45 protein-coding genes and 1 tRNA gene (1 of these 46 running past the window's edge) are annotated in these 57,671 nt (G+C 56.2%); 31 read left to right on the plus strand and 15 right to left on the minus strand.

Going from position 1 to position 57,671, the window contains the following annotated elements; genetic code table 11:
- On the plus strand, window positions 1-1,111 hold a 1,111-nt coding region (locus ACR0AL_RS20265; RefSeq protein WP_480664436.1), incomplete at its 5' end, for a COG4223 family protein.
- Between the two features lie 10 nt (window positions 1,112-1,121).
- Window positions 1,122-2,663: a heme biosynthesis HemY N-terminal domain-containing protein gene (locus ACR0AL_RS20270; protein WP_480664438.1), complete on the plus strand. Its 1,542-nt coding sequence runs from the start codon at window positions 1,122-1,124 to the stop codon at window positions 2,661-2,663.
- 4 nt (window positions 2,664-2,667) lie between these two features.
- Here ACR0AL_RS20270 and ACR0AL_RS20275 read toward each other — a convergent pair whose 3' ends face one another.
- Genes ACR0AL_RS20275 through ACR0AL_RS20285 form a run of 3 tightly spaced genes read right to left on the minus strand, consistent with a single transcriptional unit; the run spans window position 2,668 to window position 5,760 of the window.
- Window positions 2,668-3,702 (minus strand): ABC transporter substrate-binding protein, encoded by a 1,035-nt coding sequence (locus ACR0AL_RS20275; protein ID WP_170550394.1) that lies wholly within the window; start codon window positions 3,700-3,702, stop codon window positions 2,668-2,670.
- The gene (locus ACR0AL_RS20280; RefSeq protein ID WP_480664440.1) at window positions 3,699-5,096 is read right to left on the minus strand and encodes a sensor histidine kinase N-terminal domain-containing protein; all 1,398 of its coding nucleotides are present in this window, start codon (window positions 5,094-5,096) and stop codon (window positions 3,699-3,701) included. The genes ACR0AL_RS20275 and ACR0AL_RS20280 overlap by 4 nt, the downstream gene beginning before the upstream one ends.
- Entirely contained in the window at window positions 5,089-5,760 is a 672-nt protein-coding gene (locus ACR0AL_RS20285; RefSeq protein ID WP_170361120.1) for a response regulator transcription factor, read from the minus strand. The genes ACR0AL_RS20280 and ACR0AL_RS20285 overlap by 8 nt, the downstream gene beginning before the upstream one ends.
- Window positions 5,761-5,912: 152 nt before the next feature.
- Between ACR0AL_RS20285 and ACR0AL_RS20290 the strand changes: the two genes are divergently transcribed.
- The 3 genes from ACR0AL_RS20290 to ACR0AL_RS20300 all read left to right on the plus strand — a co-directional run bounded on the left by ACR0AL_RS20290 (window position 5,913) and on the right by ACR0AL_RS20300 (window position 8,935).
- Window positions 5,913-6,881: a Bug family tripartite tricarboxylate transporter substrate binding protein gene (locus tag ACR0AL_RS20290; RefSeq protein ID WP_170349510.1), complete on the plus strand. Its 969-nt coding sequence runs from the start codon at window positions 5,913-5,915 to the stop codon at window positions 6,879-6,881.
- A gap of 73 nt (window positions 6,882-6,954) precedes the next feature.
- Window positions 6,955-7,386, plus strand: a complete 432-nt coding sequence (locus ACR0AL_RS20295; RefSeq protein WP_170349509.1) for a tripartite tricarboxylate transporter TctB family protein — start codon at window positions 6,955-6,957, stop codon at window positions 7,384-7,386.
- Between the two features lie 10 nt (window positions 7,387-7,396).
- Window positions 7,397-8,935: a tripartite tricarboxylate transporter permease gene (locus ACR0AL_RS20300; RefSeq protein ID WP_170349508.1), complete on the plus strand. Its 1,539-nt coding sequence runs from the start codon at window positions 7,397-7,399 to the stop codon at window positions 8,933-8,935.
- 139 nt (window positions 8,936-9,074) lie between these two features.
- Here ACR0AL_RS20300 and ACR0AL_RS20305 read toward each other — a convergent pair whose 3' ends face one another.
- Both ACR0AL_RS20305 and ACR0AL_RS20310 read right to left on the minus strand, forming a co-directional pair.
- Window positions 9,075-9,938: an amidohydrolase family protein gene (locus tag ACR0AL_RS20305; protein ID WP_480664443.1), complete on the minus strand. Its 864-nt coding sequence runs from the start codon at window positions 9,936-9,938 to the stop codon at window positions 9,075-9,077.
- Complete coding sequence (locus tag ACR0AL_RS20310; protein WP_480664445.1) at window positions 9,935-10,933, minus strand: ester cyclase; 999 nt, start codon at window positions 10,931-10,933, stop codon at window positions 9,935-9,937. Before ACR0AL_RS20310 ends, ACR0AL_RS20305 begins: the two co-directional genes overlap by 4 nt.
- 164 nt (window positions 10,934-11,097) lie before the next feature.
- On the opposite strand from ACR0AL_RS20310, the gene ACR0AL_RS20315 reads away from it, so the two are divergent.
- The 15 genes from ACR0AL_RS20315 to ACR0AL_RS20385 all read left to right on the plus strand — a co-directional run bounded on the left by ACR0AL_RS20315 (window position 11,098) and on the right by ACR0AL_RS20385 (window position 25,750).
- A complete protein-coding gene (locus ACR0AL_RS20315; protein ID WP_170376623.1) occupies window positions 11,098-12,171 on the plus strand; it encodes an ABC transporter ATP-binding protein in 1,074 nt (357 codons plus the stop codon).
- Window positions 12,172-12,219: 48 nt separating this feature from the next.
- A complete protein-coding gene (locus ACR0AL_RS20320; protein WP_170349504.1) occupies window positions 12,220-13,431 on the plus strand; it encodes an ABC transporter substrate-binding protein in 1,212 nt (403 codons plus the stop codon).
- A 67-nt stretch (window positions 13,432-13,498) separates the two neighbouring features.
- Window positions 13,499-14,521, plus strand: coding sequence for a carbohydrate ABC transporter permease (locus ACR0AL_RS20325; RefSeq protein ID WP_170349503.1), 1,023 nt, complete (start codon window positions 13,499-13,501; stop codon window positions 14,519-14,521).
- A 1-nt stretch (window position 14,522) separates the two neighbouring features.
- Complete coding sequence (locus ACR0AL_RS20330) at window positions 14,523-15,677, plus strand: carbohydrate ABC transporter permease (RefSeq protein WP_170376624.1); 1,155 nt, start codon at window positions 14,523-14,525, stop codon at window positions 15,675-15,677.
- A 126-nt stretch (window positions 15,678-15,803) separates the two neighbouring features.
- Window positions 15,804-16,334 carry an ester cyclase gene (locus ACR0AL_RS20335; RefSeq protein ID WP_170361133.1) on the plus strand — a complete coding sequence of 177 codons (531 nt, stop codon included), beginning with the start codon at window positions 15,804-15,806 and terminating at the stop codon, window positions 16,332-16,334.
- An 11-nt stretch (window positions 16,335-16,345) separates the two neighbouring features.
- The gene (gene hisD, locus ACR0AL_RS20340; protein ID WP_170349500.1) at window positions 16,346-17,677 is read left to right on the plus strand and encodes a histidinol dehydrogenase; all 1,332 of its coding nucleotides are present in this window, start codon (window positions 16,346-16,348) and stop codon (window positions 17,675-17,677) included.
- A complete protein-coding gene (locus ACR0AL_RS20345) occupies window positions 17,674-18,726 on the plus strand; it encodes an ester cyclase (protein ID WP_480649366.1) in 1,053 nt (350 codons plus the stop codon). Before hisD ends, ACR0AL_RS20345 begins: the two co-directional genes overlap by 4 nt.
- Window positions 18,726-19,490, plus strand: coding sequence for an SDR family NAD(P)-dependent oxidoreductase (locus tag ACR0AL_RS20350; RefSeq protein ID WP_170349498.1), 765 nt, complete (start codon window positions 18,726-18,728; stop codon window positions 19,488-19,490). Before ACR0AL_RS20345 ends, ACR0AL_RS20350 begins: the two co-directional genes overlap by 1 nt.
- The gene (locus ACR0AL_RS20355) at window positions 19,490-20,533 is read left to right on the plus strand and encodes a LacI family DNA-binding transcriptional regulator (RefSeq protein WP_217354048.1); all 1,044 of its coding nucleotides are present in this window, start codon (window positions 19,490-19,492) and stop codon (window positions 20,531-20,533) included. The genes ACR0AL_RS20350 and ACR0AL_RS20355 overlap by 1 nt, the downstream gene beginning before the upstream one ends.
- A complete protein-coding gene (locus ACR0AL_RS20360) occupies window positions 20,530-21,519 on the plus strand; it encodes a nuclear transport factor 2 family protein (protein WP_170349496.1) in 990 nt (329 codons plus the stop codon). The genes ACR0AL_RS20355 and ACR0AL_RS20360 overlap by 4 nt, the downstream gene beginning before the upstream one ends.
- A gap of 153 nt (window positions 21,520-21,672) precedes the next feature.
- Complete coding sequence (locus tag ACR0AL_RS20365) at window positions 21,673-22,632, plus strand: cupin domain-containing protein (protein WP_480664447.1); 960 nt, start codon at window positions 21,673-21,675, stop codon at window positions 22,630-22,632.
- The gene (locus ACR0AL_RS20370) at window positions 22,620-23,231 is read left to right on the plus strand and encodes a class I SAM-dependent DNA methyltransferase (RefSeq protein ID WP_170349494.1); all 612 of its coding nucleotides are present in this window, start codon (window positions 22,620-22,622) and stop codon (window positions 23,229-23,231) included. Before ACR0AL_RS20365 ends, ACR0AL_RS20370 begins: the two co-directional genes overlap by 13 nt.
- A gap of 10 nt (window positions 23,232-23,241) precedes the next feature.
- The gene (locus ACR0AL_RS20375; RefSeq protein WP_170349493.1) at window positions 23,242-24,366 is read left to right on the plus strand and encodes a cobalamin-independent methionine synthase II family protein; all 1,125 of its coding nucleotides are present in this window, start codon (window positions 23,242-23,244) and stop codon (window positions 24,364-24,366) included.
- Entirely contained in the window at window positions 24,363-25,058 is a 696-nt protein-coding gene (locus tag ACR0AL_RS20380; protein ID WP_170349492.1) for an alpha/beta fold hydrolase, read from the plus strand. The genes ACR0AL_RS20375 and ACR0AL_RS20380 overlap by 4 nt, the downstream gene beginning before the upstream one ends.
- Entirely contained in the window at window positions 25,055-25,750 is a 696-nt protein-coding gene (locus ACR0AL_RS20385) for an RraA family protein (RefSeq protein WP_170349491.1), read from the plus strand. Before ACR0AL_RS20380 ends, ACR0AL_RS20385 begins: the two co-directional genes overlap by 4 nt.
- Window positions 25,751-25,805: 55 nt before the next feature.
- On the opposite strand, the gene ACR0AL_RS20390 is transcribed toward ACR0AL_RS20385, so the two are convergent.
- On the minus strand, window positions 25,806-25,991 hold the full coding sequence (locus tag ACR0AL_RS20390) for a hypothetical protein (protein WP_170349490.1): 186 nt from the start codon (window positions 25,989-25,991) through the stop codon (window positions 25,806-25,808).
- A gap of 601 nt (window positions 25,992-26,592) precedes the next feature.
- Here ACR0AL_RS20390 and ACR0AL_RS20395 point away from each other — a divergent pair.
- Window positions 26,593-28,014: a hypothetical protein gene (locus tag ACR0AL_RS20395; RefSeq protein ID WP_480664449.1), complete on the plus strand. Its 1,422-nt coding sequence runs from the start codon at window positions 26,593-26,595 to the stop codon at window positions 28,012-28,014.
- Window positions 28,015-29,261: 1,247 nt separating this feature from the next.
- On the opposite strand, the gene ACR0AL_RS20400 is transcribed toward ACR0AL_RS20395, so the two are convergent.
- The 7 genes from ACR0AL_RS20400 to ACR0AL_RS20430 all read right to left on the minus strand — a co-directional run bounded on the left by ACR0AL_RS20400 (window position 29,262) and on the right by ACR0AL_RS20430 (window position 41,988).
- Complete coding sequence (locus tag ACR0AL_RS20400) at window positions 29,262-32,303, minus strand: type III restriction-modification system endonuclease (RefSeq protein WP_480664451.1); 3,042 nt, start codon at window positions 32,301-32,303, stop codon at window positions 29,262-29,264.
- Window positions 32,304-32,313: 10 nt separating this feature from the next.
- Window positions 32,314-34,248, minus strand: a complete 1,935-nt coding sequence (locus ACR0AL_RS20405; protein ID WP_480664453.1) for a site-specific DNA-methyltransferase — start codon at window positions 34,246-34,248, stop codon at window positions 32,314-32,316.
- A 10-nt stretch (window positions 34,249-34,258) separates the two neighbouring features.
- On the minus strand, window positions 34,259-34,933 hold the full coding sequence (locus ACR0AL_RS20410; RefSeq protein ID WP_480664455.1) for a DUF4391 domain-containing protein: 675 nt from the start codon (window positions 34,931-34,933) through the stop codon (window positions 34,259-34,261).
- Window positions 34,934-38,212: a helicase-related protein gene (locus tag ACR0AL_RS20415; protein WP_480664457.1), complete on the minus strand. Its 3,279-nt coding sequence runs from the start codon at window positions 38,210-38,212 to the stop codon at window positions 34,934-34,936.
- A gap of 94 nt (window positions 38,213-38,306) precedes the next feature.
- Window positions 38,307-38,726 carry a helix-turn-helix domain-containing protein gene (locus ACR0AL_RS20420; protein ID WP_480664459.1) on the minus strand — a complete coding sequence of 140 codons (420 nt, stop codon included), beginning with the start codon at window positions 38,724-38,726 and terminating at the stop codon, window positions 38,307-38,309.
- A gap of 267 nt (window positions 38,727-38,993) precedes the next feature.
- The gene (locus tag ACR0AL_RS20425; RefSeq protein WP_480664461.1) at window positions 38,994-40,193 is read right to left on the minus strand and encodes an AAA family ATPase; all 1,200 of its coding nucleotides are present in this window, start codon (window positions 40,191-40,193) and stop codon (window positions 38,994-38,996) included.
- A gap of 157 nt (window positions 40,194-40,350) precedes the next feature.
- A complete protein-coding gene (locus tag ACR0AL_RS20430; RefSeq protein WP_480664463.1) occupies window positions 40,351-41,988 on the minus strand; it encodes a hypothetical protein in 1,638 nt (545 codons plus the stop codon).
- Window positions 41,989-43,173: 1,185 nt separating this feature from the next.
- Between ACR0AL_RS20430 and ACR0AL_RS20435 the strand changes: the two genes are divergently transcribed.
- Both ACR0AL_RS20435 and ACR0AL_RS20440 read left to right on the plus strand, forming a co-directional pair.
- Complete coding sequence (locus ACR0AL_RS20435; RefSeq protein ID WP_480664465.1) at window positions 43,174-43,602, plus strand: hypothetical protein; 429 nt, start codon at window positions 43,174-43,176, stop codon at window positions 43,600-43,602.
- A 234-nt stretch (window positions 43,603-43,836) separates the two neighbouring features.
- Window positions 43,837-44,028 carry a hypothetical protein gene (locus ACR0AL_RS20440; protein WP_480664467.1) on the plus strand — a complete coding sequence of 64 codons (192 nt, stop codon included), beginning with the start codon at window positions 43,837-43,839 and terminating at the stop codon, window positions 44,026-44,028.
- Between the two features lie 887 nt (window positions 44,029-44,915).
- On the opposite strand, the gene ACR0AL_RS20445 is transcribed toward ACR0AL_RS20440, so the two are convergent.
- Window positions 44,916-45,002, minus strand: a tRNA-Leu gene (locus ACR0AL_RS20445).
- Between the two features lie 199 nt (window positions 45,003-45,201).
- Here ACR0AL_RS20445 and ACR0AL_RS20450 point away from each other — a divergent pair.
- Window positions 45,202-46,185: a complex I NDUFA9 subunit family protein gene (locus tag ACR0AL_RS20450; RefSeq protein WP_170349489.1), complete on the plus strand. Its 984-nt coding sequence runs from the start codon at window positions 45,202-45,204 to the stop codon at window positions 46,183-46,185.
- Here ACR0AL_RS20450 and ACR0AL_RS20455 read toward each other — a convergent pair whose 3' ends face one another.
- Complete coding sequence (locus ACR0AL_RS20455; RefSeq protein ID WP_170349488.1) at window positions 46,186-46,989, minus strand: undecaprenyl-diphosphate phosphatase; 804 nt, start codon at window positions 46,987-46,989, stop codon at window positions 46,186-46,188.
- Window positions 46,990-47,218: 229 nt separating this feature from the next.
- Here ACR0AL_RS20455 and ACR0AL_RS20460 point away from each other — a divergent pair, with 229 nt between their 5' ends.
- The 7 genes from ACR0AL_RS20460 to ACR0AL_RS20490 form a co-directional block, all read left to right on the plus strand.
- Window positions 47,219-48,652 carry an NAD(P)-dependent oxidoreductase gene (locus tag ACR0AL_RS20460; RefSeq protein WP_480664469.1) on the plus strand — a complete coding sequence of 478 codons (1,434 nt, stop codon included), beginning with the start codon at window positions 47,219-47,221 and terminating at the stop codon, window positions 48,650-48,652.
- Window positions 48,653-48,681: 29 nt separating this feature from the next.
- Entirely contained in the window at window positions 48,682-49,116 is a 435-nt protein-coding gene (locus tag ACR0AL_RS20465; RefSeq protein ID WP_170376655.1) for a GFA family protein, read from the plus strand.
- Window positions 49,113-53,645, plus strand: coding sequence for a glutamate synthase large subunit (gltB, locus tag ACR0AL_RS20470; protein ID WP_480664470.1), 4,533 nt, complete (start codon window positions 49,113-49,115; stop codon window positions 53,643-53,645). Before ACR0AL_RS20465 ends, gltB begins: the two co-directional genes overlap by 4 nt.
- Before the next feature lie 116 nt (window positions 53,646-53,761).
- Complete coding sequence (mtgA, locus tag ACR0AL_RS20475) at window positions 53,762-54,496, plus strand: monofunctional biosynthetic peptidoglycan transglycosylase (protein ID WP_170361165.1); 735 nt, start codon at window positions 53,762-53,764, stop codon at window positions 54,494-54,496.
- A 58-nt stretch (window positions 54,497-54,554) separates the two neighbouring features.
- Entirely contained in the window at window positions 54,555-55,220 is a 666-nt protein-coding gene (gene fzlA, locus ACR0AL_RS20480) for an FtsZ-binding protein FzlA (RefSeq protein ID WP_170349481.1), read from the plus strand.
- A gap of 74 nt (window positions 55,221-55,294) precedes the next feature.
- Window positions 55,295-56,332 (plus strand): tRNA epoxyqueuosine(34) reductase QueG, encoded by a 1,038-nt coding sequence (gene queG / locus ACR0AL_RS20485; RefSeq protein WP_480649351.1) that lies wholly within the window; start codon window positions 55,295-55,297, stop codon window positions 56,330-56,332.
- A gap of 72 nt (window positions 56,333-56,404) precedes the next feature.
- On the plus strand, window positions 56,405-57,671 hold the 5' portion of the coding sequence (locus ACR0AL_RS20490) for a hydantoinase/oxoprolinase family protein (RefSeq protein WP_170361172.1). It continues 737 nt past the right edge of the window; only the first 1,267 of its 2,004 coding nucleotides appear in the window; the start codon lies at window positions 56,405-56,407; the stop codon falls past the right edge of the window.

A 57,671-nucleotide genomic window follows, 5' to 3' on the forward strand; every position in this document is an offset into this window, starting at 1 on the left:
CGAAGCCGAAGCCGAAGCCGAAGCCGAAGCCGAAGCCGAAGCCGAAGCCGAAGCCGAAGCCGAAGCCGAAGCCGAAGCCGAAGCCGAAGCCAAAATGGCCGTGGAACCGACCCACGCTGAGCCTGAGGCGCACAAAGAAGAAAAGCGAGGCGGCTTTGTCCCGGCCCTGATCGGAGGTGCAATCGCCGCGGCGATTGGCTTTGCCGCTGGCAGCGCGGGCATGTTCAATTCGGGCCAGTCTGACGCGCTGACAGCCCTTGAATCGAAGTTGAGCGACCAGGCCAGCCAGATTGAAGCGCTGACGAAATCCCTATCCGAATCCCAGTCCGGCAGTTCGGACGTAGACAGCAAGATCGCGGCCCTGACTGATCAGGTCACGCCGCTCAGTTCGGATCTGGTGGCGTTGAAAACCAGCCTGGATGGGCTGGCTGGCAAGGTTGACCCCTTGGCCAGCCGTCTGAACGATCTGGAAAGCGGCGCCCTGACGCAAGGTGCCTCGCCCGAGGTCTCGGCCGCCTTTGAGGCCGAACTGAAGAAACTGCAGGACTCGTTGACCGCGCAGCGGGCTGAGGTCGAGAAAATGGTCTCGGATGCACAAGCGCTTGAGGCGCAGGCCGCGGTCAAGGCACAGGCCGCGACCAATGCCGCGGTTCTGTCTCAGGTGCATGGGCAGTTGGAGGCGGGCCAGCCTTATAACGACCTGGTAGACCAATTGACGGCAGGTGGCGTGAACGTGCCAGAGGCCCTGTCAACACCGTCCACGGAAGGCGTTGCAACTCTTGCCGCCTTGCGCGAGTCCTTTGTGCCCGCGGCCCGCACTGCGCTGGCCGATGCACGCGATGCTGACAAGACAACCGGGCTGGTCGCTTTTCTGCAACGGCAGACCGGCGCGCGATCGGTAACGCCGCAAGAGGGTGACGGCCCGGACGCAGTCCTGTCACGGGCACAGGCAGCCCTGTCCGAAGGGGATATCGCCACCGCGCTGAGCGAGCTTAAATCTCTGCCCGACACGGCACAGGCCGCATTGGCCGATTGGGAACAGGCGGCCCAGACACGTGTGGCTGCCGTGGACGCCGCAAATGCGCTGCAATCCAGCGTAAACTCGAACTGAAGGACCTGCCATGCTGTGGTCATTGTTAAAGATCCTTGTTTTTGTAGCGATTATCGGCCTGCTGGCCATGGGCGCCATGTTCCTGATGGAAACCAGTGGTGGCGTGCAGATCACCGTTGCGGGCACCGAATTCACGTTGGGGCCGCTGCAATCGGTGATCGCGCTGGGCGTGCTTGTGGTGGCCATCTGGGTGATCTTCAAGCTGTTGACCCTGCTGATCGCGACATTGCATTTCCTCAACGGCGACGAAACTGCCCTGTCGCGCTATTTCGACCGCAGCCGCGAGAAGCGCGGTTATCAGGCGCTGGCGGATGGCCTGATGGCGTTGGCCTCGGGTGAGGGGCGCGTGGCGATGAACAAGGCCGCCAAGGCCGAGAAACTGCTGAACAAGCCGGAACTGACCAATCTGCTGGTGGCACAGGCTGCCGAGATGAATGGCGATACGAAAAAGGCGTCAGAGACCTACAAGAAACTAGTCACCAATAATGCCACCCGCTTTGTCGGTGTGCGCGGCATCATGAAACAGAAGCTGGCCGAGGGTGATGATGACACCGCCCGCAAGCTGGCTGAAAAGGCGTTGGCGATCAAACCGCGCCATGCCGAGACGCAAGATATTCTGTTGGGTCTGCAGACCAAATCGCAGGACTGGGCTGGTGCGCGATCAACTCTGACGGCCAAGTTGAAGGCGGGCCAACTACCGCGCGACGTGTTCAAGCGCCGTGACGCGGTTCTGGCCCTGTCCGAAGCCAAGGACATTCTGGATGACAGCGCCACGGTCGAACAACAGGAACACGCGATCGAGGCCAACCGCCTGTCGCCCGATCTGGTGCCTGCCGCCGCGATGGCCGCGCGTGCCTATATTGAAAAAGGCAAGCCGCGTGCTGCGACCAAGATCCTGAAAAAGGCTTGGGAGGTGCAGCCGCATCCCGATCTGGCCCATGCTTTTGCCGAGATTGCACCGGATGAAACCCCTGCGGCGCGGATTACCCGCTTTGTCGCCCTGACCCGTATCCACCCCGAGGATCTGGAGACCCGCCTGATCCTGGCTGAGTTGAACATCGTCGCCGAGGACTTCCCTGAAGCCCGCCGCGCGCTGGGCGATGTGGTGGAAAAACAGGCCGATGCGCGGGCCTATACCCTGATGGCAGCGATAGAACGGGGCGAAGGGTCCTCGGACGCTGTTGTACAAGGCTGGCTGGCCAAGGCGCTGAATGCGCCGCGCGGGCCGCAATGGGTCTGCGACAATTGCCACGACATCCAGCCCGAATGGGGACCGGTGTGCCAGAACTGCGGCAGCTTTGACACCCTCAGCTGGCAGACCCCGCAAACGCCTGAGATCGCCACGGCCACTGGTGTGCATATGCTGCCGCTGATCGTCGGCGCGCTGGAGGATAAAGTCGAGCCGGAACCCGAGCCCGAAGCCGAGCCGGAAGAGGACGTGGTCGAAGAGGCCGAGGCCCCCGAGATCATCGAGATGGAGGCCGAACCTGTCCGCCCTGACGTTGAACCGGTGCGGCCCGATGTCGAACCCGTGGTGGAAAAACAGGCCTGACGCCTTAACGTGCAGTTTCTACGTTGAATGCGTCGTTCCAGAGTTTAAACAGCTCGGCCCGACGGTTCTGATCGCGCGCCACCAGCAGCGCTGGGGACAGGGCGATAAATCGGCGGGCGCTAGGGTTCAGGCCAGTCTCAGCCGCGTCCATCGGGGCGACAAGGCCCGAGGCCGCCAGCAGGGTTTGTGCCTCAGGCGACAGCAGGAAATCCAGAAACCCGGTGGCGGCATCCTTGTTTTCCGCCTGTGCCGGGATCATGAAGGCGCGGGATAGGACCAGCGTGTAATCCTCGGGCAGGATCACCCCCACACCGGGGGCATCGGCATTGGCTACGTAAGAGCCCAGAACGTTATAGGCGATCAAGAACCGCCCCTCGGCCACATCGCGGATGATTTCGGCGGAACAACAGGTGGCCACGGCGTCGATGCGGGCAAACCCCTCGATCAGGGACCCGAATGTCGTGGCCTCAAGACTGTCGCCATAAGCAAACAGGTACCCCAGCCCGGATGCGGCGATATCATAGGTGGCCACCCGCCCGCGTAACAGGTCGGGCTGGGTGCGCATGGCGTCCAACAGGGCAAACCGGTTGCGCGGAACATCCTGATCTGACAGCAGAGATTTGTTATAAGCAATAACCGCGGGTTCCGTGGTGATCCCCCACAGCTCATCACGCCAAAGCCGGGCCGCGGGCAGGGCTTCGGTTCGGGGTGATCTGTAACGATGCCCGCAGGCGGCGTTGACCAGCCAGACCATTTGCTGAATGGCCGAGGAAAAGACCACATCAGCCGGGTTCTCACCATTCTTGCAAACCGTCCGGCTGTGCTGGAACAGCGCGTTTGACCCCCATTGCTCATACGTGATCCGCAGGTCGGGGTTCTGGTCGGCAAACCGCTCAAGAACCGGGGCGATGATGGCGATATCAGTGGTCGAACGGATCAGCATCGGGTCGGCTCCGTCACCGAAGCTGGCCGTGGCCTCCTGCGCGCATGCAAGGCCGGGCAGGGCAAACAGAAGGCAGGTCATCAAAGCGCGGATCATTCCACCCCCCTTGAGGTCGTGGCAGGAAAGCTGAGTGCGGCGCGAAAGCCAATGTTGTCGCGGGTCATTTCAACCTTGCCGTCAAACGCCTCGGCTGTCGATTTCACGATGGACAGTCCCAGCCCGCTGCTGTCCTCGCCCGAGCCGGTGGTGCGATTGAACCGATCACCGATTTGTTCGGCGACAGGGGTGGCCGGGCCAGGCCCATGATCGCGCACCCACAATACGGCACGGCCACTTTCTTGCGCTGCCCCGATGCTGACCGGGGGTTGCCCGTGCCGCAGCGCGTTGCCCAACAGGTTTTTGGCAGCTTCGGCCAGAGAAAAGGCATCGGCATTTACCAGAACGGGATTTTCTCCGATCTCCAGCCGCACTTCGACCCCGGGGGCGACAAGCTCATGATCGCTTTGTTCCAGCACGTCCAATGCCACTTCGCGCAGATCAACGGGAAGGCGCGGGGCACTGTCGATGCGGTGGATCACCATGGCACGGGACAGCAGTTGGTCCAGCAAAGTGCCCAGCGATCGCGTGCGGCCCAGTAGCCGGTCTAATGCCCGTTTGCGGGCGGGGGGGTCGGGATCATCCTGCGCAATTTCCGCCTGAACCCGGATCGCCGCCACCGGGGTGCGTAGCTGATGCGCCGTGTCGGCAATCAGGTTGCGCATGGTGTCCACCTGCCGGTCCAGCCGTCCCATAAAGCGGTTCATCGCGTTCAGCATCACCTGCAGTTCGCGCGGCAGGCCGTCGCTGGCCATAGGGGTCAGATCGTGAGGATCGCGGCGGGTCAGATCCTCGGACAGGGCCTCAAGCGGGCGCAGGGCGGATCGGGTGACAATCCATGACATCGCCAGCAACAGAACGCCCGCCACCGCCATCGGCAGCAAGGCGTCGCGCATCAGGCCAACGGTCATCATCTGACGCGCGCGCAAGGTCTGCCCGACCAGTATTTCCACCTCGCCCGAAAACTCGCGTTCGGCAAACAGGCGGGCCAGGCGGACAAAGCGCGCAGGTTCTCCGTTCAGATCAGCGGCGAAATAGATCGGAGCAGCACCAGGCTGTTGCGGTATGTCGATCACCGTGTCGCGGTCCAACCCGGTGATAAAAGGGCCATCTGGTACTTGAACCGCATAGAAAATCCGATCTTCAGGGGCTTGCGCCAGCAGTTGAAAGGCGGAAACCGGCAGGTCTACGACGGGTACGCCGTCCTGAATCCGCACGGATTCGGCGATGTCGCTGGCGGCGCCAAGCAAAAGCCTGTCATAAGCCTGCCGCGCCGCCAATCTGCCATTGGCCCAGATCGACAAAGCGACAAGGCAGCCGCCCAGTATCAAAATCAGCATCACCGCGCTGAGAACACGGGCAGTCAGGCTGTGGGGCAGGTGCAGCTTAGCCATCCAGACCGATCCGGTATCCGACACCACGCCGGGTTGTGATGCTGACCGTACTGCCGGTGAACTTTTTGCGCAGGCGGGCGATATACAGCTCAATCGCGTTTTCGCCGACATCGGCATCCTCGAACCCGTAAAGCGAATCGTACAGCCGGGTTTTCGACAGGAATTGCCCCTCATGCCGGATCAGTGCGTCCAGCACAGCGGCCTCGCGCGCAGTCAGGTTCAGGCGTTTGCCCTCCAGCGCGGCGCTGCGGTCCTTGGGGGCATAGATCAGCGGGCCCAGCGTGATCTGCTCGGATTTTCGGTCGGCGTCGCGACGAACCAGGGCGCGCAACCGGGCCTCAAGCTCGCGCTGGTCGAAGGGCTTGCCCAGATAGTCGTCGGCCCCCTTGTCCAGCGCGGCGATCCGATCTTCGACCGAGGTCAGCGCGGTCAGCATCAGCACAGGGATACGGTCACCTGCAGCGCGGATCTTGCTTAGGAAACTCAACCCGGACCCATCGGGTAGATTGATATCCAGTAACATGGCGTCATAGGTTTGGACTGCACGAAAATCACCGGCGGCTTCGACGGTTGTGGCCAGATCACATACGACACCGGACCGGGCGAGATGGGCCATGACACCTTCGGCCAGATCTTCGGCATCTTCGATCATTAATACGCGCATGACCCCTCCCCAAGGCGAACGCCTGAACCCTGACAGGTTCGTGACAGCATTATTCGGTAAACAGATTCAACCTGCAAGAACGGGCCTTGTGTCCTGCGGGGATCGGTTTCGGCTGCACGCGCAGTCCAAAAAGACCAGAGGAGGAGACACGAATGAAACTGTTTGGAACCAGTGGCGCGATTGCGGCTGCTGTCTTTGCCCTGTCCGGCGTTGCGGCCAGCGCGCAGGAATGTATCGCCCCGGCCAACCCCGGTGGCGGATGGGATTTCACCTGTCGTCAGGTGGGTAAATCGCTGCAGGATCTGGGTCTGATCGACCAGACCATGCAAGTGGTGAACCTTGCCGGTGGCGGCGGCGGCGTTGCTTTTGCCGAGGTGGTGAACAAGCGCGGCGAGGATAATGAGCTGATCGTGGCGGCCAGTGCGGCCACTGCCACCCGTCTGGCGCAGGGGGCTTACCCCGGCAATACCATGGATCAGGTGCGGTGGCTGGCGGCCATCGGCGCGGATTACGGCGTGATTGCCGTTGCGGCAGATAGCCCGGTCAACACGCTGCCTGAATTGCTGGACCAGATCAAAGCCGACCCAACCGCCGTGTCGGTTGCGGGTGGCTCGGCCGTGGGTGGTTGGGATCACCTGAAGGTTCTGATCGCGGCCAATGCATATGGCATCGACGATGTGCGCTCGGTCAAATACATCGCCTTTGACGGCGGCGGTGAGGCCGTGACCCAGCTGCTGGCCGGGTCGGTTCAGGCCTTTACCGGCGATATCTCCGAGGCCAAGGGTTTCGTAGACTCGGGCGACATCAAGGTGATCGCGGTGCTGGCACCCGAACGTCTGCCCGGCGAATTCGCCGATTTCCCGACCGCCAAGGAACAGGGCATTGACGCGATCGGCGCCAACTGGCGTGGCTTCTATGCCCCCGGTGGCATGACCGATGACGCCTATGGCGACTGGGTCGGCAAGATCGGTGATCTCTACGCTTCGGATGAATGGAAAGAGGTGATGGCCGCCAACGGTCTGGCACCGCTGGACCTGCAAGGCGCAGATTTCCAGAACTTCGTGGCTGAATCCGTGGGTCAGATCCAGACCATCTCGAAAGAGATCGGGATCATCAAATAACACCACTCACTGTGATCCGGGCGCCTGGCTGTGCCCGGATCCAAATCATTTACCCGAACTATAGGAGACACCGATGAGTGACCGTATCTTCGGGGTCGTCGGACTGCTACTTGCCATCGGATTTGCCTTTTCCGCACTGGCGATCGAGGAAAGCTTTCTGTCTGACGCCGTCGGGCCCAAGGCCTTCCCGCTGATCATTGCTGCGATTCTGGGCCTGTCGAGCATCGTCATCGCCCTGCGCCCTGATACCGAACCCGAATGGCCCGCGCTGGACCGTCTGGTTGAGATCGGCGCGGCCGTGGTCATGATGATCCTTTACGCCGAATTGCTGCCCGTTGTGGGATTTGTCATCGCCACCGCCTTTGCCGCCACCTATCTGGCCTGGCGTCTGGGGGCCGGGCCGCTGGAAAGCGTGTTGGTTGGCGTCGGCACATCCATAGGTATTTACGTAATTTTCCATCTGGTTCTGGGTCTGTCACTGGCCCGCGGCCCGCTGGGCTTCTGAGGAGAGGGGCATGGAAACATTAGCATCCCTTGGGGACGGTTTCGCCATCGCGCTGACATGGCAGAACCTGATGCTGGCCCTGCTAGGCTGTTTTCTGGGTACAATCATGGGTGCGTTGCCCGGTCTGGGCCCGTCCAATGGTGTGGCCATTCTGATCCCGCTGGCGTTCACGCTAGGTCTGGGGGCGACACCCTCGCTGATCCTGCTGACCAGCGTCTATTACGGTGCAATGTATGGGGGACGGATTTCATCCATTCTTTTAAATATCCCCGGGGATGAGCCCGCGATGATGACCTGTCTGGACGGGCATCCGATGGCCAAAAAAGGGTTCGCAGGTGAGGCACTGTCGCTGTCCGGCATCGCGTCGTTTGTTGGGGCGTTTCTGGCCACTTGGGGCCTGATCTTTCTGGCACCGCAGCTGGTGAAGATCGCGCTGTTGTTCGGACCGGCGGAATATTTCGCTCTGTTCGCGCTGGCCTTTATGACGTTGGGCGGCGTGTCGTCGACCAATCAGGCGAAATCGGCATTTGCCGCCGCATTGGGACTTGGGCTGGCAACCATTGGTGTCGACACACAAACCGGCGTGCCCCGGTTTACCTTTGGCGAGGTGCATCTGTATGACGGGTTGGATTTTCTAGTCGCCATCGTCGGCTTGTTCGCCTTGTCCGAAGTGTTCATCTTTCTTGAACACCGCCACGGCGGATCGGATGCCGAGGGGCGCAAGCTGAATATCGGTCGGCTTTACCCGCCGATGTCGATGGTCAGGAAATGCACACCGACCATGCTGCGCACCTCTTTCCTGGGCTTCATAGCCGGGGTTTTACCGGGCGCAGGCGCTTCGTTGGGCTCGTTCATTTCCTATTCGATGGAAAAGCGGCTGGTCGACAAGGAAAACACCTTTGGCACCGGTGATCCGCGCGGTGTGGCGGCGCCCGAGGCCGGGAACAACGCCGCTGCCGGGGGTGCTCTGGTACCAATGCTGGCGCTGGGCGTACCGGGTTCGGGAACCACGGCCGTGCTGTTGGCGGTCCTGCTGGCGCTGAACATCACGCCGGGGCCGCTGCTGTTCACGCAGAACCCGGATGTGGTCTGGGGTTTGATCGCGGCGCTGTTCATCGCGAACTTTATGCTGCTGGCGATGAATATCCCGATGGTGGGCCTGTTCACGCGGGTTCTGATGGTGCCGTCGCGCATCCTGATGCCCGTCGTGGCGATGGTCAGTTTTGTGGGTATCTATGGCATTTCGGGCTCCAGCTTTGATCTGCTGGTGATGATCGGGTTCGGTGTCATGGGGTGGGTTCTGCGCAAGCTGGACGTACCGCTGGTGCCGGTTATCTTGGGCACGCTTTTGGGCAACTCGATGGAAAACAACCTGCGTCGAGCGGTGACCATCGACAACGGCAACTGGTGGACCCTGATCGACAGCCCGTTGTCCATCGCGCTGTGGACCATTGCCATCATCGGCTTTGTTCTGCCCCTGATCGTGGGCGCACGGGTCAAAGCCAAGATGCACCAGCGCCGCGATGAAGAAGGCGCGATCAGCGATTGATGAATCAGGCGTCGCCGATCACGTGTAGGCGGCGCCGTCCCAGGGTCTTTCGGTTTGGTAATTCGCCTGAATTGTAGTTTCGGATGCCGAGCTGAGGCGTCGTTTGAACCCATATGCAGCCGGTTCTGACCCTGATTGCTTAGATGCGATAGAACTGGCGCGCTGTGCCTCCGAAGACAAGATCGTGGTCTTGTTTGGGAACCAGCGCGCCGTACCTTTCAACCAAAACCGCATAGGTGGAAGACAGGCTGTCGACCGGGAAATTCGACCCGAACATGCACCGATGGGGCCCGAATTGGGTCAGGCATGTGTCCACGATGGGCCGCACGCGGTCGGCGCTCCAGTTGTGATCGAACATGCCAAGACCGGACAGTTTGCATGTCACCTGCGGCAGCGCCGAGAGGTGATGCAGCGCTTGCGCCCACCGTTGCAACCCTTGTTCCGACCGGTCATGGGGTGACCCTGCATGGCACAGCGCCACCCGCGTCGCAGGGGCTTGCGCCAGAACGGCGGCGGTCTGCTCCATCAATTCTGGCAGCAATTGCAGGTCAAATGACAGTCCGCGGTCGCCCAGTTGTTTCAACCCGTCCAGAAACCTTGGATTGTCCAGCAGGTCGTTTGTGCCGGACAGTTGATCCTCGCCCGGTGCGCGGCCGATGATCTGACGCACCCCACGCACAGAGGGCAGGGATTGCAAACGATCCAGTTGCGCGGTTACGTCCTGTGCAGTCAGATCACAAAAGGCAACCTGGACCAGTGGCCAATCGGAATTTTGATCGGCAACAGACTGGACCCATTGCGCCTCGGCCCAGGGATCGGCCGCACCTACCTGGATATGGACCGAGGCGGAAAATCCTTGAGCGTCAGCTCGGAACTCGGGCAGCAGATAGTTCCGCTGAATGGGGCTGGGGTCACCGAAGAATCGCACCGCGCCTTTTTCCATCAACCACGGATAATGCACCGCGGTCAGGTCCCACAGATGGTGATGCGCATCAATCCTCATGGTGTTTCAATCCCGGTTGTGCGGGCCAATATATCGACGCCTTGTTGTTTCCAGAAATGCAATAGATCGATGAAGATCCAGTTCTCGGCCAGCTTGTCACCCGCACGGCGATAGATGTCGATCACCCGAAACTCAGCCGCCTTTCCGGTGGCGGGCATCCCCATGAAACCGCCCGTGGGCACGGCGGTGAAATTGGGCCAACCGAAAAAGCCGCCATAGTGCCCCTCGGCCATGCGGCAGATATGTTGGGTCTTTGAGCGTTCGGTGAAGGCCGCGCGAAACGGGCCGGAATGCTGCTGCGCGTAACGCGCGATTGTGTAGGTGGCACCGATCCCTTCGGGCCCCCACCAGATCATGTCCTCGTGCCAGGATTGCGCCAGCTCATCCGTCAGGGACAAGCCGCTGTCCCACTGCCCAAGGTCCGCGATCATGGCGTTGATGACCTCCAGCGTCTTGTGACCTTCGTCGGCGGGCTGATCTTCGGTCAGAATGCCGTCATGTGTCATAGGTCCGGGCTGCACCAGATGCGCTGCGGTCTGTGGCGGAAAGGGGTTCTGACCTGCCTGAACCATCAGGTGCGGAATGTCGGAAAACATTGCGGTTTCGGAAATCTTGCCATCTGCAACTTTGTGAAATTCGCAATACCGCAGAAGGGCCATCTTGCCAGTGGGGCGGATGCCCAGCCATGGCGCGTCGAACAGACCCATGAGGTGCCCCATCGACACCACCCAGACCCCCCCTTCGGTCAAAGAATTTCGGCCCGCGAAAAAGATATCCTGTCGGCGTTGTAGATGGGTCAGACTGTGTTTCAGCGGCTGCCAGAACCTGCGCGCCACCGCGTCAGGGCCTGCGATTTCGTCGAACGGGTGAAATCCGCGCCACACCAGATTCGGTGCGCAATACTGCTTCATGACGGTGGCCAACTCATCCCCATTAGCGCGGCTAAGCGCGTCATGGAAGGACAGGATCAGCTTTTTTTCAGTTTGAAAACTCACGGTGCTTTCCGTTCTTTATCAGTGTTTTGCGGGGTCTATTCCGCGAATTCGACTCGGTGGTTTCGTGTATTTTTGCATACGTATGCAAAAAAGTCTTGCCTGTTTTGATATATGCGAATTACTGTTTTGCAAACGTATGCAAACGAATCCTTTCAGGGGGCACCATGGCGGAAATTCAATTGCGCAACGTCGGCAAGCGCTGGGGGTCATTCATTGGGGTCCACAATTTCGACCTGACCATCGCGGATCGCGAATTTCTGGTTCTGCTGGGCCCCTCGGGCTGTGGCAAGACCACCACGATGCGCATGATCGCCGGTCTTGAGGACGTCACCGAGGGCGAAATTCTGGTTGATGGCAAGGTGGTCAACGATCTGGAACCCAAGGACCGCGATGTGGCGATGGTGTTCCAGAGCTACGCGCTCTATCCCAACATGAACGTCTACGAAAACATCCGCTTTCCTTTGAAAGTGCGCGGCATCGACCCGTCGACCCATGACGACAAGGTGCGTCGGGCCAGCGCGATGGTGGAACTGGACGATTTCTTGCACCGCAAACCCGCCGAATTGTCAGGCGGTCAGCGGCAACGTGTGGCGCTGGCCCGCGCCATCGTACGGGAACCGAACGTGTTCCTGATGGACGAGCCGTTGTCGAACCTGGATGCCAAGCTGCGTGTTTCGACCCGAGCTCAGATTAAGAACCTCAGCCACGAGCTGGCGGTGACAACCATCTACGTGACCCACGACCAGATCGAAGCGATGACGTTGGCCGACCGAGTTGTTGTGATGAAACAAGGCGTGGTGCAGCAGGTCGGCAGCCCGACCGATATTTACGACCGGCCCGCCAATACTTTTGTGGCCAGCTTTATCGGCTCACCGGCGATGAACCTGATGGATGGCGAGGTTTCGGGCGGTGTGTTCCGCGCCGAACATGTAGCGATTCCGGTCGACGCACCGGACGGTCCGATGACATTGGGCTTCCGCGCTGAAGATGCTGGCCTTGCCGAAGGGCAGGGCGAAATCACCGCACCGATCTACACGCTGGAACTGCTGGGCGACGCGACCATGATCTCGGTCCGGGTCGGCGGTGCGCTGGTATCGGTCAAAGCCGACAAAGCCTTCCGCGCCGAGATTGGAGATTCCGTCTCGTTCTCGGTGCCCAAAGAAATCTGTCACCTCTTCGAAGCTGGAAGCGGTGCGCGGATCGGGGAACAACCCCACGAACAGCCCATACGGGCATAACACCGGTCCGGACGTCGACGACGGACCGATCCTGACAGGGAGAAACGCATGAAACTCAAGACGATCCTCATGGCAGGTGCCATGTCCATCGCGGCAAGTGGCACATGGGCTGCCTGTTCGTTTGAAAATGACGTACCGCTCAAATCGCTCTCGGCTGGTTTCGAGGCCTGGAAGGCCGTCACCGATGCGATGGCCGAATGCGGCAATTTCAATGCCTCGCTGGACCAGGAATTCCGCGAGAAACAGCCTGAGGCTTTTGCCGCCAGCCCGTCGCTCTATCAGATCGGTGGGGTGTCAAACACGACACTGATCCCGTTGCTGAATGCAGGTACGATCCGTCCGCTGGACGATCTGGTCGAGAAATACGGACAGAACCTGCTGCCAAATCAGTTGATCAAGGTGGACGGCAAGACCATGGCGATTGCCATGATGGTGAACGCTCAGCACATGATGTACCGCAACGACGTTCTGGCCGACCTGGGTATTGCCGAGCCCGCAACCTATGATGACGTTCTGGCCGCCGCCGCCAAGATCAAAGATGCGGGTGTTATGGAATACCCGATCGGCGGCACCTTCAAGACCGGTTGGAACCTCGGCCAGGAATTCATCAACATGTATATGGGTGAAGGCGGCTCTTTCTTTGGCGACGGCAACATGCCTGCGATCAATAACGAGCAGGGCGTTAAGGCGTTGGAAACCCTGAAGGCCATGACCGATTATATGGATCCGGAATATCTGGTCTCGGATTCAACTTACGTTCAGCAGCAGTTCCAGCAGGGTAAGATTGCCATGGCAAACCTGTGGGCCAGCCGCGCCGCTGCAATGAATGACGAAGCCGAAAGCCAGGTGGTGGGCAAGGTTACCATGTCGGCGGCTCCGATGGGCTCGGCTGCACCGGCCACCACGATCTGGTGGGACGGTTTCGTTCTGGCCTCGAACATGAGCGATGAAGAGGCTGACGCCGCCTTCCGCGTCATGCTTGAAGGCATGGATGAGGAAATGGTCAGTGCCAACAATGACGCTGCCGTCTGGCTGAACCCGGCCTACAAGGCAGGTGAACTGGCCGCCGGTGCGGCTGCATCCGCCCAAGCCGGGGCCAAGGCATACCCGGCTTCGGGCCCGATGGGCATCATGCACACCGCCTTGGGCAACGGTCTGGCTGATTTCATGACCGGCGCCAAGGACGCGCAAACCACACTGGCCGATATCGAGGCGGATTACATCACCGCCGCCAAAGAAGCCGGTTTGATCAACAACTGATCCTCCCGCAGGAGGGCCTCGGTCCTCCTGCACTCTTCCCTTTGAGAACCATGAGAAAGGCAGAGCCATGAATTTCCGGACATTTGCCGCCTTTGTTGGCCCCTCTGTCTTTATGATGCTTCTCTTTATCGCGTTCCCGCTGATCAGCGTGTTCAAGCAGAGTTTCTATGTCACCCAACCGATCTATGAGACGGTTGAAGTTGAAACCTGCACCCCCGGCTTTCTGACCCAGACCTGTGTGACCGAGACGGTTTCGCAACCCCAACTCGACGAAGAGGGTAAGGTCATCATGCAGACCCAGTATGTCGGGCTGGAAAGCTACCGCAACGTGCTGGAACCTGAACGTGCCTGGCGCGCGATCAGCGAGGGCAGCTGGAATGTGTTGTCCACCATCAACTTCTGGAAAGCGCTGCGGTTCACGCTGACGTTCACGCTGATCACCCTGCCGCTGGTCATCGTCTGCGGGCTGGGGATCGCCGTTTTGATCAACAATGCCGCGCAGGCGATAAAAGGGCCTGTTATCTTTATTTCGCTGTTGCCCTTCATCATTACCCCGGTGATCGGGGTGCTGTCGGTCAACTGGCTGTTTCGCGGCGACGGTATCCTGACGGCGCTGCTGGAGTGGTGGTTGAACCGCGATATCGCGCTGTTTGCGCAGGCCTGGACAATTGAGGTGCTGATGATGCTGTACCGCGTCTGGCACGTCGCCCCCTTTGCCGCCATCGTGTTTTATGCCGGTTTGCAAACGGTCAATCAGGACAGTCTGGAAAGTGCTGTGATTGACGGCGCAACCCGGTGGCAGCGGATGAAATACATCGTCATCCCGCATCTGATGCCGCTGATCATCTTTGTGTCGATGATCCACTTGATGGACAGCTATCGGGTGTTCGAAGAGATCGTCGGTTTCGCCAGCCAAGGCTATGTCATCTCACTACAATGGCTGACCTATGACTTCCTGGTGCCTGATCAGGCGGGCAACCGTTCGATCAGCCGGGCCTCGGCCAGCGCCATGCTGACCATGATCGGCATTGCCATCCTTCTTATCTTCCCGCTGCGCCGGACATGGCGCGATCACAAAGGAGGTCACTAACATGTCCTCGCGCGCGCTTCGCCAACCGCTCAGCCTGCGGCTGACTTCGAATATCTTCCTGGCCTTCTGGTGCATTGTCGCCATCTTCCCGATCTTCTGGATCACGGTGATGAGCTTCAAATCCCCAGTCGACGCCTTTGACGGTAATGCCCTGAACGTGATCTTCGGCCCGGCGACGCTGGCCAATGGCAAGGGGATTTCGCTGCTGGATATCATTCTGGGGATCGGGGTGATCTGGGGCACGATTGCTCTGGTGACCAAAAAGATGCCTGGGATGATCAAAGCCTATTCCAAAGAAGGTCAGGAGTGGTTTGGCTGGGTGATTGGCATTCTGGCCGCCGTGGTGGCCTTTCTGATCGTATTCTTCGTGATCCTGCCAGCCATTCTGAGCATACTGAACCCGCTCTTTGGCCCTCTGGGGCGGGACATATTGGGGCTGACGACCGAACACTATAAAACCGTTTGGATCGACCGGGGGTTTTCGAACAACTTCAAGAACTCGCTAATCGTAACCACGGGGGTTGTTGTTCTGTCGCTGTCGGTCGGGACACTGGCGGGTTACGGGCTGGCACGGTCGGGTTCGACTCTGGCGTTCTGGCTGCTGATCGTCGCGCTGATCTTCCGCGCGCTGCCGCCCTCGGCGCTGGTGGCCAGCTATCTGCCGGTCTTCATCAGCTCATCCGAATGGCTGGCGCCGATCCTGGGGGAAAACGCACCGACCCTTTACGGCAAGCCTTTCGCGGTGATTGCGGTGCTGGTGGCGATCAACCAGCCTTTCACGATCTGGATGCTGCGGTCATTCTTCCAGAATATCCCAGCCGAACTGGATGAGGCCGCGCGCGTTGATGGCTGCAATCACTTCCAGGCGTTCCGCCGCGTGATCATGCCGGTGATGTGGCCGGGGGTGATCACCACCGGGCTGTTCAGCTTTCTGCTGGCGTATAACGACATCCTCGTCACGTCGCTGCTGCTGGATGCGCAGAACCAGACCATGGTTCCCGCCATTGTCGGCATGTTCAACCGCGAGACCACGACAACCGATCAGGTGGTCGCTGTGGCAGCCGCCGTATCGATCACCGCGCCGCTGATCTTTCTTGTTCTGATCTTCCAGCGCCAGATCGTCAGCGGTCTGACCGCCGGAGCGGTGAAAGGGTAATGAGCAAGAACGCACGCCATAACGCCCTGTCGCGCCACCCGGCGCTGAACAGGATGCCCAGGGATTTTCTAAGCATTGGGGTTTCTTGACCCAATCCCTCCCTCGGCAACCTGAAAGGATAGAAAGATGAAAGGTTCCCGCCCCGAACAAGCGGTTCTAACCCGCGACACGGACCTGGACAAAACCGAAGACACGCGCCGCGTGATCGAAACCATGGTCGATGGCCTGAATGACCACCGCATTGATGACATTGGCGAGTTCTTTGCCCAGGGCTTTCGCTGGATGGGCAATCAGGGCTGTGGCACCAAGACCGGCCTGCAAGAGTTTCAGGACAACTGGCAGCGCCCGTTTCAGGCCGCGTTCTCGGACAAGACCTGCATTGATGAGGCCCGCCTGTATATGGGCGAATGGGCCGCAGCGTTTGGCCGCCAAGAGGCGACCCATTCCGGTGAGTTTCTGGGCATCGCCCCCACCGGCAAACGGGTCGAGATCCGGTACATGGATTTCTGGAAAGTGGTCGATGGCAAGATCGTCGACAACTGGGTGAACGTCGATTTCGCACATGTCGCGGCGCAGCTGGGTGTCGATCTGTTCAACGGGGAAGGCTGGGAAGCTTTTGACCGGGGTGAAAAAGTAGCGCCCCGGCCGGAAAACTGAGGATTGGAAACATGACAATCGAGTATCTCAAACGCGGTAAATCTGATGCTGACCGGGCCGAAGATGACGCCAAAACCCGCGCTGTGGTCGAAGCGACCCTGAAAGACATCGAAACCCGTGGCGATGTGGCCGTGCGCGAGCTGAGCGAAAAGTTCGACAACTATTCGCCCCCGTCGTTCCGCCTGTCTCAGCAGGACATTGACGACCTCATCGGGCAACTGACCGACCGTGAACTGGCCGATATCAAATTCGCGCAGGAACAGGTGCGCAACTTTGCGCAAGCGCAGCGCGATTCCATGGTGGATATCGAGGTCGAAACCCTGCCCGGCGTCATTCTGGGCCACAAGAACATCCCCGTGCAGTCGGTGGGATGCTATGTGCCCGGTGGCAAATTCCCGATGGTCGCCTCGGCGCATATGTCGGTGGCGACGGCTTCGGTGGCGGGCGTGCCGCGCATCATCGCCTGTACACCTCCGTTCAATGGCAAGCCGAACGCAGCGGTGATTGCCGCGATGCATCTGGGCGGCGCCCATGAGATCTATGTCATGGGCGGCATTCAGGCCATCGGCGCGATGGCGCTGGGCACCGAAACGATTGACCCCGTGCATATGCTGGTCGGTCCGGGCAACGCCTTTGTGGCCGAAGCCAAGCGGCAACTGTTCGGCCGTGTCGGCATTGACCTGTTCGCTGGCCCGACCGAGACCATGGTCATCGCCGACGAGACTGCCGCCGATGCGGAACTCTGCGCGACCGACCTGCTGGGTCAGGCGGAACACGGCTATAACAGTCCTTGCGTGCTGCTGACCAACTCGCGCAAACTGGCCGAGGATACGATGGCCGAGGTCGACCGTCTGCTGGGAATCCTACCCACGGCAGGCACCGCGAAAGTATCGTGGGACGAATATGGCGAAGTGATCGTTTGCGACACATATGATGAGATGCTGCAGGTCGCCGATGATATCGCATCCGAACATGTGCAGGTGATGACAGATAGGGATGATTGGTTCCTTGAGAACATGACCTGCTATGGCGCGTTGTTTCTTGGTCCGCGCACCAATGTCTCGAACGGGGATAAGGTGATCGGAACAAACCACACCCTGCCAACGAAGAAAGCCGGGCGCTATACTGGCGGTCTTTGGGTGGGTAAGTATCTGAAAACGCATAGCTATCAAAAGGTTCTGACCGACGAGGCGGCGACGTTGATTGGCGAATATGGGTCGCGCCTGTGCATGCTTGAAGGTTTTGTGGGCCATGCTGAACAGTGCAACGTGCGGGTGCGCCGCTATGGCGGTATCAACGTGCCTTACGGCAAGCCCGCACCGTATCGGGATGCCGCTGAATGAGCGACAAGCACACACAGCATAAGGCCCTGATCGCTTTGCTAAGGGCCGCGATGTATGACTTTTCCGAAGCCGGCGTCCGCAAGGCGCTGGCTGAGGTCACGACATCGGATGCAGTGTTCCACCTATGCCATCCCTTTGGTGACAGTATCGGCAGCGATGCATATTACGACTTCGCCTATAAGGACCTGCTGGACGCATGGCCCGATCTGGAGCGTCGCGACTATATCGTCATGGCCGGGCCGGACGAAAACGGCGCGGATTGGGTCGGGTGCGGGGGGTATTACACCGGTACCTTCACCGGGCCTTGGCTGGATATCCCACCGACGGGCCATCAGGTCACCATGCGGTTTCACGAATTCTATCGTTTCGTGGACGGACAGGTCGTCGAGGTTCAGGCGCTCTGGGACATCCCTGAGGTGATGATGCAGGCCAACGCCTGGCCGATGGCCCCCAGCCTTGGCCGTGAATGGCATGTGCCCGGACCAGCCACTCAGGACGGGTTCGTGCCCGGACCTTACGATGCGGCCAAGGGCAAGGCGACGTGCCAACACATTATCGACATGCTGGAACACTTGAAAAAACACCCGTCACAAGGTGGCCCCGAAGTGATGGAGATGGAGCGGTTCTGGCATCCACGCATGAACTGGTACGGGCCTTCGGGCATCGGCACCGGGCGCGGTTACGCAGGGTTTCGCAACTGGCATCAGATTCCGTTCCTGAACGGCATGCCGGATCGCGGGCAGTATGTGGACGACATCACTTATCATTTCTTTGGTGATGGCGAGTATGCGGCTGTGACCGGCTGGCCGAACATGATCCAGACGGTTACCCATGACGGATGGATGGGGATTGCGCCTTCGGGCAAGAAAATCGCCATGTGCAGTCTGGATTTCTGGCGATTGGAAAACGGGCGCATACGCGAAAACTGGGTGCTGGTCGATCTTCTGGATGCCTACCGCCAGCTTGGCGTTGACGTTTTCGCCCGTCTGCGTGAATTCAACAAGGCCCGGAATCTGGGCCGCATTGAAACGCCTGATGGAATGAGCTGATGACTGACCTGCCCCGCACCCCTTCGTTTTCGCTGAACGGCAAAACCGCCCTTGTGACCGGCGCGTCCTCGGGGATTGGACAGGGCTGTGCGGTGGCCTTGGCCGAGGCCGGGGCGCATGTGGTCTGCGCCGCGCGTGGGGCAGACCGGCTGGCTGAAACCGTCGCGGCGTTGCAGGCGCAGGGCTGGTCGGCCGAAGCTGCGGTTGTGGATCAGGGCGATTTGAATGCCCTGCAGAAGCTGTTTGATGGGCGCGTCTTTGACGTCGTGGTGAATTCCGCCGGAACCGCGCGCCACAGCGCGGCGATCGACACCACGCCCGAGGATTTCGATGCGGTCACAGATGTAAATCTGCGGTCGGCTTATTTCCTGTCGGCCTATGCGGCCAAGGTATTGATGGCGACGGGCAGGCCGGGCTCGATCATCCATATCTCAAGCCAGATGGGCCATGTCGGCGGGGTCGATCGGGCGCTGTATTGTGCCACCAAGCACGGGCTTGAGGGTATGGTCAAAGCCATGGCAATCGAATGGGGAAAGCAGCGCATCCGCATCAACACGGTCTGCCCGACCTTCATTCGCACACCCTTGACGCAAGCCACCTTCGATGACCCCGAGCGCGCCGCCTGGATCATGGAGAAGATCAAGCTGGACCGTGTCGGTGAAGTCGAAGACATCATGGGCGCGGTGACCTATCTGGCCTCGGACGCCTCGGCTTTGGTGACCGGAACTTCGATGTTGATTGACGGGGGGTGGACAGCGGATTGATGGCAGAAAAAGTCACATCCCTTCAGGTTGCGCAACTGGCAGGCGTCAGTCAGTCGGCGGTTAGCCGGGTGTTCACGCCGGGTGCCTCGGTCAGCAAAAAGACTGAAGAAAAGGTGCGCAAGGCGGCGGCAGAGCTGGGGTATCGACCCAATGTTCTGGCGCGCGCAATGGTGTCGGGCAAAAGCCGTATCATCGGTCTGGTGGTCGCCTATCTGGACAACTACTTCTATCCCGAAGCGCTTGAGAAACTGTCCAACGCCCTGCAAGAACAGGGGTATCACGTGCTGATCTTCATGGCCTCTCGCACGGCGGGTAACATTGATGACGTGATGGAGGAAATCCTCGACTATCAGGTGGATGGCGTTGTTTTGGCCTCGGTTGCGATGTCGTCAGATATTGCAACGCGCTGTCAGCAGGCGGGTGTACCCGTGGTGCTGTTCAACCGAAGTCAGGACCTGGACGGGATCACGTCGGTCACGTCGGACAATTATGCCGGTGGCCGCAAGGTGGCCGAGTTCCTGGTTGCCGCTGGCCACAGTCGCATTGCTTACATCGCGGGTTGGCAGGGTGCCTCGACCCAGCGTGACCGCGAGGCCGGGTTCCGGGCGGCATTGGCTGAGGCCGGTGAGACCGTGTTTGCCCATGGTGTAGGTGAGTTTCACACGGAAAATGCCCGAACGGCTGCACGTCGCATGTTTGATGTTGCACCGGATGACAGGCCTGATGCCGTGTTCGTGGCAAATGATCATATGGCGCTGGCCGTCATGGATGTCATCCGCTTTGAGCTTGGCCTGCGTGTGCCCGAAGATGTCTCGGTGATCGGGTATGATGATGTCCCGCAGGCTGGGTGGCTTGCCTATAACCTCACGACGATCCGACAGCGGGCCAATCTGATGGTTTCTGAAACCGTAGACGCGCTTTTGGATCATATCGAAAACCCGGCAACCGCCGCGGCGCGCAAGGTGGCCATAGACGGGCCGCTGATTGTACGTACCTCGGCCCGGTTGCCAAAAGGGTGGACCCCACAAAGGACAGACATATGAAAGGCTTCGATCCGAAGTTCCGGGATTTTCCCGACTACATTATCGGTATCACCAAGGAAATTTGGGAAGACCGGGGCATCGCCACGCTGCATGACTATTACAGCAAGGATATCGTCGTTCGCTCGCCCGGATCTGTGGTTCTGGGCAATCAGAACGTCATCGGCGCCACCATGGCAACACTGGCTGAGTTTCCGGATCGGCAGCTGTTGGGCGAGGATGTGATCTGGTCCGGCACGCCGGAAGAGGGGATGTTAAGCTCGCATCGGATTATCTCCACCGCGACGCATTTGGCCGAAGGGGTGTATGGCAAGCCGACCGGCACAAAGCTGCGCTATCGGATTCTGGCCGACTGTCACGCCAAAGATAATCAGATCGACGATGAATGGTTGATCCGCGATCAGGGTGCCATCGTCCGGCAGATGGGCTGGGACCCCAAGGAATACGCTGCCGACCTGATCGCGCGCGAGGGTGGGCCAGAGAACTGCGTCAAACCGCTGACGCCAGAAACCGACCAGCCCGGCCCTTATAAAGGCAAGGGCAATGACAATGAATGGGGTCAGCGCTATGCCTATATCCTGACCAAGATCATGAATGCCGATATGGGCGTGATCGAGGCCGAGTATGACCGCGCCGTGCAATCGGAATATGTCGGCGGTGTCACTGGCCATGGCTGGGATGCGGTGGATCGGTTCTGGATGGGTCTGCGGGCCAGCTTCCCCAATGCGGAATTCAAGGTTGAACACCAGATTGGTCGCGATGATCCGAACATGCCGCCCCGTGCTGCCGTGCGCTGGAGCCTGTGGGGTAAACATGATGGCTGGGGTGCATTTGGCGCCCCAACCGGCGCGCAGGTCTATGTTCTGGGGATCAGCCATGCTGAGTTTGGTGCGCTGATCGGCGGTCAGCCACAGCTGCGGCGCGAGTACACGCTGTTCGACGAAACTTCGGTCTGGAAACAGATCCTGCTGCAGGGTGGAGAGGGCTAGGTGACCGCGATGGTCTCATCCCTGAACGCCAGCCAGACTGCACGGCGCTATCATACCCATCGTGCGTCGCTGCGCGCACGACGTCTGAACAATCGGCCTCCGGGGGGCGGGAATTGATCCCATCTTTCCCCCAAAATCCAAGGAGACACCGTCATGAGTACCATTCAAAAACGCATCGTCCGTTATGGCGAGCTGCAACCCTGTAAAACTGCCTTTATCGACGCTCACACTCCGGGCAGCGATCAGAAAGAGAACTTTACCATCATCGGTGGCGGCGTGTCGGAATCGCCCGATCAGCACGTCCACATCATCGACAAGATCGGCTTTAACATCGGCGCGGCGGGTCAGCCGCCGAAATGCCGAAACTCGCTGCACAGCCACACCACGGCCGAGGTGTTCTTTGTCGCGAAAGGCCGCTGGCGGTTCTTCTGGGGACGCTATGGCACGGCCGGAGAATTCATTGCCGAAGAGGGGGATATCTTTAACATTCCCACCGGTATCTTCCGCGGGTTCGAGAATGTCGGTCAGGACTACGGCATGATCATGTCGATCCTCGGTGGCGATGATGCCGGTGGCGGTGTCACGTGGGCGCCGCAGGTGATCGAGGACGCACAGGCGCATGGTCTGATGCTGGGCGACAACGGTGTGCTTTACGACAGCAAAAAGGGTCAGGAACTGCCCCACAATGTCCGGCCGATGTCCTTGTTGAACGAAGCAGAGTTGCAAGCCTATCCCGAGGTGCCGGTCGACGCGGTGATCGGCAAATACGTCGCCCGCTATTGGGACCTGATGGCGCTGGGCGCTGAAAAACCTGCGCTGGTGATTGGTGAGACCGGTCTTATCAAGGACAAGCCGGGGTTCGAGGTTGATTTCCTGACCCGTGGTTCGGCTGTGAATGATCCGGTCAAAGCTGAAAAGCCTGTGGTTCTGATGCCGGCCAGCGGCCATTGGCGTATCACCGTAGACGGATATGAGGTCACATTGTCCAACGGTGATACCGCGCTGGTGATGCCGGGTGAGGCTTACACCGTCGCGCCGTCCATGACCGGGCAGGCAGGCCTGTACCGCATCACGGCGACCGATGACCCCGCCGGAGCCACATGGGTCGGATGACCGTCGATCCGAACGATACCCACGCCGTTTATGAACGGCAGGCCAAAGCCTATGACGAGCAACGCTCGCGGGCTTTGTTCGAAGCGCGCTGGCTGGCGCGCTTCACCGCCAGTCTGAAGCCCGGCGATCACGTCCTTGATCTGGGCTGCGGCACCGGTGAGCCCATTGCCCGATGGTTCAAGGCCGAAGGGTTCACCGTCACAGGTGTCGATTTTTCCGAGGCCATGCTTGAGATCGCCCATAGCCGTTGGCCTGATGGAGACTGGCGGCAGGCCGACATGCGTAATTTCGAACTGGACCAGAGCTTTGATGGTATTGTCGCCTGGAACAGCTTTTTCCATCTGACCGCCGACGAGCAGAAAGACTGCATCGCCCGGATGGCCCGCCATCTGCGCGAGGGCGGAATGTTGATGCTGACCGTTGGCCCCAGCGCGGGCGAGGAACAGGGAACTGTTGGCGGCGAACCCGTGTATCACGCCTCTCTCTCACCCGCCGGTTACGCCACCTGCCTTGAAGAAAACGGGATGATCATGACCGGATTTCTAGCCAAGGATCCGGAGACCCAAAGCCACACAGTACTGATGGCACGCAAGAATTAATGGAGGTTTCATGACCGTAAAGACAACACATGTCGGATCCTTGCCACGAACTCAGGACGTGGTGGATTTCATTTTTGCGCGCGAGCGGGAGGAACCCTTTGACCCCGCCGCATTTGACGCCTGCATGACTAACGCCGTGGCCGAGACCGTGCGCAAGCAGATCGAGGCCGGTGTGGATATTGTCAGCGATGGCGAGACCTCAAAGATTTCTTATGCCACCTATGTCAAGGACCGTTACACCGGGTTTTCAGGCGATAGCCCGCGCAATGCGCCCGCCGATCTGAAGATGTTCCCCGGTTTTCTGCAACGGCTGGCTGATGATGGCGGTACGCCCCAATACGCGCGGCCTCAATGTACCGGCGAGGTGCGGTCGAAAGGGCAGGGTGAGCTTGAGAAGGACATCGCCAACCTCAAGGCTGCGATGGCGCAGCACGGGGCCGGGCAGGGCTTTATGAATGCCGCCTCACCAGGGGTCATCTCGCTGTTTCTGCAGAACGATTTCTACCCCACGCGTGAGGCTTATCTGGCCGCGCTGGCCGATGCGATGAAGGAGGAATACGAAACCATCGTGGCCGCCGGGTTGGATTTGCAGCTGGATTGCCCTGATCTGGCCCTGTCGCGGCACATGCTGTTCACCGACCTGACCGATGAAGAGTTCGTCAAGATCGCCGACATGCATGTCGAGGCCCTGAACCACGCGCTGCAGAATGTTCCGCAGGACCGGGTGCGGGTGCATATCTGCTGGGGCAATTACGAAGGGCCACATTGTTGTGACATCGCCATGGATAAGGTGTTCAGCACTCTGATGGCGACCAAATCCCGCTACGTGCTGTTTGAAACCTCGAACCCGCGCCACGCCCATGAATGGACCGTGTTCCGCGACCGTAATTCCGAGATTCCGGACGACAAGGTTCTGGTTCCCGGTGTGGTCGACACCACCACCAATTTTGTCGAACACCCTGAATTAGTGGCGCAGCGGATCACGCGGTTTACCAATATCGTCGGTGCCGATCGGGTGATCGCAGGCAGTGATTGTGGGTTTGGCACCTTTGCAGGATTTGGCGCGGTGGATCCCGATATTGCCTATGCCAAGCTGACGGCATTGTCCGAGGGTGCAATACTGGCCTCGGCATGACACCGCTGGTTCTTTTGCCGGGTATGATGTGTGATGCTCGGTTGTTTCAGCCGCAGATCGCTGCGTTGTCCGGGTCACGGCCGCTGATGACCTTCCCTCTGGTGACGCAGGACAGTGTTCAGGAGATGGCAGCCGAAATCTTGTCAAACGCACCGTCGGTCTTTGCGCTGGCCGGCCTGTCGATGGGCGGCATCGTTGCGATGGAGGTGGTGCGGGAAGCCCCGGATCGCGTTGAACGGTTGGCGTTGATGGACACCAATCCGTTGGCCGAAAAGCCCGATGTCAAAGCCCGGCGTGGGCCGCAGATGAAGGCCGTTCAGGAAGGTCAGTTGCGGCAGGTGATGCGCGACGAGATGAAGCCCAATTACCTGGCCGACGGTCCGCATCAGGGGGCCATTCTGGACCTATGCATGGCGATGGCCGTTGATCTGGGTCCGGACGTATTCCTTCGCCAATCCCGCGCTTTGATGGATCGCCCGGACCAGACCGAAACACTGGCTGTCTACACGGGCCCCTCACTGGTGATGTGTGGGCGCGAGGATGGCCTGTGCCCGGTCGAGCGACACCAGTTGATGCACGACCTTCTGCCCAACAGCACGTTACAAATCATCGAAGAGGCAGGGCACCTGCCCACTCTGGAACAACCCAATGACACAACAGCGGCCCTGATCCGCTGGCTGGAGGCCCCATGACACCTTCCCTTCTGACCCTGTTGCGCAAGGTTGACACCCCCACCGTCTGCAACGCCATCGAGGTGGCGCAGGGCAAGCGCGGATTTGACGGCTTCTCGCGCGGCACCATGCTGTGTTCGGCCCCGTCGGAACCTGCGATCGTGGGCTACGCCCGTACGGCAAAGATCGCCGCTGTGCAGCCTCCGTCCGAGGCGCCCGAGGTCATCAGGGAACGCCGGATGGACTATTACAAATACATGGCCGAAGGTCCCGCACCCTCGGTTGCGGTGATCGAGGATGTCGATTTCCCCAACTGTATCGGTGCCTATTGGGGTGAGATCAACACCACCGTACACAAGGGGTTCGGCATGTCCGGCGCGCTGACCAACGGTGTCATGCGCGACCTTGGCGATCTGCCACAGGGGTTCCCGGTGGTTGCCGGATCGGTCGGGCCAAGCCATGGTTTTGTCCACGTGCGCGCGGTCGATACGCCGGTCTCGATCTTTGGTCTTTCGGTCAATCCTGGTGATCTGATCCATGCCGATCAGCACGGAGCGCTGGTGATACCAGAAGATGTTGTTGACCAACTAGAGGGCGCAATCCAGAAATTGCTGTCCACCGAACGCATCGTCCTCGACGCTGCCGAACAGCCGGGGTTTGATTTCAATGCGTTTCAATCCGCTTGGGAAAAGTTCGAAAAATCCCGGGTCTGACAGGGTAAGCTTGACCCGTTCAAACGGAGGGCTCTAAACCGTCGTTGGTATGCCATCACCGGCGTCGCGATGGCAGGTCCGCCCGCTTTTCTTCCAGCACGGTTCGAAAGAGCACCTTGAGTTCAGATTTCTTCACCAGGGGCAGCCTGCGCCGATAATCCGAAGACAGGTCATCTTCTGAAACGTCCATCCGGTGCGCTTTCATTAACTTGAAGCGACTGAGAAACGAAATTTTCTTCATTGTTGCGGTCCTTCAAATTCAAAGCGTAAAAATTTGCCGCTGCGGACCCGACCCGAACCCTATGGTCGAGAGCTCGAGGATCATTAATCCGTGAGTGATGATCCGCAGCGACAGAGCGCATTTAGGCAGGTCGTTTGCCACCGTAAGGGGGAAGAATCCGGGTTTTTGCGTCATTTATTAACCGACCAGTCAAAAAATGATTGGAAAGCTTACCTTTACGTAAAGATGCTCACTTACCCGGCCAGTTTTTGTGACGTAGCGTCACGAAAGATGCGGGTCTCGCTAAGGCCTGAACGGGACCATTTAGCCAGTCTGTCTCCGCAGTAATCTGGCAAAGCATAGCCGGAAGGGAGAGACGTCTAATAGATAAAAACTGGGGGAATACGTCACCCGAACACGTATCTGATACGATTAGAGACAAGCCAAAAATCTGTCGGGGATTTGGTGCCCAGGAGAGGCTTTTCCTGATTCGTTAACCAGTCCTTTACGCCAACTCAAGCCACTGATGCTATTACCAAAATTGTCGGCAGCCGAAGACCACATGTAGAGGGTCAGCTCGCCGATGTGATACAATTTGTGTAACAAACATCGAGGCAACAGCATGAAATATCTTTGGCCAAGAGGAAACGTATTCTGGTTCAGAATGAGGACACCTTGCAAATACAAAGCAGTCCACGCTGGCGCGTTTCTCACGGAATCTCTAAAAACTGACAGTCAAAAAACAGCCCAGGCGCTGGCCTACCAAGTTCGTGAAAGGGTCTTGGCCGAATTGGAGTTCAAGTCGAACATGGCGAACGGCAGCCAAAACGAAAATCGCTACCGATCCACGATCAAGCTTGCGAAGGACAGTGGTGTTGCTCCAGCTACTGCTACTGAGTTGGCCGGTGGCGAACTGGAAGAGCTCGCGCTTCGCCTTAAACACTTAATGGACAATGATCCGTCGGCCAGTTCTGCGCAATTTGCGGCAAATCTCGGCGGATTTCAGTTGCCTGATGCTCGGGTGACCGAGGTCGCTGAAAGGATGGATCAACTTTGCCCAGACAAAGTGGCTCGTAAGAATGACCGACAAAAAAGAATGTGGCTCAACCGTTACAAGCGAGCAGCCAAAATGTTTACTGAAGTGGTGGGCAAAAAATCGATCTCACAGATCACCGCCAGCGATGCGTCGAAATTCAGACGAGCGTGGGAAAAGCGTGTGAATGCCCAAGAGGTCACGACTCAATACGCAAACAAGCATTTTGGCTATCTGAGAAGTATCTTCAGCGCATTCTACGAAGATCTAGAAATTGATGATTACACAAATCCTTTTGCGACTACTCGTATTCAGGGTGAAGCCGTTTGGGAGAAGGCAAAGGAGCCAAGCTCTAAGCTCGAGTTCACACCAAGCTGGATTTCGGAGAATATCATCAATGGGGCTAAACTGGACGGATTGAATGACGAAGCTAGAGCTATCCTAACAATTTGCGCTGAAACCGGTTGTCGACAAACCGAGATCTATGACTTGTCTCCATCGTCAATTCATCTCGACGCAGATGTCCCGCACATCAAGGTCAAGGTCGAAGATGGTGAACACCAGCGGGAAATCAAAAACAAGGCATCCAGACGACCAGTTGTTCTCGTAGGGGCAGCTTTAGAAGCCATGACACAGTTCCCAAGTGGCTTTCCTCGTTATCGAGGAAAAGAGGCGTACAGTGCCGCCGTTTCTAACTACTTTGCAGATAACAACCTTTTCCCAACACCGAAACACTATGTGAGTAGCCTCAGGCACAGCTTTGAATCTCGGATGATCAAGGCGGGTTTAAGTAACGAAGAGCGAGGTTACATGATGGGACATTCCATGAAGTCCATCAGAGGCCGTGAAGTGTACGGAAATGATCCTGATCTTCGCATTCGCGCACTCTATGCCGAGCTCGTGTCATTTGAAACCGAGAGTTGGAAACCCCGCGAGCCTGAAGAAATTTTCCAAGAAATCGACAGCATTCTCATTGAGGATGGATATCGGGTGACTGGTCGCAGGTGGTAGAGTGGGGGGTATCGCGCTCCAACTTACGTCACCGCCTGTTCATGCGGTCAACGATGGAGCGGTGACGAAAACGCGGACCACTCACACGCACTTTGTACTCCGACAACGTATAGTATAGGGGCCGATCAGAACAAATCAGAAGGGCAGTACGAATAGTGTTGCACATGATTCCTTGTTTGCACAGGCTAAATACCTGTGTTTCCAAGGATTCCTCATCAAACTGTGAAGTTTCAACGGTTTGTGGAATCTTATTGATTTCTTCACACCTAAATGCTACCTAAAGGCTCACGAGAGGACTGACCGGCTGAAACAGCCTCTCCCCGCCTGAGCAATCAGGTCCACGCGTGAGCGAGATATTGAAGTGGAAGCCGGATCTCAGGGCGGTCTGCGGGCCGCCCTAAAAATTTCTACCTTACAGCAAACTTGATTGGACGTCCGTAGAAGATGTTCTGGACGAGCATTGAGAAACGAATTGAGTTTGGCTTCGAGGGAGGCGTATAGCTCGACGTCAATTTTCTATAAGCGCTTTCGACACGCATCTCGATGTGCTTGTTCCGCTTCCCACCAGCTTTTTTGACTTCAAAAAAGATATGATATCTTTCAGTTGGGTTTGGGACTTCAAAGGCCAGGAATACGTAGTTTCGTTTCTCCCAGGTTTGGAAAACATGAGAGCTTGGAAGGTTGGAAATTATCGAGTGCAACTTGAAGCTCTCGTTATATCTGTCTTGGTCAAAGACTCTGTCGTCAAAAATGACGCTATCCGATTGATCTGCTTTGGAGACATCCTTTGTAAACACGTGCGGTGTGTAGATAACTCGCACTTTTCGATCAAAGCCATCGGGTGTTGCGCAGAAGAACTCGAAAGGTTCCAGATGCGACAGAGGGTAGTGTGTTCCGTCAACGTAAAATGGATCCCAATACGTTCTTGAGGTCGAGTTTGTTCCTGCTGGAGCCAATTTTAGGCCCCCTTCAGTGATAAACGCCGCGAAAGATAAGCGACTGGAATTTTTCTTATTGTCATGCAGGGCCTGTAATTTTTTGAGCAACCTAGGCATGTGCCACCTGGATGGCAACGTCCATCGCAAACCGACCAGCAGGAGCGCCGAGTAGCTTAACTTACGCCGAAACCTGTCCGACAACGGGGCGCAGCTCAGTTGCGCACATCCGGCAGGCTTCACGCCGGTCCGTCGTTAGATCGACGCCGACAAGCCTGCAAGACAAGCTAGTCAGTAGATGAATGACGCAGCCTATTGCTGCGTCACTAGGTCCATAAGCTTGTCGTAGCTGTCTACGACATCGTACCGAACCCTATCAGGGTCACCTGCGGCTGTGATTTCTTGAAAGAACTTCCGGGCACACTCGATTTTGGTTTCTTCCACGGGCCGCAACGCCATCTTGGACATGCTGCCCTTAGTCTCCGCGACAAAATAGATGTGCTTTACCGCCCCTTCTTCAAAAGAGATTGCCCAATCTGGGTTATAGTCGCCGACAGGCGTTGGGATCAAAAAGCCGCGAGGTAGCTTCGAGTAAACGGTAACTTCTGAGCTTGCATCCAGTCCCGCAACAAATTCCCGTTCAACATTGCTGTCCACAATCGCGTAGTCATACACGTGCTTCTTCAGTTTATCAGTTGCTTTGGAGAAATCGTTTCCGGTCTGAGCCGCTGTGAAGATATCGGTGTCGTAGCGTTCATCCACGGCATTGTAAGAAAGTCGTTCGACAATAGCTGTAGCCTTTTGTTCTTTGATCAGACGGGAAGCCTCAGAGATGAATTGCTCCGGGTTCTGCTGGAACTGCTTAAACACATTTGGCTCGATCTGATGGAAGATGTTCGCAATAGTCTTCCGCGTTAATTGCGTACCTTCAGACACTTCATGCAGCAGGTCGTACTTCACGCTGGACAGTGCTGATTTAGAACTCTCTGTCCGACTCTTTGTCGTCTTGAAGCTTTGGCCCGCCTGAATGTTTTCCTGGGTCATTGCACCCGTCTGACCGCCGGTTTCAACGATGTATTGAAGCGGCGTGACATTTAGCTGGCTGTCGATGGCCTGAACGCATTTTCTCACCAACTCGTCGCTGTCAAAATCGACCTTGTAGACCGCCTTTCGATTGATGCGCGACCATAGCTCCTGAAACTGCTTCTTTTTGAAGTTGTCGTTGAGCCGGTTTTCTTTGGTATTTCGCCCGTTGTTAACGATCCCTGAAAGAGCCGCCTCGCTGAACACGCTGTCGATAAGCTCAATCACTTGAGGAGCAATGGCCTTCAGGTCTTCTGGAAGCTCAGCCAAAGCCTCTTCCGACTTTGCAGTATGGTACTTTTCAACGATCTGCCGTTGATGATCTACATAGCCATTCTGTATCAAGTAGAACTCGATTTGAGAGGCCATACCAGGCGTGACGGTTACTTCTCCATCGGCAGTCTTCAGAACCTTCCCCTTGAAGTACTCTTCGTTGGCCTTCTTCGGACGAGCCGACAATGCGTCGGAGATTTCCTTCTGAAGGTTTGTCACGAAATCTTTGTAGCTTTCGCTGGCCACAACGGTGAGAACATTGATGTCATGCACGATGGCTGGGTTGTCCATACGTTCGCCAGTTTGGTCCACGCTAAGCCGAAGGCCACGGCCTACTTCTTGCCTACGTTTTGTGGTGCTATCGCTTTGCTTTAGCATGCACATGGTAAAAACATTTGGATTGTCCCAGCCCTCACTCAAAGCGGAATGCGAAAAGATAAATCGCACAGGTTCTGATTGTGAAAGCAGCCGCTCTTTGTTTCGAAGAATAAGATCGTAGGCTTCTTTGTCTTCTGATTGATCCTTCAGTTCCCCGCGTGTTTGAATTTTCAGCGGGTCGATCAATCTCTTCGCTTTGTCGATTGAGAAGTAGCCATCGTGAACGGTTCGCACAGTATCCCGGCCCAAGAACTCACGATAGCTATGATGCTCCAGAGGCAGCGTTTCCAAGTATTCTTCACGCACCAGATTGTATTCTTCTTCAAAGATACGAGCGTATTCTCCCATGTTTTCGGGATCGTCATAGTCTCGGTACTTCACTACCTTATCGATAAAGAACAGAGATAAAACCTTAATGCCTTGATCGAATAAGGTTTGTTCTTTTTCAAAATGGGAACGAATTGTCTCTCTGATCTGAATCCGTCGTTTGTGGTCTTCGGTGATATCCTTTGTGGCCTCACCGGCATTGATGTCCTCACCATTCGAGAATTCGACAACATCTTTGTTGGCGTCAATCTGTGAGATTGTGTAGCCGTTGTAGGCTTGTAGCCCACCTGACGCATCGAGAAGGTTGGTGCCAAAGTCGAGACGTTTGAGTTGGCGTTTGATCTCGCCGCTCTTCAACTTCACTTCCATTTCAAGCCGAGCGATGGGGGCCTTCTTGGAAACCTCGATGCCTTCCAGGTACATATACGGGGCCGTACCAGCCAGTCCTCTGGTCTTGATGCCCCGCACGGAAATCTTCTTTACTAGCTTCTGGTTGAAGGCGTCCAAAGCGTCCAGGCGATGCACCTTGTTGTGCTGCGTCTTATGCGTTGCGGAGTAGCGAAGAATCATCAGAGGATGGAATTCCTCCAATGCCTTCATTGTGGCTTTACCCTCCATCTTCTGTGGCTCATCCAGGATCAAGATGGGGCGGTTGCGCGAGATCACATCGATTGGGCGTCGGGACTGGAAGTCGTCCAATTCCATGTAGATACGCCTTTGATCCTTACCACGTGCTGCGAATGCCTGAGTGTTGATCACCATGACATTGATACCTGCATCGCTGGAGAAGCTTTCTAGCTCGTGCAGCCGTTTGGAGTTGTACGTGAAGAACCGGGCCTTCTTGTGATACCCCTCGGCAAAGTGGTCTGCTGTTATCTGGAGCGACTTCTGTACGCCTTCACGGATCGCAATGCTGGGCACCATGATGATAAACTTCGACCAGCCGTATCGCTTGTTCATCTCAAAGATCGTCTTGATGTAGCAATAGGTTTTGCCGGTGCCTGTCTCCATCTCGATGTCGAGGTTGAAGTCGCATTTGGCACTGGTGATCAGTTTGTCCGATATCGGCAGGTTCTGGCTACGCTGGACCTTCTGTATGTTCTCCAAGACCTGAGATTTTGAGATGGCAAGATCGGCGTTCTTGAAGCCATCAGCGTCCAAGCTGGCTTGTCTAGCGCGACCTGGGTCGATCCTGTAGCTGACACCATCATTGCGGGGCTGACCTGCATAACAATCGACCACGGCGTCAACCGCCGCCGTTTGATATGCTTGGGTTTTGAATTTGAGTTTCATGGCAGGTCCCTCAAATCGCTTTCACGTCGGTCATCGGCGAAAGCTGTTTGAAGATTTGCTCGACATTGATTTTAATGGAGTCACTGTCGAAGCCATTGTCACGGAACACAATGCGAAGCGGTTCACGCTTGGCCAATTCGGTAACCAGTTCCTCGGTTACGCCGGTGTCGAAGCAGGCAACCAATGCGTTGTCATCGACGAAAAATACTTGCTTGCCTAGGATTGATTCAGAAGAAATTGGTAGCGTTAGATCAACACCCCAGTCAATCAACACCTGAAAAAGTAAGTCCTCGGCTGTGCGATTAGGTTTAATGTTTGACACCGCATCTAGTAAGTCGGCTTGGTTGGTTTGATCTGGCGAATAATACACATCGGCCATATTGGAACTGTCGATCTTTAGCACGCGAAAACCGATATCCTTGTTCCAATCGGGGTGACACTCCCCATCAACGACTTTCTTACCGGCACGGCGGATGCGTTCTTTCGAAAGCTCGGAAATTGTCTTGTAGCCCTCTTGTCTCGCGATTGAGCCTTCAGCAGTAGTTTCAGGCAACTGGACCATTATGAATTTTCGGTGTGCTCCTTCACGAGCATTGGAGGCCAAGACTGCGTGTGCTGTAGAAGAAGAGCCTGCGAAAAAGTCGAGGACAATATCATCCTCGTTCGAGCCGATCTTGATGAGGCGCTCAAGTAGAGCAGGAGATTTTGGAAAATCCATTACGGCTTTTCCAAACAACTCCTTCACGGAAGATCGACCGTAGTCGTTGGTTATCTCTTTGTCGATCCAAAGCGACTTTGCCATAGTCTTTGAGACTTTACCGTCTTTATTCAGATAGTCTTTCCGGAAAATACGCCATTCGCTTCCTGTCTTTTCAGCCAAAAGCAGATTGCCTTCCTTGGTGACTTTCTCTCGTCCCCAAGTCCAGCAGGTTTTGGTGCCATCTGGAGTATCAGGCCACACTTCATCAGAGAACTCATCACTTTTGCTCAAGGAAACCGCGCCGTTCGAGGGACGCACGTAAAGTGGGTAATACAAATTAGGTCGAGTAGTAGGATTAAACGACTGATTCCTGTTTCTTAGTCCCAGTAACCTGTAGGGTCCGCCATCGTCATTTCTGTTGTATTCATCTGCCATGCGGCCTTCTTTTTCTAAGCCGCCAATACAGTCTGAGTTTAGACCGTCACGAACGAACACCACTACAGATTCATGCGTGTTGGCAATAAATCTATCGAGATGCCTCCCTCTAGGGTTGAGTTGAACAGCCAATTGCGCAACAAAATTCTCGTCCCCAAATACCTCTCGTCCTATCTTTATGAGACTGTCGGCTTCATTATCGTCGATACTTACAAAAACGGCACCATTTTCCGTAAGTAGGTTCTTTGCTAACTTTAGTCTGGCGAACATCATCGTGAGCCAGTCAGAATGGAAACGACCGTTCGCGGCACTATTAGCTACTAACCGAGTGCCATCGCCGCTCTTTTGGTTCGAACGTTCCAAAAAATCTGCGGAGTTTTCAGCGAAATCATCGTTGTAAACAAAGTCATTACCCGTGTTATACGGCGGGTCGATGTAGATCATTTTGACCTTGCCCAGATATGTCTCTTGCAGGAGCTTGAGTGCCTCTAGGTTGTCGCCTTCGATAAACAGGTTCTGGGTGGTGTCAAAGTTTACACTATCCTCCAGTGCTGGCCGCATGGTTTTAGCGATGGGAGCGTTGGCAGTCATCAGCGCCTCGCGCTTACCCGGCCAGTTTAGGTGATAGCGTTCCTGTGGCCCCTCTACCATGCTGTCTGATAGTTCCTGCCGTAGCTGATCAAAGTCCACCGCAAATGTGAGATTTCCTCGCTCATCGCTTGCCTCGGTTACACATCCTGGAAACAACTCTCTAATTTTTGCGATGTTTTCTTGAGTAACATCAGGGCTATGCATCTTCAGTTTATCCATTGTCTTTCTCTCAAACCTCTGTAGCCGCGCTTGATTGCATCGCGGCCAGTTCTTGTTGTGCGGTTCGCAGGGTCTTGTTGATCTCGACCCTGCGGTTGAATTGCTTTTCTTTCGCCAGTCTCGTCTTGATCCTGACGACTTCTTTCTCCTTGGCCCGGATTGCTTCAACGCGTTCAACGCGGGCCTGGATGTCTTCTTCTTTTTGCGGAGAGACCGGCATGAGGGCGGTCAGGATTTTTTCGTAAAGCCCCGGCAGATCGAGAGCGACGGGAAGTGACGCCCGCTCTGCACCTTCCTCCTGCCAGTCCGCCCAGAAGTATTCGCTGACTACCCATTTCGATCTCCCACCCTCATTGGGCCGTTTGAAGGCCGCAACTGTTCGGCGTTTAGCTACTGACACAACCTCAAAGAGGATGGGGAAGGGAATGGCTCTATCCATCGCACGAAGCACCTCCTCGCTGAGCGAGTCCCCGCGTTGCTTGACCTGGAAGACCTGTATCTCTGGAACAGCCTCAGAGCCGCCCAAATTGACCGTCTCTGGGGCAAGTTTGTAGGCCCAGGTGATCTGATCCACCTCAGCCACGAACCGCTCCTTCAGGGCTGCCCTAGCGTCTGCATGCTCGTAGATTTTGTTCTTGGGTATCACCCTGCCGAATTTGGCGGCTTGGGGGTAGGCAAACAGCATCTACTCTTCCCCCACATCTTGGACGACGAGGAATGCGATAAGTTCAAAGTCGTCGAGACCAGCGATGGTGTGAACAAGGGCAGAAGTCTTTCCCCCAGAGAACAGACTGTCGATGTCCTTCTCTTCCTTCACTTCGATCATCGACCTGATCGCCTCACTCAGAAGTTCCGAGTAAGCATCCATGTTTCGCCCGTCGTTGGTCGTGTCGTTGAACAACTTACAAACCGCCTGAATGGGTTCGTTGTGTCCCTTGCAGCTTGAGCGGATGAGGTCGAGAAGGCGTTTCACCTCTGTATGATCGGCAATGATCTCACCGTCGTTGCCGATGTATGTCAGATAATATGGATGCAGTCGGTTCTGTTGGTTGACGTTCACCGTGTCGTGGATGTTGCGAAGAGCGAAGATCACGCCCGGCTGCAAACCAAGGTCAGGACGAGCAGGGATAACCGCATGCATCCCGTTGGGCACTCGTGCCAGATCACCGTTCTCTTTAATGTAGTTCAGCAAATCCATGCGGAAGTCATTCAGACCAAGGTCGGTGATCGACACGCCCGTTTTGACATCTTCAAGTTCAATGACTTCGTCCTGTAGCCGCTTGAGTTGGTCCTTGCGGTAGGCGATGTCTGTGCTTTTGGCGGTGAGAACGTTGTCGTCACCGGTCGCTGTGATGTCCGTAATGATCATCCGGTTCTCAACCCGTTCTTTCAGGTTGATGTACTGGTCTAGAGAGATATCCGGCCAGTAGTTCACAAGTTGGATTTGGGAGTTTGGCGAACCAATTCGGTCGATCCGACCAAATCGTTGGATTACCCTTACTGGGTTCCAGTGAATATCGTAGTTGATAAGGAAGTCACAATCCTGAAGGTTCTGCCCTTCAGAGATACAGTCCGTCCCGATCAGAACATCAAGCTCCGACGGATCGTCCGGCATGATTAGTGACTTTTCTTTCGAACGCGGAGAGAACAGCGTCAGAACAGACTGGAAGTCGTAACTCTTGGGGAGAGTTGTTTTGGGGCCGTCTGATCCCGTGACCCGTCCAGTGTGCAAGCCTCGATCCTTTAATATGGCCGGAGCGATGTTCTTGAACAGGTAGTTCGCAGTGTCGGCGAAAGCCGTGAATACGATTACCTTTTTGTTGCCAGGATTAAGAGGGTTGTCGAGTTTTTCTTCGATCAGTTGTTTGAGATGCTGGAGCTTGGTGTCGTCCTCTGGTGCAACTTTTTCCATGGAGACGATTAGCTCATCGATCAAAAACTTGTCGGCTTGAAGGTCGTGCTTCCACGACGGTAGGTCCATGTCGCCTAAGCTGATTTTGACCTTTTTGCCGACGGTAAACTCATCAAACCCGTTCAGGTCATCATCATCTGCATCGATGATTTCAACATCCACCATAGGGTCAGTAAGTTCACCAGCACCGCCGGTCTCCTCGAAGTCATCGATAGCTATTAGTGTCCGATTTATGTTGCCCGCCAGAGCCTTGAGAGTGAGACGGAACGCTTCGACCGAGCTTTCAAGACGCTTGAGCAAATTGGTGGTCATCAGAGCCTGAAGGCTGCGTTCGCGGTCAAGTTGGCGAAGCTTGCCACGACCGCCTTCCACCGAAGTGTCGTACCTTTCCTCATACTTGGCCATGCGGCTCGGCAGGATGTAACTGATAGGAGCGTAAACAGCGAGTTTGAGCACAGACAACTGAGTGAAGATATCATTCAAACCCATCACATCGTCACGGTCTGTAATGGGACAGTGAAAGGACTTCGGCTTCAGGCGTGTTGGGAACTGACCAATATCCTTGGTGTCATAGAATGTGGTGATGTGCTTTCGGGAGCGGGCGATTGTGACAGCATCCAAAAGCTCAAAGAAGTCAAAATCCAGCGACTTCAGGATAGACGCAGCAGTTCTATCTTCTGGCGGAAGGTCAGCCCAATTGTTGAAGGCACGTTGAGCCCTCTTGAAGATTTCTTCAACGCTGTTCTTGGTCTTTAGGTTCTCGCTCAGAGTTTCAGATTGCCCCTCATATGCGAGAGCCAATTGGTTGCGTAGATCAGTGAACCGGTTGTTCACGGGTGTCGCCGACAGCATGAGAACCTTGGTCTTCACACCGTCTTTGACAACCATGTTCATCAAACGTTGGTATCGCGTTTCGCGATCCTTGTAGACATCGTTGTTACGGAAGTTGTGGCTCTCATCGATCACAACAAGATCGTAGTTGCCCCAGTTGACTCGATTGAGGGGAATTCCAAAACTCTCGCCTGATGTACGAGACAAGTCAGTGTGGCAAAGCACATCGTAGTTGAAACGATCTTTGGCGAAGAGATTGGTCTTCAGGTTCGTGTTGTAGTTACGCCAGTTGTCAGCAAGCTTTTTAGGACACAGAACCAAGACCGCTCGGTTTCGAAGTTCGTAGTATTTGACCACCGCCAGAGCGGTAAAGGTTTTTCCAAGACCAACGCTGTCCGCCAGGATACACCCATTATGCGTTTCCAGCTTGTTAATGATGCCTGTGGCAGCGTCGCGTTGATAATTAAACAGTTTGTTCCAAACCAAACTGTCCTTGTACCCAGTTAAGTCATTTGGAAGCACGTCCTCATCAACTTCATCAAGAAAGTCGCTGAAGATGTTGTAGAGCATCAGGAAGTAAATTCGTTCGGGGGAGTTTTCCTGATAGACAGACTCGATGTAATCACAGATCGAACTTGTAACGTCGCGAACCTTTTCGGCGTCGCTCCAGATCTCGTTGAACAATTGTAAATACATGTTCGTGTGAGCGGGTTCATCGAATTCTGTGACAAAGTTCGAGACAGTGTTGCCTTGCTGGTATCCAAGGTCAGGTGCTGTAAAGCCGCTGATCGGCATATAGGAGGTTGCAGCGTTATCCGTTCCAACATGAATGAATTGCTGCATTTCTGCTTTGGTCGTGTTGGACTTGAACGTCGCCTTCTGTCTGATCCAGTCGGCACATTCCCGTGCAATTGCACGTTGGTTTAGTTTGTTCCGCAGTTGGATTTCAAACTCTGTTCCGTAGACGGTGTTTTCACCTGTCTCTTTGGGAATAAAGAACTCTCTGCGTTCCTTGCGGATTTTGTCCGTCACTTCGCTCGGCACAAATGTTGGTGTGGTGAAGACGAATTGAACAGCCTCAACTTTCGACAGTTCGGCTTTCAAGGCTTCAAACGCATAAATCGAAAAACACGATGCAGCGATCTTCAGGCGAGACCCAGGCCCCAAGTTTCCACGCAACTCATCGCCCAAAAGTGTGGAGGAGTTGTCGATGATCTTCATTTGTCACCTCCAGCAAGATTCGACTGTTGGCTGACCAGGCAAAGAGTCATCACCTTGGAGAACTGCGTTCTGACGAACGCTACGTCTTCGTTCATCATAAATCTCTCTTGGTCAAAATACTTATGAGGTCGCGGTATCGTGCCGGATTGAATTCGGCTCCGGTTTCCCATGCGGCTTCAGATTCCTGACGAAAGATCGCCAGAATGGTATCGCGTATGGTTTCTGGTGATGGCCGGGTTTCTTGGCCCTGAAGGACATCTTCAACGAAAGTGATGACCTGACCCAGACGGTGCAAGTCTTCCTCGGCAAGTGCATTAACAACAGCCCCATCCAGAAGCTTGGATGGTGACACCCCATAAAGCCGTGCCAAGTCAATCAGTCGCTGCGAGGACACGGCAGTATCGCCGGTCTCTATGCGGCTCAACGAGCTTTGGTTGATACCAAGCTTCTCAGCGGCCTGGGCAGTTGTCAGGCCCGCATCCAGCCTCGCTTTTTTGAGATCGTCGTGAAGCACCAAAACCCCCAGAACATCTGTGCTTCGTCAATAATGCACGAAGTGCAATGAGATTGAAGTGCAATTAGGCAAGTGCACAACTTTACGGACCTTCAAATCACGCATAATATTCATGATGGGCATTTTGACGCTGGATGATTATCTGGCCACCAACAAGATTTCTGGGCCGAAGTTCGCTCAGCGGCTCAATGTTGCACCGACCGGGAATTAGATGACACTACGGGGTAAGGTTATTTGGAGATTGAGACGCCGGACATGTGTTGCAATCTAGTGCTTGAGCGGCAATGTCTCAAACCTCTGCATTTCATCAAGCAGCCTCACTACCAAACGGACGTTGCCAGCCTTTCGCCATCTAGGATCTCGAACGACGGCTAGGATCTGATCGACGCAATCTTCAGAAAGTGAGCGCCTTGCGACCTCTCTTTCAACGAATACCGTCAATTCAGTCTCACTTGGCGGCTCGACCTGAATAGTGCGAAGACGGGATCGCAATAGCGTAGGAAGGAGGTCGAGGTCATTTGCCGTAAGCAACCAGTTGATCCGGCTCATATCAAACCCAGTTTGAAGGTATGGGCAATGCCAATCGACTGCGGATACAGGCTCTAGCAGACCAAGCAGCGCTGCATGCATGGATGTACTATGACCGCTTGTGCTTACAGCTGTTCCCGCCTTGTCAACTTCGTCAACAATTACAATAGGGTTGGCAATTTTGGTTTCCAAGATGGTTTTCAAGGGTCGCCCACATTCAGCCCCACCCCATCCGCGGGACAGGCCAGCCACAGGAAACCCCTCCGACCCTGCTCCCCCATCAATGTGGGCCACAGGCAGTCTGGTTAGCTGTCCGATACGTCGAACAAGATGGGTTTTCCCAAGGCCGGCGCCACCGACCAGCATCGTCGGCCTCAATTTCAGCCCTGCGCAATGTTCAACCGCATTGTGACGCATGTCCAACCACAACTCATTGATGACCTGCTTCATCCAAGGCATCTCAGCATACAGTTGGGCCGCGATCTCATCGACCTGATGTTCCGTCGAGGGGCCGCCCACGACAACGCCCCCAGTAACCGGCTTCAACATCTTCCTGTCAGCTCTCGAAAGGTGACGCCCCTGGGAATACTTGCTACGTGCTTCGATGATCTTGTTTGAGCGCCGGCGGATCTTTTCGATATCCTCCCAACCCAAACGCCTTTTGGCCTCCAAATCGTCTTCCGGGTATTTGGCAAGCCTCACGTCTTCAAGATGTCTGCGCAGCCGTCTTTCAACGTCTTCATCATCTGTTTCAAACAATTTTAGATTGGTCAGCAGTGGAACAGTTTTTGGCATGCGAACACCCTTGGAAAAGCGTCGCAGAAGAGAGACTGAGGGAGATTTCTCCAGAACTTCGCCTTCTGCATTCAATAGACTTCGATCAGCAAATCTGCTGCTCATATCAAATGAATACAGGTCTCGGTTCTGGTCATGATCCAACGATATTAATCAGCTAACCAAGATTCAATAGATCAGCGAGTTTAACTTCAAGTATTGCGAATTCGGGTAGCCGGTCGACCTACCCAATATAGGTATGAGAGCATGGATCTGGCTGACTGTTGATTTCCGCTGGGAAGTGACCCGGTGCGCCATTTGATTAACAGAATAAATGCATGCCAAGCCTACGCCAGAACCCATGAAGTTTTGAGGTGATCCGCTCCCAAGCCAGGAGAGCAGTACTCTTTAGTGCGTCATGTTTCCTAGTGTTTCGCTCTTTCAGAATTTCTTCCTTCAACTCCTCCAAAACCCGCTTAATGAGAGGGCTAAAGGAAATTGTGTAATATGGTACATTACCCTGTGCCTCGGCGGCTTCGATGAGCTCAAGCGCGAGCGGTCGCAAGAATTCCTTCAACGAGTATGGTTTGCCAGTGTTGCTTTCCCAGGCACGTCGAGCTTCCTCGTTCGCGACCTCATAACTGGCAAAGCCCTTGTCATCCGAACTAAAGCTCTGTGAGTCGAAGTTTCTGAACACAGCGTAGCTGGCAAGTCTGTTCCCAGGAATTGGTACTGGATCTACGACACCGCAAAAGATGTTTTCACGAAGTTGGGTGCCTTCACCCAAATCGCTTGCTGTTTCGTCAGGGCTCCCGTTTTGGGGTTCTTCACTTGCTTGGGCGTCAGAGCCGTTCTCTTCGGCCGGCCTCCCTGTTCTCGCGGAGTGAGAAGCGACAGCATCATTTTGTCGGTCCTGGACTTCAGGCCCAGGGTTCTTCGGAGCTGCCTTCTCAGCTAGCTTCCCCTTTCCCTCTTCCTTGGCCCGTAGCTCCAACACCCAACTGCCATCGTCTTGGAGTACCTTCTGTGGTTTCAGACCCTCAGAAGTCGCAGCAACTTTGTAAACCTGATAGTCGCCCTGAGAGCGTCTGTGATGCTTCTTTGACGGGCCTTCGATGTACGCCTTGAACACCTCCTTGTGCCCGGCTTGAGCGATTTCAAAAGCGGTGGTCGAGGGTTTCGCGCAGTAAAACACGGTCGCCGCAAATGACTTCTGAAGTATCCGCTCGCAACTCGTGCTGACCGACCCAACACCCAGATATTCTCTATAGTGCTTGAGGCCTTTGGTTAATGCTCTCTCAGCTTCTTCTGATCCGTCAGTTTCGATAATCATGTGGAAATGAAGGAAGAAGCTCAGACTTTCGGGATCGTATGGTGTTTCGAGCTGAGCGAAGAGAACCTGGGGCACGTATCCAGCGGTCGCATCCAGGAAGTCTTCTAGTTGTTCCAGGTGTTTCCATGCCGAGGTGATAGAGCTGGAAAGATCTTCTGAATGACGGCGCTCAGCCGCTACCGGCACTGTGATCGAGAAAAAAGAAGACCCCTCCTTGTATGCTTCATTGGCGTAGCATGTGAGATAGTCCGCTGTTTCCCTCGTTTGAGCTAGATATGTGCTCGGTAAGTTTCGATTGTTGCAATAGGCGAATTTCTCGTTGGTCGCGGCGAATTCACCGGGAGGCATTGGGAGCAACAACATGCTTGTCCCGCCGCCCTTTCGGAGCAAGTTGATTCCAACTTCCTTTGCGAAAGAAGCCACCATGTAGCTCATTTTTCGATACTCGCGGCTTCCCCGGCCAAACTTCGTGCCACTTTTGCAGATCGACTCCTTGCCGATGGAAGCAAGCTTAGGGTGGATCAGTTTTTGGCTGAGATCGTCGTTGTCAGAATGGTGCCCATTGTCAGCGGAAGAACAATCAACCCCGTCTGAATTCGCCCTTGTTGGATTCAAATTTTTCATCATTGCACACGCTCCATAATTTTTGGCTCAAGCGACAAGAGCAGGAGCCAGCCGGCTACGGAGTGTGAGTGAGGCCGGTTTCACCAGGATTAATCTGGGCGGGTACAACGGGCAGGAGGAGTTCCGTCCGTTGTTTCTTTAACCAGTAGTAAACTTGCCGGTCGAACTTCCCGACTACACGTGGATGGCCCAAGCGCAACTCGCAAACTCTGGCGATCTTCTCATCTCTAAATTTTGTGAATCCGCTTTCGAGTGTGCGCAGGTTGGTATCGACCTCAGGCAGAGCTATGTGCCAGTGTAGAGAAGTACTGCCAGCCGATCTGCGGGGCTTCTGATGTTCGACAATACTAATGATACGTCTCGACGAAGCGGGGACGTTGTATTCTCGGCAGTACTCATCAAGAACAAGCCGCAGGTCGCGACGGGACATATTCACTTGAGGAGCGACCATGACATGGCGCACACCGAATACGCGGCCGGCAATTTTTGAGGACTCGCACATTAACCTCAATGCATCGGAATGTCCGCGGAGCCATTCCGTTCGCTCGTTGCTTCCCTGACCGTCGAAGTACTGAGCAATGCGTTCGGCCCGGGTGCACGGTATTCGCTTAGTCTTGACTATCATTTTTCGCTCCGCAGGATTCCGGAGCGAATGGCGGCTAAGTCCTCAGACAAATTGTGTAATGACCGGGATGGATGCTTGATGGCACGATTTTGGCCCGCAGCTGTTCTTAGGATGCTATTCAGGCACTCCAATTTGAATCCGATGTCTTGGATTGCGTGCAAAGCCTCGACAGCTTGCTGGACTTCAAAGGAAGGCACTTTCCTTGGTTGTCTTCTTGGTGAAGGAGACGCTGGTACGGAGTGTTCATATCCGAGAGACCAAGCGAGTAGTTCCCTTACACATGACGTTGGTGAGACGCCTCTGCGTTCAGCTTCTTCTTCGAGCAACTTCTTAAGGCTCGCATCAACACGCAATCCTATCTGTTCGGTTTGAGTGGCTGTGGCTACCATAGTTTGACCCTTTCCATGAGCCCGCCGGAATGTTGGCTTTGCTAGCGACACATCTTGCTGGCGGTGCTCGAGGAGAAAGTGTGGAAGCCGATGCAATCCACAAATTCCCAAAATTGGATTTGAAGATTGCATGCCTAGGCAAATCTGCTTCTTCGATCACTAGGGAGCAGGAGCATGAAGGAGATTGGGCGGAGCCGCCTCTACAAGCAGAAGAACATCGACACACCGAGTGGCATGGGATGGATGGGGATCCTCAACGTCTCGGGGAGCAAAGCCGTCGCGATAGCAGAAGTCGCATACAACTATGATGTGCCGGCAGGACTTTATCTCGAACTGCGCACTCGGAGGTCAGGAGTCTCAACCAAGTCGGAATTTGTGCTCATAGAATGCGAAGCGTCAGGTCAGAACGGAAATCCACATCTAGTGAGTCGCATGGGTCCAGGGCTGGAGATTTGGGCGTGGTTGCAGAAGGACATTAGTGGAAAGAAATGGATTGAAATCGTGGTTATGGACGAAAGAGCAAGCCAGGAAGTGAAGCTAGAGAACAAGCGTAAACGCTTGAGGCTGCCAGCTTACGAAGGTCAGAGTGCTAAACGTATATAGAAGAATGTGGATCGCATTTTTCCCTCAAATTAGATGTGGGGAATGATGTGGTAGACTTCACCAAACACCAACACTACGTGCACGATAACGGCCGCGACGTGAGCTTGGTGATAAACTTCTCTGATCAATGACAGCATGGTCATTCCTCCGTGTGACAAGTGTGCTTTTTGTGCCAAAATAATCGACTTGTGTCAATGGCCCAAATGACACAAAGTGGGCAAAAAGGAGCAACACATGTCTGATGTGGTAGAAACTGCCAAAGAGAACGAAGAGAAGACGGTTCGATTACACATCTACGTGCCGCAGGCTGAAATCGATGCGATTGATGATTGGAGTTTCAAAAATCGCATCCGAGCTAGGTCCAAGGCAATCCGAAAGCTTGTGCAGTTGGGCTTGGAGGCTTCGAAGGGCAAAGATTTAGGCTGAACCGTTTCGCTTAACCTAGGAACATTGGTTTCCGCCGGTACGTAGAAGGTGTACGGAGTTTAGCATTCAAAACTTCGGCAGAAACACCGGCAACATGAACCAGTATGCCAACAACCAAAGCGCTCTTCGAAACCTCAACAAGTAGGCGCCTTCAATCTAAATAGGTCCGATTTTTCGTTGCTGGCGTCTGTTCGCAACAAAGGAAGACAGCGCCATTCAAGCGTGGTTTCTTTACGAAGGCACCGGATGGGTCGTCGGCTGCTGATGGTACTTCGCAAGCCTTGCCAAGAGCCATGAGCACAAATTCCTTAACATTTGATAAACCCGAAAAAGATAGAAGCTGGGCACGACAACAACAGAGGCACAGCCCATGCAGGTTTCGATAAAAGATTTAGAGAACTACAAGATTTACATAGCAAAGGCTATTCAAGCTCGATCAGATGGCGAATTTTACATTCCGATTTTCGAAAGATTGGAGCATGAAATTGATGAACGGCGTCAAGGCCTAGATACGATGTCCAGAATCCGGGCTATCGCGAGCGTGAACTAACTTACCGCCAAAGTTTCCCGTTAACTCACCGACTTCCTGAATGCCGCCGACATATTGTTGGCGGCGTTCTTCTATGTGGAAGTCCAAGCATTCAGGCTTTCAGTGGGTGTTTCTCACCAAAAATGTAGGGAGTGGGGTTGGAGTACTCCGCCCATCGGCGCTTCGATTCTGAGTTTTGTCTAGAAGGAAATTTCTGCTTGCGTTGTGGCGACAGGGTAACACGCCAGAAGTCGCAAATGTGATACAAAATGTGATACAACTTGCTGGGCGGAAGCGGTCAAAATCCAAAATAAAACTCACAAAATCAATAAGATAGTGATGATTTGTTTGAGGATTTTGGTGCCCAGGAGAGGACTCGAACCTCCACGTCCATACGGACACTAGCACCTGAAGCTAGCGCGTCTACCAATTCCGCCACCTGGGCAGGTGTCGTGGAGCGGCGTTTAAGCCTACTGACGGAGGGCGTCAACCAGATTCGGGAAGATTTTCACAAGTTTTTTGACCCACCTCCGAAACGCTTGGGAAATTGCCGGGGTTTTCGCGGACGCGCGGCGTTATTGCGCCTTGTTTGCCGGTGCTTTGGGCGGTAGATCGGATCAAGACCAATCAGCAGGAGCCCTCGCATGTCCAAACTGGTCACGATTTATGGCGGATCGGGATTTGTCGGTCGGTATATCGCCCGGCGTATGGCAAATGAAGGATGGCGTGTGCGGGTCGCAGTGCGGCGCCCGAATGAGGCGATGTTCGTCAAACCTTATGGCGTGGTTGGTCAGGTTGAACCCATTTTGTGCAACATCCGCGATGATGCGTCGGTTGCTGCCGTGATGCATGGGGCCGATGCGGTGGTGAACTGCGTGGGTGTGCTGAACGAGCTGGGTAAGAACGAATTTGACGCGGTACAGGCCGAAGGGGCTGAGCGGATCGCGCGCATCGCTGCCGAACAGGGTGTTGCGCGGATGGTGCATATCTCGGCCATCGGCGCGGATGCCACGGCCAAAAGCGAGTATTCCCGCACCAAAGCACAGGGCGAGGCCGGTGTGCTGGCGCATATGCCGAACGCTGTGATCTTGCGCCCGTCGGTTATTTTCGGAACCGAGGACCAGTTCTTTAACCGCTTTGCCGGGATGACCCGGATGGGGCCGTTCCTGCCCTTGGTCGGCGCAGAGACCAAGTTCCAGCCGGTCTATGTGGATGATGTCGCCAAAGCCGCCGTGCAGGGCGTTCTGGGGCAGGCCGAGGGTGGCACTTATGAGCTGGGCGGCCCCGAGGTGAAATCCTTCCGCGCGCTGATGCAGCAGATGCTGGGGGTGATTCACCGCCGCCGGGTGATTGTTGGTGTGCCGTTTTGGGCCGCCCGGATCATGGCGGGTGTGCTGGATATAGCCAAATTTGTCAGTTTTCAGCTGTTTCCCAACCACATTCTGACGCGCGATCAGCTGACGAATCTGCGCCGGGACAATGTGGTGTCGGGCGATGCCAAAGGCTTTGGCGACTTGGGGATCGAACCGGCTACTTTGGAATCCATCTTGCCGGACTACCTGTGGAAGTTCCGTCCCTCGGGCCAGTATGATGAGATCCAGAAATCGGCAGACAACCTGCGTACCTGATCAGCTATAGGCAATCACCAGCAGGATTGCCCCAAGAATCACGCGATATATTACATAAGGCGTAAAGCTGACGCTGCGCAGCAGGCGCATCATCAGGGACAGCGCCAATAAGGCCGAGATAAAGGCAAAAAAAGCGGCTATGGCACCGTCCTTAGCCAGTTGGGCATCAGCCTCGCGGATCACCTGTGTCGACAGTAATACGCCCGAGGCCAGAATCGTCGGGATCGACATCAGCATCGCGATCCGCGCGCCGTCTTCGCGGCTATAGCCCAGCTGCCGCGCGCCGGTGATGGTGATGCCTGACCGCGAGGTGCCGGGGATCAACGCCAGAACCTGCCACAAACCCATGATGACCGCATCGCGCGGGCCCCAATCGTTGGTTTTCTTGGTTTGGGGCCCCTTTTGGTCCATCCAATACAGCAACAATCCGAAACCCAGCATGGTCCAGCCAATCACCGCCATCGAGCGGAGGGACTGGCTGAGCCCGGTTGTGAACAAAATGGCACCGACAATGACCGTGGGAATCGTTGCGATGATCAGGCTCATCGCCAGCCGTGCTTGCGGGGTGTCGATCTGCCCGGTCAGGGCGCGTGGCAGGCCGGCAGCGGCCTGTTTCACATCGGACCAGAAATACAGGATAACCGCGCCCAACGTGCCGACATGCACGGCGACGTCGATGGCCAGCCCCTGATCTTCCATACCGGTCAAGCTGGGCAGCAGGATCAGGTGACCCGAGGAAGAGATCGGCAAGAACTCGGTTATTCCCTGAATAATCGCCGCGAGAATCAACTGAAATAGACTCATTTAACCTGCCGTGCTGCCGCCGCGTATTGTTAGGGGAAATGGGTATAAGTGCGGTGCCGAAAAGGAAAGCACGTAAAAAGGTCCGAAGCGGAACTAAAAATGATGACATTTTCCAATTACTTTTCCTGACGCCGTGTATTTTTTCAATTTAGGTCAGCACAATTGACTTTTAATCCGGTAAGGTATCTCTTAAACAGGCGCGACCAAGCCAATTCATGGAGTCTGACCCGTGGCCAAGCAACCGATGCTGAAATTTGTGCAGATCGACCGCGTCATGCCTGAAAAGCGTGCCGCCAATGACCGCAAAGAAGACTTTGACGAAATCTATGCTGAATACGCCGCAGCTAAGGCGGAAGAACAGGCTAGTCGCTGCAGCCAATGCGGTGTTCCCTATTGTCAGTCGCATTGCCCGCTGCACAACAACATCCCCGATTGGCTGCGCCTGACCGCCACGGGCCGTCTGGAGGAGGCGTATCAGACCAGCCAGGCCACCAATACCTTCCCGGAAATCTGCGGCCGCATTTGCCCGCAGGATCGTCTTTGTGAAGGCAATTGTGTGATCGAACAATCAGGTCACGGCACGGTTACCATCGGAACGATTGAGAAGTACATCACGGACACCGCTTGGGACAAAGGCTGGGTGACCCCCGTGGCACCTGGAGCCGAACGCAGCGAAAGCGTCGGTATCATAGGTGGTGGGCCCGGAGGGTTGGCGGCTGCGGACATGCTGCGCCGGGCTGGCATTCAGGTCACTGTCTATGATCGTCACGACCGTGCCGGGGGCCTGTTGATGTACGGTATTCCAGGCTTCAAGCTGGAAAAGGACATTGTTCAGCGTCGCAACGACTTGCTGGCTGATGGCGGGGTCAAGTTCGAGCTGAACTGCGACGTGGACGCCGCCAAATTCGACGACATTCGCGCCAAGCATGATGCCGTGATCATCGCAACCGGGGTCTATAAATCCCGTGATCTGTCTATGCCAGGCAGTGGCCTGAATGGTATCGAAATTGCCATTGATTTCCTGACCGCTTCGAATCGCAAAAGCTTTGGTGACGCGGTCGAGGATTTCGACAATGGCCGACTGAATGCCAACGGTAAAAAAGTTGTTGTGATTGGTGGCGGCGATACCGCGATGGACTGCGTACGCACCTCGGTCCGGCAAGGGGCGACATCGGTCAAATGCCTGTACCGCCGTGACCGGGCAAACATGCCGGGATCGCAGCGTGAAACGCAGAATGCCGAGGAAGAAGGCGTGATCTTTGAATGGCTGAGCGCCCCCAAAGGGTTCACCGGCGATGACAAGGTTTCCGGCGTGATGGTGCAAAAGATGCGTCTGGGTCAGCCAGATGCCACTGGCCGCCAAGCCCCCGAGGTCATCGAAGGCGCGGACTATGTCGAAGAGGCCGATCTGGTCATCAAGGCGCTGGGCTTTGAGCCCGAAGACCTGCCTACGCTGTTTGGTCAGCCCGACCTGCCCTTGACCCGATGGGGCACCGTTAAGGCCGCGTTCCAAACCGGCGAAACCGAGATGGACGGTGTCTATGCCATTGGTGACATCGTGCGTGGCGCCTCGCTGGTGGTCTGGGCGATCCGTGACGGCCGCGACTGTGCCGATGCGATCATCGACAGGTTTAACAGCAAGGCTGCCGTCGCAGCCGAGTAACACCCAGCCCAGCGACAGGAGGGTCAGGAATGCCTGAACTGCAAGGCCAATGCATGTGCGGTGCGGTCACCGTCACCGCCACCCCGGCGAAGGATGCGCTGGGTGCCTGTCATTGCGACCAGTGCCGCCGCTGGACCAGTTCAATGCTGGTGAGTTTTCAAGCCGAAGAGGGGTATGCCGCCTTGGGACCGGTTAAGACCTTCGCCTCGTCCGATTGGGCCGAACGCGCCTTTTGCGCCGAATGCGGCTCGGCCTTGTGGTACCGGGTCACCGCGCCCGGCGACATGCACGGACACACAGAAATAGCAGCGGGCCTGTTCGAAGACACGGGCCACGGACTGCAACTGGAACTTTTTATCGACAAAAAGCCCAAAGGGTATGCGTTCGCAGGTGAGCGCAAGCAAATGACCAAAGCCGAGGTCGAGGCGATGTTTGCCCCCTCGGAAGAAGGAGACAGCCAATGACCAAATATGATGCCGATTGGGTACGGGCCGAAGAAGCCAAACGTGAATGGATGGCAAAAAACGGTCTCTATTCCGAGGAAGAAGAGCATTCTTCCTGTGGCGTGGGTCTTGTTGTATCCGTTGACGGCAAAGCATCACGCAAGGTTGTCGACGCCGGTATTGATGCGCTGAAAGCGATCTGGCACCGCGGCGCCGTGGATGCTGATGGCAAGACCGGCGATGGTGCGGGCATCCACGTGCAGATCCCGGTTCGTTTTTTCTATGACCAGATCCGCCGCACAGGTCATGAGCCCAATCTGGACCAGTTGATCGCTGTCGGTCAGGTGTTTCTGCCTCGTACCGATTTCGGCGCGCAGGAACAGTGCCGGACCATCGTAGAAACCGAAGTTCTGCGCATGGGATATTACATCTACGGCTGGCGTCACGTGCCGGTCGATGTGACCTGCTTGGGTGAAAAGGCCAACGCGACCCGGCCCGAGATCGAACAGATCCTGATCTCGAACTCGAAAGGTGTAGATGAAGAGACGTTCGAGCGTGAGCTGTACGTCATCCGTCGCCGTATTGAAAAAGCTGCCGCCGCTTCCGGGATTTCGGACCTGTATCTGGCGTCGCTGAGCTGCCGCTCGATCATCTATAAAGGCATGATGCTGGCTGAACAGGTCGCGGTTTTCTACCCCGACCTGATGGATGAGCGGTTCGAATCCGCCTTTGCGATCTATCACCAGCGCTATTCGACCAACACCTTCCCGCAATGGTGGTTGGCGCAACCGTTCCGGATGCTGGCCCATAATGGTGAAATCAACACCCTGAAGGGCAACGTCAACTGGATGAAAAGTCATGAGATCCGCATGGCCAGTGGCACCTTTGGCGACTATGCCGAAGACATCAAGCCGATCATCGCGGGTGGATCGTCGGATTCGGCCGCATTAGACTCGGTTTTCGAGGTTCTGGTGCGCGCGGGCCGCTCGGCCCCGATGGCGAAAACCATGCTGGTGCCGGAAAGTTGGTCCAAGCAGGCGGTGGAACTGCCGCAGGCCTGGCGTGACATGTATTCCTACTGCAACTCGGTGATGGAGCCGTGGGACGGTCCCGCCGCGCTGGCGATGACCGATGGCCGCTGGGTCTGTGCCGGTCTGGACCGGAACGGGTTGCGCCCGATGCGCTATGTGGTGACGGGCGATGGTCTGGTGATTGCGGGCTCTGAGGCTGGTATGGTGCCGATTGATGAGGCCACTGTGACCGAAAAAGGCGCGCTGGGTCCGGGGCAGATGCTGGCTGTGGATATGAAGAAGGGCAAGCTGTTCCGTGACAAGCAAATCAAGGACAAGCTGGCGCGCGCCCTGCCGTTCGGCGACTGGGTCGGCAAAATCAACGATCTGGACACTACGCTGGGCAGTGTAACCGAACAGCCCTTGTTTAGGGGTGAGGAACTGCGCAAGCGTCAGATCGCGGCTGGATATTCGATCGAAGAACTTGAGCAGATCCTTGCACCCATGGCCGAGGACGGCAAAGAGGCTTTGGCCTCGATGGGGGATGACACGCCTTCGGCTGTGCTGTCAAAGCAGTACCGTCCGCTGAGCCATTTCTTCCGGCAGAATTTCAGCCAGGTGACCAACCCGCCCATCGACAGCTTGCGCGAATACCGCGTGATGTCGTTGAAGACGCGGTTCGGGAACCTCAAGAACGTGCTGGACGAGGACAGTAGCCAGACCGAGATCATCGTTCTGGAAAGCCCTTTTGTCGGCAACGCTCAGTGGGAAATTCTGGCCGAAAACTTCAACGCGCCGCTGGCTGAGATCGATTGCAGCTTTGAACCCGGTGAGGGCGCGCTGGACCGCGCTTTGATCCGTATTAGAGCCGAAGCGGAAGAGGCCGTGCGTTCTGGTGCAGGGCATCTGGTGCTGACCGATCAGTATTCCGGGCCGGACAAAGTGGCGATGCCGATGATCCTGGCAACAAGCGCGGTACACAGCCATCTGACACGTCAGGGTCTGCGGACCTTCAGCTCGCTCAACGTGCGGTCGGCGGAATGTATCGACCCGCACTATTTTGCCGTGTTGATTGGCTGTGGCGCGACGGTTGTGAACGCCTACCTGGCCGAGGATTCGCTGGCCGACCGCATTGAACGTGGCCTGCTGGATGGCTCGCTGACGGAAAATGTAGCCCGCTATCGCGAGGCAATTGATCAGGGTCTTCTCAAGATCATGGCCAAGATGGGTATCTCGGTTGTCTCCTCTTACCGCGGCGGACTGAATTTCGAAGCCGTGGGTCTGAGCCGCGCCATGGTGGCCGAGTATTTCCCAGGCATGATCAGCCGTATCTCGGGCATCGGGATTCACGGCATCCGCGTCAAAGCCGAAGAAATTCACGCCAAGGGCTGGGACAGCGGTCTGGATGTGCTGCCCATCGGCGGTTTCTACAAAGCACGCAAGTCGGGTGAGACTCACGCGTGGGAAGCAACCTCGATGCATATGATGCAGATGGCCTGTAATAGGGCCTCATATGAATTGTGGAAGCAGTATTCGGCCAAGATGCAGTCGAACCCGCCGATCCATCTGCGCGACCTGATGGATTTCAAACCCATGGGCAAACCGGTGCCGATCGAAGAGGTGGAATCGATCACCTCGATTCGCAAACGCTTTGTCACGCCGGGCATGTCGCTGGGTGCACTCAGCCCCGAGGCGCACAAGACGCTAAACGTGGCGATGAACCGGATCGGTGCGAAATCCGACTCGGGCGAGGGTGGTGAAGATCCGGCCCATTTCGTACCGGAACCCAATGGCGACAATCCGTCAGCCAAGATCAAACAGGTGGCGTCGGGCCGGTTCGGTGTAACCGCCGAGTACCTAAATCAATGTGAAGAGCTGGAGATCAAGGTCGCCCAAGGTGCGAAACCGGGTGAGGGTGGTCAGCTGCCGGGCATGAAGGTCACCGACCTGATCGCGCGTCTGCGCCATTCGACCAAGGGCGTGACGCTGATCTCGCCGCCGCCGCACCACGATATCTACTCGATCGAGGATCTGGCGCAGCTGATCTATGATCTGAAACAGATCAACCCGCGCTGCAAGGTGACGGTGAAACTGGTGGCGTCTTCGGGCGTTGGCACGATTGCCGCCGGTGTGGCCAAGGCCAAGGCGGATGTGATCCTGATCTCGGGCCACAACGGTGGTACAGGTGCGTCGCCCGCGACGTCGATCAAATATGCCGGTTTGCCGTGGGAGATGGGCCTGACCGAGGCGCATCAAGTTCTGGCAATGAATAACCTGCGTGACCGTGTCACCCTGCGGACCGATGGTGGTCTGCGGACCGGTCGCGATATCGTCATGGCTGCGATGATGGGGGCCGAAGAATACGGCATCGGCACTGCCGCCCTGATCGCGATGGGCTGTATCATGGTGCGTCAGTGCCAGTCGAACACCTGCCCCGTCGGTGTCTGTACGCAGGACGAGGACCTGCGCGCCAAATTCACCGGCAACGCAGACAAGGTGGTGAACCTGATCACCTTCTATGCGCAGGAAGTACGCGAGCTTCTGGCCAGCCTCGGCGCGCGTTCGATTGATGAAATCATCGGCCGGGCCGACCTGTTGGCGCAGGTCAGCCGTGGATCGGCGCATCTGGACGATCTCGACCTCAACCCGCTGCTGATCACCGTCGATGGCGCGCATGATATCGTCTACAACCGCGACAAGGACCGTAACGCGGTGCCGGATACGCTGGACGCTGAAATCGTGCGGGATGCCGCGCGGTTCCTGAAAGACGGCGAGAAAATGCAGCTGTCCTATGCGGTGCAGAACACGCACCGGACTGTGGGCACCCGCGTCTCGAGCCATATCGTGCAGAACTTTGGCATGCGGAACACGTTCCAGTCCGATCACCTGCACGTCAAACTGCAGGGCTCGGCTGGTCAGTCGCTGGGGGCTTTTGCAGCACCCGGTCTGAAGCTGGAAGTGTCGGGTGACGCCAATGACTATGTCGGCAAGGGTTTGTCGGGTGGTACCATCGTCGTGCGTCCGCCACAGGTCAGCCCGCTGAAGGCGGATGACAACACCATCATCGGCAACACCGTCCTGTACGGCGCCACCGATGGCCACCTGTTTGCCGCAGGTCGCGCGGGCGAGCGATTCGCGGTGCGCAACTCGGGCGCGAAGGTTGTGATCGAGGGCTGCGGTTCGAACGGGTGTGAATACATGACCGGCGGAATCGCGGTGATCCTGGGTGATATTGGTGCCAACTTTGGCGCGGGCATGACCGGCGGTATGGCCTATCTGTACGACCCGGAAGGCAAGGCGCAGGCGCTGATGAACATGGAAACGCTGGTGACCTGCCCGGTGACCGTCGACCATTGGGAAGATCAGCTGAAATCGCTGATCGAATCCCATCAGGCCGAAACCTTCAGCCGCAAGGCCGCCGACATTCTGCAGCATTGGGATGTTGAAAAGGCCAACTTCTTGCAGGTTTGCCCAAAAGAGATGCTGAACAAGCTCAGCCACCCTCTGACCACCGAAGCAACGGCTGTTCCGGCTGAATAACAGGTTGCAACAGACCAGACCCAAACCCGCGCGCCAATTGGCAGCGCGGGTTTTCTTATACCTCTATTCCGACAACACCCGTTTCAAACGCGCGCCCAACGTCGTATAGCTGTGACATGGCAAAAGCAGCAGTCCGCAAAAAAAGCGGTAAGAAAAAAAAGGCATCCAAAGCCAAAACCCCACTGATGCAACGGCTTCGCCGATGGGTCAGTCGTGGCTTGTTGGCGGCCGTTGTGTTCGTCGTTGCATTGGTCGTTTTGTATTCGGTGGTGAACCCGCCCGTGACCCACACGATCTGGTCTGAATGGCGCCGGCTGGGCAAGGTCGAGCGTGACTGGGTCCCGATAGAAGAGATCTCGCCCGTCATGGCCCGCGCGGTTGTCGCGGCCGAGGATGCGAATTTCTGCCAACACTGGGGCTTTGACGTGGAGGCAATTCGCGATGCGCTGGAAGATGGCGGATCACGCGGGGCGTCGACCATTACCCAGCAGGTGGTGAAAAACGTATTCCTGTGGCAGGGCCGCAGCTGGGTGCGTAAAGCGCTGGAAACTTCGATCACGCCGGTTGTCGAGATCTTCTGGAGCAAACAGCGTATTCTCGAGGTCTATCTGAACGTCGCTGAAACCGGACAGGGCGTATTTGGGGTCGAAGCGGCGGCTCAAAGCAATTTCAACGTATCCGCTGCCCGGCTGAGTCCGGTTCAGGCGGCCCGGATCGCGGCGATTTTGCCCTCACCCCGCAATCGCTCGGTCACTGATCCGTCAGTGCGGACGCGCAGACGGGCCGCGTCGATCCTGGATGGAGCGGCCACCATCCGCGCAGATGGTCGCGCGGATTGTTTCGAGGATTGAAACTCAACACCCCTCAAGGCTAAAGCTGGGGGGTATACACTGGTTCGATTGGAAGCTCATGGCGCGTTTGTTTCACGTTCCCCTGTCCCCTTATTGCCGCAAGGTTCGTCTGTCTTTGGCGGAAAAGAAGATCGAGGTTGAGCTGGTCGAAGAGAAATACTGGGAGAAAGACCCGGATTTCCTGCGCCGCAACCCTGCCGGAAAGGTGCCGGTGTTGCGACTGGACGGGCAGGTGATGGCGGAAAGCGCGGCGATTTGTGAATATATCGAGGAAACGCGTCCGGAGCCTGCGTTGATGCCGAAAACACCCGAAAGCCGGTACGAAGTGCGGCGTCTGGTGGGATGGTTCGATGATAAGTTCCACCACGAGGTGACTTCGAAACTGCTGTATGAACGGGTGAACAAGAAAGTCACCGGTGAAGGCTATCCGGACAGCAAGAACGTCAAGGAAGGCGCGCGGGCAATCAAATATCATCTGGACTACATGGCCTGGCTTTTGGATCACCGCCGTTGGCTTGCGGGGGATCAGATGACATTGGCCGATTTTGCCGCTGCAGCACATTTGTCAGCGCTGGATTATATCTCGGACGTGGACTGGAATAGATCGCAAGCGGTGAAAGACTGGTATGCCAAGATCAAGTCACGCCCCGCGTTTCGGTCGATTCTTGCGGATCAGGTGCCTGGATTCCGACCCCCTGCGCATTACGCCGATCTGGATTTCTGATAGGGTAGAACAAGGGCTGTCTGCCCCTTTTTGGCCCTATAGGCCAATTCACCCCCAAGGATATTTTTAGCCAGATGAAGAGCGGATCGGATCTAAAGGAAAAGTTGGTGGCGCAGGCACTGAGCGAGGGCTTTGTGTCTTGCCGGATCTGTCGACCCTGGGATGTACCGCAGGTGCCGTCACGGCTGGAGGCATTTCTTCAGGCTGAATATCATGGGCAAATGGGATGGATGGCTGAGCGTACCCATTGGCGGGGTGATCCGGCGGCCCTGTGGCCCGAGGCGCGGTCGGTGATCATGCTGGCCGAAAGCTATGCGCCCGAGCATGATCCGACTGATATACTGGATCATCCAGACAGGGCGGCGATCTCTGTCTATGCGCAGAACAAGGATTATCATGATCTGGTCAAGAAACGGTTGAAGCGGCTGGCGCGCTGGCTGATTGCCGAATGCGGCGGAGAAGTTAAGGTCTTTGTTGATACCGCGCCTGTTCCAGAGAAGGCGTTAGGCCATGCCGCAGGGCTGGGTTGGCAGGGGAAACATACCAACCTTGTCAGCCGAGATTGGGGAAATTGGGCCTTTATAGGCTCTGTTTTCACGACATTGGACTTGCCGGTCGACGTGGCCGAAACCGATCATTGTGGAAAATGCCGGGCTTGTTTGGATTCATGCCCAACGGATGCGTTTCCGGCCCCGTATCAGTTGGATGCGCGGCGCTGCATTTCGTATCTGACAATCGAACATAAAGGTCCGATTGAGGAAGACCTGCGCGGCAAGCTGGGCAATCGGATTTACGGTTGCGACGATTGTCTGGCAGCCTGTCCGTGGAACAAATTCGCCGTTGCGGCCAGCGATGTCCGGTACGCCGCACGGGACGATCTGAAAGCGCCACCCCTGGCGGAGCTGGCGGTATTGGACGATGCCGCGTTTCGGGCGAAGTTTTCCGGGTCGCCCATCAAACGGATCGGGCGCGATCGGTTCGTGCGTAATGTTCTGTATGCCATCGGCAATTCGGGAATGGCTTCGTTGCGACCGGTGGCGCAAGGATTGGTGGAAGATCCAGACCCAACGGTGGCAGATGCCGCGCGCTGGGCGGTCGAACAACTGGCGTAAGTGCCGCAAACAGGCTGGACGTGTCGGTCCAAACCGCTACACCCATCAGCAGCGAACAGGAAGGAGAACCCGATGGCGCTGGCTTTGGGGGTGGATACGGGTGGAACATACACCGACGCGGTGCTGATCCGGGATGAGCGTGAGGTGATCGCCTCGGCCAAGTCCCTGACCACGCGAGCTGATCTGGCGATCGGTGTGGGTAAGGCTATTCAGGCGGTTCTGGATGCGGCGCAGGTGGCACCGGGGCAGATTTCCATGGCGTCCTTGTCGACCACACTGGCCACGAATGCGCTCGTTGAAGGGCAGGGTGGACGGGTTGCGTTAATCTACATCGGGTTCAAGGATGGCGATCTGGATAAGCACGGATTGCGGGATGCGCTGAAGGGCGATCCGGCGCTGGTAATTTCCGGGGGTCACACCCATGCCGGGGGAGAGACCACGCCGTTGGATGTGACCGCGTTGGACGCATTTTTAGACTCTCATAAAGGCATATCTGGCTTTGCGGTGGCCTCGCAATTTGCCACCCGCAACCCCGCACATGAGCTGGAGGCCGCACGGATCATCACCGACAGGACCGGCGCACCGGTGACATGCTCACATCATCTGTCAGCCAAATTGAACGGCCCGAAACGGGCGGTGACGGCGGTATTGAACGCCCGTTTGATCGGGATGATCGACCGGTTAATCGGGCGCGCACAGGATCGGTTGCTGGAATTGGGCATCACCGCGCCGATGATGGTTGTGCGTGGAGATGGTGCGTTGATGAGTGCCGAACAGGCAAGGGAACGCCCGATTGAGACCATCCTCAGCGGACCTGCTGCGTCTATCGTCGGAGCCAGTTGGCTGACCGGGGCAGAGAATGCGCTGGTGTCGGATATCGGTGGAACGACCACGGATGTGGCCCTGATCCGCGATGGCAAACCTGCAATTGACCCAGCGGGCGCTCAGGTCGGCGGTTTCCGCACCATGGTTGAAGCCGTGGCGATGCGTACCCATGGTCTGGGTGGTGACAGTCAGATGCATGTGGTGACCGAAGGTTTGGGTGGCGGTGTGTTTTTGGGGCCGCGACGGGTTTTGCCGGTTTCCCTGATTGCATCTGAGGCACCAGATGTTGTCCACGCGGTTTTGGATATGCAATTGCGGTCCACAACGGTGGGCGAACATGATACCCGGTTTGCCCGCCAAGTCCCAGGCATCCACGCCGAAGGCCTGGGCGCGCGGGAAGAGGCGTTGATGGAGCGGTTGGGCAATAATGTCATGCCGCTCAGCGATCTATTGCGCACCCGGATGGAAAACGGTGCCCTGACGCGCCTGGTGGATCGCGGGATCGTTCAGGTCT

The organism is Ruegeria sp. BB1 (assembly GCF_056539465.1).

Bases quoted from the DNA above. Each gene is read 5' to 3' on its own strand.
- ACR0AL_RS20270 (WP_480664438.1), top strand. From the start codon at position 1,122: ATGCTGTGGTCATTGTTAAAGATCCTTGTTTTTGTAGCGATTATCGGC.
- ACR0AL_RS20275 (WP_170550394.1), bottom strand. From the start codon at position 3,702: ATGATCCGCGCTTTGATGACCTGCCTTCTGTTTGCCCTGCCCGGCCTT.
- ACR0AL_RS20280 (WP_480664440.1), bottom strand. From the start codon at position 5,096: ATGGCTAAGCTGCACCTGCCCCACAGCCTGACTGCCCGTGTTCTCAGC.
- ACR0AL_RS20285 (WP_170361120.1), bottom strand. From the start codon at position 5,760: ATGCGCGTATTAATGATCGAAGATGCCGAAGATCTGGCCGAAGGTGTC.
- ACR0AL_RS20290 (WP_170349510.1), top strand. From the start codon at position 5,913: ATGAAACTGTTTGGAACCAGTGGCGCGATTGCGGCTGCTGTCTTTGCC.
- ACR0AL_RS20295 (WP_170349509.1), top strand. From the start codon at position 6,955: ATGAGTGACCGTATCTTCGGGGTCGTCGGACTGCTACTTGCCATCGGA.
- ACR0AL_RS20300 (WP_170349508.1), top strand. From the start codon at position 7,397: ATGGAAACATTAGCATCCCTTGGGGACGGTTTCGCCATCGCGCTGACA.
- ACR0AL_RS20305 (WP_480664443.1), bottom strand. From the start codon at position 9,938: ATGAGGATTGATGCGCATCACCATCTGTGGGACCTGACCGCGGTGCAT.
- ACR0AL_RS20315 (WP_170376623.1), top strand. From the start codon at position 11,098: ATGGCGGAAATTCAATTGCGCAACGTCGGCAAGCGCTGGGGGTCATTC.
- ACR0AL_RS20320 (WP_170349504.1), top strand. From the start codon at position 12,220: ATGAAACTCAAGACGATCCTCATGGCAGGTGCCATGTCCATCGCGGCA.
- ACR0AL_RS20325 (WP_170349503.1), top strand. From the start codon at position 13,499: ATGAATTTCCGGACATTTGCCGCCTTTGTTGGCCCCTCTGTCTTTATG.
- ACR0AL_RS20330 (WP_170376624.1), top strand. From the start codon at position 14,523: ATGTCCTCGCGCGCGCTTCGCCAACCGCTCAGCCTGCGGCTGACTTCG.
- ACR0AL_RS20335 (WP_170361133.1), top strand. From the start codon at position 15,804: ATGAAAGGTTCCCGCCCCGAACAAGCGGTTCTAACCCGCGACACGGAC.
- hisD (WP_170349500.1), top strand. From the start codon at position 16,346: ATGACAATCGAGTATCTCAAACGCGGTAAATCTGATGCTGACCGGGCC.
- ACR0AL_RS20345 (WP_480649366.1), top strand. From the start codon at position 17,674: ATGAGCGACAAGCACACACAGCATAAGGCCCTGATCGCTTTGCTAAGG.
- ACR0AL_RS20350 (WP_170349498.1), top strand. From the start codon at position 18,726: ATGACTGACCTGCCCCGCACCCCTTCGTTTTCGCTGAACGGCAAAACC.
- ACR0AL_RS20355 (WP_217354048.1), top strand. From the start codon at position 19,490: ATGGCAGAAAAAGTCACATCCCTTCAGGTTGCGCAACTGGCAGGCGTC.
- ACR0AL_RS20360 (WP_170349496.1), top strand. From the start codon at position 20,530: ATGAAAGGCTTCGATCCGAAGTTCCGGGATTTTCCCGACTACATTATC.
- ACR0AL_RS20365 (WP_480664447.1), top strand. From the start codon at position 21,673: ATGAGTACCATTCAAAAACGCATCGTCCGTTATGGCGAGCTGCAACCC.
- ACR0AL_RS20370 (WP_170349494.1), top strand. From the start codon at position 22,620: ATGGGTCGGATGACCGTCGATCCGAACGATACCCACGCCGTTTATGAA.
- ACR0AL_RS20375 (WP_170349493.1), top strand. From the start codon at position 23,242: ATGACCGTAAAGACAACACATGTCGGATCCTTGCCACGAACTCAGGAC.
- ACR0AL_RS20380 (WP_170349492.1), top strand. From the start codon at position 24,363: ATGACACCGCTGGTTCTTTTGCCGGGTATGATGTGTGATGCTCGGTTG.
- ACR0AL_RS20385 (WP_170349491.1), top strand. From the start codon at position 25,055: ATGACACCTTCCCTTCTGACCCTGTTGCGCAAGGTTGACACCCCCACC.
- ACR0AL_RS20390 (WP_170349490.1), bottom strand. From the start codon at position 25,991: ATGAAGAAAATTTCGTTTCTCAGTCGCTTCAAGTTAATGAAAGCGCAC.
- ACR0AL_RS20395 (WP_480664449.1), top strand. From the start codon at position 26,593: ATGAAATATCTTTGGCCAAGAGGAAACGTATTCTGGTTCAGAATGAGG.
- ACR0AL_RS20400 (WP_480664451.1), bottom strand. From the start codon at position 32,303: ATGAAACTCAAATTCAAAACCCAAGCATATCAAACGGCGGCGGTTGAC.
- ACR0AL_RS20405 (WP_480664453.1), bottom strand. From the start codon at position 34,248: ATGGATAAACTGAAGATGCATAGCCCTGATGTTACTCAAGAAAACATC.
- ACR0AL_RS20410 (WP_480664455.1), bottom strand. From the start codon at position 34,933: ATGCTGTTTGCCTACCCCCAAGCCGCCAAATTCGGCAGGGTGATACCC.
- ACR0AL_RS20415 (WP_480664457.1), bottom strand. From the start codon at position 38,212: ATGAAGATCATCGACAACTCCTCCACACTTTTGGGCGATGAGTTGCGT.
- ACR0AL_RS20430 (WP_480664463.1), bottom strand. From the start codon at position 41,988: ATGATGAAAAATTTGAATCCAACAAGGGCGAATTCAGACGGGGTTGAT.
- ACR0AL_RS20435 (WP_480664465.1), top strand. From the start codon at position 43,174: ATGAAGGAGATTGGGCGGAGCCGCCTCTACAAGCAGAAGAACATCGAC.
- ACR0AL_RS20440 (WP_480664467.1), top strand. From the start codon at position 43,837: ATGTCTGATGTGGTAGAAACTGCCAAAGAGAACGAAGAGAAGACGGTT.
- ACR0AL_RS20450 (WP_170349489.1), top strand. From the start codon at position 45,202: ATGTCCAAACTGGTCACGATTTATGGCGGATCGGGATTTGTCGGTCGG.
- ACR0AL_RS20455 (WP_170349488.1), bottom strand. From the start codon at position 46,989: ATGAGTCTATTTCAGTTGATTCTCGCGGCGATTATTCAGGGAATAACC.
- ACR0AL_RS20465 (WP_170376655.1), top strand. From the start codon at position 48,682: ATGCCTGAACTGCAAGGCCAATGCATGTGCGGTGCGGTCACCGTCACC.
- gltB (WP_480664470.1), top strand. From the start codon at position 49,113: ATGACCAAATATGATGCCGATTGGGTACGGGCCGAAGAAGCCAAACGT.
- mtgA (WP_170361165.1), top strand. From the start codon at position 53,762: ATGGCAAAAGCAGCAGTCCGCAAAAAAAGCGGTAAGAAAAAAAAGGCA.
- fzlA (WP_170349481.1), top strand. From the start codon at position 54,555: ATGGCGCGTTTGTTTCACGTTCCCCTGTCCCCTTATTGCCGCAAGGTT.
- queG (WP_480649351.1), top strand. From the start codon at position 55,295: ATGAAGAGCGGATCGGATCTAAAGGAAAAGTTGGTGGCGCAGGCACTG.